Genomic DNA, 54946 nt, shown 5'->3' on the forward strand with positions numbered 1-54946 from the left:
ATGAAGAGCACACCCCTGTGCGCCCGAGAGATCGCCCCGGGGCGCACAGACCTCGTTCCACCTCCGACGAGCGCCGCGACCGATGCACTGTGATGCGGCGACTCCAGCGGCGGCACCACGTCGAGAGCCTGCACCGACTCGCCCGTGAGCGAGCGGATCGACGCCACCTCGAGCGCTTCGTCCTCGGTGAGACTCGGAAGGATGCCAGGCAGCCGTCGTGCGAGCATGGTCTTCCCTGCCCCCGGCGGGCCGCTGAGCATCATGTGGTGTCCTCCCGCCGCGGCGACGATCAGCGCACGCACAGCGTTCTCCTGCCCCACGACGTCGGCGAGGTCCAACTCTTCGGGACTCTCGCGCGCAATCGCTGCGGCCGCGACCGGATCCGCCTCGAGCACGTCGACCTCTGCACCATGCCACACCGCCACCTGCGAGAGGCTCGCCGCAGGGCGCACCTCGATTCCCGGCACGAGCCTCGCCTCGGCCTCGTTGCCCCAGGGGACGATCACGGTGTCGAAACCCGCGCGTGCAGCAGCGAACACCGACGGCAGCACTCCGGGAACGGGCCGGAGCCGACCATCGAGCCCGAGCTCACCGAGATGCACCACGCGGGCGATGGACCGGCTCGACAGCGCTCCCCCGGCTGCCAGCGCAGCGACGGCGATGCTGAGGTCGAAGCCCGCTCCCTGCTTGGGGAGGCTCGCGGGCGAGAGGTTCACCGTCAGTCGACGACGCGGAAGATCGAGCGCGGTGTTCTTGCACGCGTTGTGGACCCGCTGAACAGCTTCGCCGAGTGATTTGTCGGGCAGCCCGATGATCTTGAAATCGGGCGTCTGATTCGAGATGTCCGCTTCGACTTCGACCATGTGTCCATCGACCCCGGTGAGCGCGACCGCCCAGGTGCGAGCCGTCTTCACGACACGTCCACGAGGTGTTCGAGGGTGCTGTGCGCGGGGTCAGCGCCGATGATCCCGATCGCCTCGATCCGGATCATGAGGCCGCCGGCCTGGTCGGGATGATCGGCGGCCCACGCATGGGCCAGTTGCCATAACCGGCGTACCTTGCGGGCGTCCACCGCTTCGAACGGGTGCCCGTGAGCGATGGTGCGTCTTGTCTTGACCTCTACGACTGCCAGATGGCGGCCGCGACAGGCGACGATGTCGATCTCGCCCTGCGCACATCGCCAGTTGCGGTCGAGCACCTCATATCCGATACCCGTCAGGTATCGGACCGCCTGCTCTTCACCGTGTCTACCGAGCTCGTCTTTCGCTGCCATGGTGACAGCCTGTCGAGCGCCCGCGCCGATCAGCGCTCCGAATGAGCCGCAGCCCCAGTCCCTCGGGACAGCCCGTCAGAAACCTGAGCCGTGCAGAAGAGGTCACTCCCCGTCGAGCGACAGCTCTTGCGGCAGTTCGAACTCGCGGCGCTGCAGCTCTTCGACGTTGACGTCTTTGAACGTCAGCACCCGCACGGCCTTCACGAAGCGGTCGGCACGGTAGATGTCCCACACCCAGACGTCACTCATCGAGATCTCGAAGTAGAAGTCGTGCTCGGTATCACGGCGTACGACATTCACCTCATTGGCGAGGTAGAACCGCCGTTCGGTCTCGACCACATACTGGAACTGTGCGACGACGTCGCGATACTCGCGGAACAGCGCGAGCTCGAGCTCGCGGTCGTAGTCGTCGAAGGCTTCCTCATCCATGATCCCTCCATCCTAGAGTCGGCGACACTGCGATGCCGCACGCAGGCTCAGAACAGAGTCGGGACATCTGTGATGACCCAGGATGATCGGTGATGCGGGGAGAGCCCGAGGCTCCTGATCGCATCGCGATGCTCGAGGCTCGCATATCCCTTGTTCCTGTCCCACTGATACGCGGGGTGGCTCTCGTGGAGCTCGGCCATGTAGGTGTCTCTCGCCACCTTCGCGATCACCGATGCCGCTGAGACCGACGCGCAGTCACGGTCTCCTTTGACCACGGGCCGCACGCGCAGCGGAACCGGATGCACGGGCGAGACGTAGTCGTGATTGCCGTCGAGCAGCACGAGCGCTCCGTCGAGGACCACTCCCGAATCGACCACGCTCTGCACGGCGCGCGATGCCGCGAGCCCGAGCGCCCGCATGATGCCCACCGAGTCGACCTCGGCCGCACTCGCCCAGCCGACTCCCGATGCCTGCACCCATGCCGCGGCCCTCGCAGCGACGTCAGGTCGACGCCTCTCGGTGACGAGCTTCGAATCCCGGAGTCCTTCGGGCACGCGACGGCGCGCACCGGCCGCATCCATCACGGCAGCTCCGACCGCCACCGGCCCGGCAAGCGCGCCGCGTCCGACCTCGTCGAGGGAGATGATGAGATCGCACTCACTCAGCAGCCTGCGCTCGAGAGTGAGCTTCGGAGCGACGACGCTCATTCCGGATCCGGGACGCCGTTGAAGCTGTCGTGGTGGCCGTCGATCGTTCCCATGCGGTCGAAGGGCCATGTCGTGAAGAACGCCTTGCCGACGACGTTCTCGATCGGCACGAATCCGCCGCTGGGGAGATCCTGATGCGCCCGCGAGTCCCGCGAACGATCCCGGTTGTCTCCGAGCAGCCAGAGGGACCCCTCCGGCACGACCACGTCGAAGGGTTCGTTGGACGCAGCGGTGTCGCCGTCCGGGAGATTCAGGTAGCCGAGCTCGTCGATGGGCGCACCGTTGACCGTGATCTGCCCGAGCGCGTTGCAGCAGACGACGTGGTCGCCCGGCAATCCGATCACCCGTTTGACGAGGTGATCCTGAGAGTCCGTGGCAGAGATCCCGATGACGTTGAGCATCCAGTCGAACGCTTCGATGAGCGGAGGCTGAGCCGGAGTCTGCGGCTGCCCGTCGAGCCACCCGCCGGGATCCTTGAAGACGACGACATCGCCGCGTTCGTAGTCGTTCCACCGGGGTGTCAACTCATCGACGAGGATGCGATCTTTCACCATCAGGGTGCGTTCCATCGAGGCCGACGGAATGTAGAAGGAGCGGACGACGAAAGTCTTCACGACGAAGGAGACGAGCGCCGCGATCACGACGATCACGAGGACGTCTCGCAGGAAGACGAGGAACCCGCGACGCCGCTTCGTCGGTGGAGTGGACGCGGCGGCGGAGTCAGTCGTCATGAGGGTTCCTTCACAGTCTCGCACCGCACGGAGACGGCATCATCAAGGGTCGCACACCCCGGGGATAACACAGCACCCCGGGACATCGTGTCCCGGGGTGCTGTGGAGAACCTGCGCGTCAGTTGTCGCGCTTCTCCTTGATCTTCGCCTTCTTGCCCCGCAGCTGGCGGAGGTAGTAGAGCTTCGCGCGACGCACGTCACCGCGGGTGACGACCTCGATGTGGTCGATCACCGGGGAGTGCACCGGGAACGTACGCTCGACGCCCACCTGGAAGCTGATCTTGCGAACGGTGAAGGTCTCGCGCACTCCATCGCCCTGGCGGCCGATGACGACTCCCTTGAAGACCTGGATACGCGAGCGGGTGCCCTCGGTGATGTTTACGTGCACGTTGACCGTGTCACCGGGGTTGAAGACGGGAACGTCTGAACGCAGCGATGCTGCGTCGACGGCGTCGAGGATCTGCATGATCGTCTCTCTCTGCACTCGCCTCAGGTCGGTTGCATGATGTAAGTAGGAACAAGAAGAGGTGTGCTGAACGGAGCCGAAGCGTCCGTGGGCTCCCCTGAGGCAGAACCGGTCACGGCACAAAAATTCATTCTGCCATGGATGCCGCACACGGCCAAAACGCCGTGCGCCGCGTCCTCAGTCCCGTGTGTCCTTCTCGCGGACCACGATGACTTCGTGTGCGCGGGTCTCTGGCACCGGCTCATCGACACCCGGCACGGATGACCACGCGATGGTCTCGCGGATCCGTGCTCCGCTCCCCTTCGCCTCGTTCCACAGCTGCCAGAGCTGCAGCCAGAACAGGCCGATGCCGACCACCGCCGCTGCCGCGAGCAGCCAGCCGAAGGCGCCGTCGATGAAGCACCCGACCGCGATGGTCAGCCCATGCCAGATCGTGAAGCCGCCGACGTCCCACCAGGAGACCGCCCGCTCGACGCGCACCGACGGACGCGATCGGGTCAGGAGCGTGAGGAGCAGCTGACCGACGAAGACCGAGGGCACCGCGATGAACAGCACCCACAGGATCGCCCATCCGCCCTGGAAGACGCCCCACCCCACGAGCAGCCAGAGCGGCAGCAGGAACGCGGCCGGAATCAGCCACCGGAAGAACGCCTGACGCAACCACATGCCTCAAATCGTACGACGCGAGGCTCCACATCGTCACGGTGTTCGCTGTGAGCGCGCGGTCTCTGCGCGGACGCACGCGTCCGGGAGATCGGGGAGAATGGAGTGGACGAGAGGACACCCGATGATCGAACTGCGCACCCCTGCCGAGATCGACGAGATGCGCGCCGCCGGTCGCTTCGTGGCTGAGACCCTGGCAACCCTGCGCGACGAGACGAAGGTCGGCACGAATCTGCTGTCGATCGACCGTCGAGCGCACGACATGATCCGCAAGGCCGGAGCGGAGTCGTGCTACATCGACTACCACCCGTCCTTCGGTGCCAGCCCGTTCGGCAAGGTGATCTGCACGTCGATCAACGACGCGGTGCTCCATGGGCTCCCTCATGACTACACGCTTCGCGACGGCGACCTGGTGTCGCTGGACTTCGCGGTGTCCGTGGACGGCTGGGTGGCGGACTCGGCCCTCTCGTTCGTCGTGGGCACCCCGCGAGAGGAAGACCTGCGCATCATCGACACGACGGAGCGCGCGCTCGATGCGGCGATCGGCGCAGCGGTCGTCGGCAACCGTATCGGCGACATCTCGGCGGCCATCGCGGCGGTGTCGCACGGCGAGGGGTACTCGATCAACACCGACTTCGGCGGACACGGCGTGGGGCGCATCATGCACGGCGACCCGCACGTTCCCAACGACGGCCGGGCCGGGCGCGGATTCCCGCTGCGCGAGGGCCTGGTGTTCGCTCTCGAACCGTGGCTGCTCGAGACGACAGACGAGCTCGTCACCGATCCCGACGGCTGGACCCTTCGGAGCGTCGACGGATCCCGGGGCGCCCATTCGGAGCACACCGTCGCAGTGACGGCGGATGGCCCCATCATCCTCACCGACAGGTCGTTCCTCGGCGTCCGCTGACTCCCGATGCTCCGCTCGTGTTCCTCACGCGCGGCGGTAGACGAACACATCCGTGACGATGGGCAGGTCGTACTCGTCGTGGTCGCGTGTCTCGGGATCTGAATCCAGCACCGCTTCGATGGCGGCGAACATCTCCGCGCGCGCTGCCTCATCGGCGACGAGGAAGGTGCTCACGGTCGACCAGCGACCGAGGTACGCGTCGCGTCGAATCCGCTCCGTCGAGTGGATCTGCTCGTGGCGCACGAAGTCGAAGCCGGGAAGCTCGTGTGTCGAGGTGCTCGTGGTGACGTCTGCATCCCCCACCGCGGGGTGCGCGATCCGGTGCGCCGCGCGATCCCACGCGCACGTCGGATCGAAACGGTTCCAGATGAGTCCGAGGGTTCCCCCCGGTGTGAGCACTCGCGCGATCTCCGCACACGCGGCCTCCTCGTCGAACCAATGGAAGGCCTGCGCCACCGTCACGACATCAGCGACCTCGGACTCCATCGGTATCCGCTCGGCGCTGCCGAGATGCGCCTCGACCCCTGGCAGCTTCGAGCGCAGGATCTCGAGCATCGGCTCCGACGGCTCGACTGCGACGACACGCTCCGTTCGTCCCCCGAGCAGTTCTGTGAACTTCCCGGTGCCTGCACCCAGATCGAGCGCCGTGCGCACGCTGTGAGGCATCACCACGTCGGCTGCAGCAGGAGGGAAGCCTGGACGGTAGCGGTCATAGTCTGCACCGGTGAGGGTGAACGATTTCGCCAGCACGTCGTCGACCATGCTGCGACGCTATCAGGCGCCCGCGATCTCACCCGTCCTGCGACAGTGCGACTGTGCCATCCTGAGTGCATGATTCCGGAGGATCGCCACGTGCCAGAGCATCTGTTCCTGGCTCGGCACGGGCAGACCCGATGGAATCTCGAGCATCGGCTGCAGGGGCAGCTCGACTCGCCCCTGACCGAGGACGGCATCCGACAGGCGCAGAGCGTTGCGGAGCGGGTCGCCGATCGCGGCATCACGACCGTGTGCTTCAGCCCGCTGGGCCGCGCACGACACACGGCAGCGATCATCGCTGATCGGATCGGCGCAGACCTCATCGAAGTGCCGGAGCTCGCCGACCTCGACCACGGCGAGATGGCCGGCCTGACCTGGGACGAGATCGATCAGCGATTCCCCAGGGCGCGCGAAGACCGCGCGGCGAACCGATACGGCTGGGCGTTTCCCGGGGGCGAGAGCTATGCCCAGGCGAGAGGACGGGCGCGCCGAGCGCTGTCATCCTGCGGATGGGCTTCGACGGGCGTTCCCCTGCTCGTCAGTCACGAGATGCTCGGCCGGCTGCTGCGAGCACACCTCCGAGGCTTGGACGCCCATTCCGCGTTGTCGCTGAGGCACCCGCAGGACGTGGTGTTCGAGATCGACCGCGGAACCGAGCGGATGCTCTAGTTCTCGTCGTCCGGGAGCAGATCCGGCCGACGGCGACGCGTCCGCTCGATCTGCTGATCGCGACGCCAGGAGGCAATCACGGCATGGTTGCCGCTCAACAGCACCTCGGGTACGGCCCGGTCCCGCCACACCGAGGGCTTCGTGTAAGACGGGTACTCCAGGAGTCCGTCTTCGTGCGATTCCTCGACGAGGCTCTCCGGATTGCCCACGACACCGGGGATCAGACGTCCGATCGCCTCGATCATCGCCATGGTCGCGACTTCTCCTCCGTTGAGGACGTAGTCGCCGAGACTGACGAGTCGCACCTCGCCGAGCGAGGCCGCATACTCGAACACCCGCTCGTCGATGCCCTCGTACCGGCCGCATCCGAAGATGAGGTGATCGCGGGTGCTGAGGTCACGAGCCGTGGCCTGGGTGAAGACCTCGCCCGCGGGAGAGGGGAAGATGATGGTCGGCCGACGGCCCTCATCGGAAGGAGCCGACGACGCCAGCTCATCGAGCGCGAGCCCCCAGGGCTCCGGCTTCATGACCATCCCCGCTCCACCCCCGTACGGGGTGTCGTCCACAGTGCGGTGGCGGTCGGAGGTCCAGTCCCGAAGGTCCCAGACGCGCAGGTCGAGGATGCCGGCGCTCTGCGCCTTCCCGAGCAGGGAGAGCGTCAGGCCGTCGAAGTACGACGGGAAGATGGAGAGGACGTCGATGCGCACGGGCAGACCGTACCCGTGGTCACTCGGTGGCGTCGGAGTCCGAGGACTCCCCCGCCTCCGTCGCCTCGGAAGCGTCGGGAAGCTCTTCGAAGAGTCCAGCGGGCGGCGTCACGATGACGCGTCCTGCTCTCACGTCGACCGTCGGAACGATCGCCTCGACGAAAGGCACCATGATGTCCTGGTCGCCTGACCTGACGATGAGCAGGTCCTGCGCCGGGAAGTGCTCGACCCGAGCGACTCTGCCCACCACGACACCATCACGGACGACATCGAGCCCAGTGAGCTGGTGGTCGAACCACGCGTTGTCCTCGACCTCGTCGTTGTCCTGATCGATCCAGAGGATCGCTCGGACGAGGGTCTCTGCACCCTCACGATCGTCGACGTCCTTGAAGAACACGACGGGGTTGCCGTTCATCACCCGGTACTCGCGAACGACGACCGTCTTGCCGTGCCACGGGGATGCTTCAGGCACCTGCAACGTGAACTCGGCCCCTGGAGTGAAACGACGCTCGGGATTGTCGGTGTAGAGCTCCAGCTTCAGAGCGCCCTTGAGACCGTGGGCCTTGACGAGGCGCCCGACCCGCAGCTGATTCTTGCCCTGGTTGCGGTCTGTCGACACCACGTCAGTCATCCGCGACATCGACACGCACACGACGCCCGTCTGCAAGAGCGGAGATGAGCGTGCGCAGTGCTTTCGCGGTGCGGCCGCCGCGCCCGATCACGCGTCCACGGTCGTCGGGGTGCACGCGCACCTCGAGGAGATCGCCTCTCGGCGAGGTGGAAGCGTTGATGCGGACATCCTCGGGGTGATCGACGATCCCCTTGACGATGTGTTCGAGCGCGGCGGCGAGCACGACGAATTACTCGGCGTCGGCGGCGGGAGCCTCAGCGGCCTCCGCGTCGGCCTTGGCCGGAGCCTCGGCCTTCTTCTCGACCTTGGGCTTCACGACGGACTTCTTGGACGCGTCGATCTCGAACGGAACCTTGGGCTCCTTGACCTTGAGGGTGGACTTCGCGTCCTTGTCGCCCTTGAACTTGCCCCAGTCGCCCGTGATCTTGAGCAGCGCTGCGACCTGCTCGGTCGGCTGAGCACCGACGGACAGCCAGTACTGCGCACGGTCGGAGTCGATCTCGATGAACGAGGGCTCCTCGGTGGGGTGGTACTTGCCGATCTCCTCGATCACGCGACCATCGCGCTTGGTCTTCGAGTCGGCGACGACGATGCGGTAGTACGGCGCACGGATCTTGCCCAGGCGCTTGAGACGAATCTTGACAGCCACGATTCTCCTGAATTGTGTGGAAGGTAACGAACCGATCGCCTGGAGAGTGGGGTGCACACCCGGCGGAAGCTCAAATAGGGAGGACGAGTGCTGGATAGAGGGTCGAGCACGTCGTCCGACCTTCTATTCTGCCAGATCCGCGGCCAAGGAGCGAAACGGGACGACACGGCGGTTGCCGTGTCGTCTGCACCGCATGTCAGACTGTGCTCGTGAAGCTCGATTTCGCGTCATCGGCCCGGTCCACAGTAGGCCTCGAATGGGAGATCATGCTCGCCGACCCGGTGAGCGGTGATCTCGTCGGCCGCGCCCCTGAGCTGCTGTCGGCACTCGAGCACGAGAGCGCCGACGAACGCCATACGGTGACGGGTGAACTGCTCACCAACACCATCGAGGTCACCAGCGGCATCGGCGATTCAGTCGCGCACGCCGTCGACGACATCGCCAACGCGATCTCTGCCGTGCGCTCGGCCACGGATCCCGCCGGCATCGAACTGCTCTCCGCAGGCAGCCACCCGTTCGCACAGTGGTACCAGCAGGAAGTGACCGACAAGACCCGCTATCACACCTTGATCGAGCGGACCCAATGGTGGGGCCGCAACATGATGATCTGGGGGATCCACGTCCACATCGGCGTCGAGGATCAGCGCAAGGTCATCCCCATCATCAACGCCCTCGCGGCATACCTCCCGCATCTGCAGGCGCTTGCCGCGTCGAGTCCGTTCTGGGCCGGTGAGCGCACCGGGTACGCGTCCAACCGTGCCCTGGTCTTCCAGCAGCTGCCCACGGCCGGACTCCCCTGGCCGCTCGACGACTGGTCCGACTATGAGGCCTATCTCGACGACATGGTGCGCACCGGTGTGATGGCCGATGCGACCGAGGTGCGCTGGGATATCCGCCCCGCCCCGCGGTGGGGGACGATCGAGGTGCGGGCCTGCGACGGCCTCTCGACCCTGCCGGAGCTGGCAGCGGTGGCCGCCCTCGTCCAGGTCCTGGTGGAGCATCTCTCCCGGCAGCTCGACGAGGGTCGCACTCTCGCACAGATGCCCGCCTGGTACCACCGCGAGAACAAATGGCGCGCGGCACGCTACGGCCTCGACGCCAGGGTGATCGTGGATTCGGCGGGCACCCAGCGGCCGGTGCGGGAGCATCTGTCCGAGGTCCTCGACGAGCTCGCGCCGGTCGCAGTCGAACTCGGCTGCGGGCGAGAGTTCGGCAGCATCGAGACGATACTCACGAACGGCGCGAGCTACGAACGGCAGTTGACGATCGCGAACGCGACGGGGGGCGACCTCGGTGCGGTCGTGCAGCACCTGATCCGGGAGTTCCGTTCCGGCCCCGAATCGTCGACCGACGAGTCGTAGAGGTCAGTCCTCCACGAGTCGGCGCGCGAGCCCCTCGTCGAGGACCACATCCGTGATGAGCTCGGCGGCGATCGCTGCGCGGAGGCTCGCGAGCTTCGGAACTCCCGAGACCACGCACACGCGCCTGGGCACCCTTCGCAGTCTGTCGAGGCCCGGACCGGTGGCGCGGGCGTTCACACGGATGTCCCTCCACGAGCCGTCTGCGCGGAAGAAGACCGTCGCCACGTCGCCGATCGCGTGGTCTTCGCGGAGGCTCCGGTAGTCGTCGCGTCCGAGATATCCTCCGACGTACACACGGCTGGGCACCTCCGCGGCGGGAGAGCCGAGACTGAACACGGCGATGTCCATCTTCGACTGCAGATCGAGCACTCTCCGGGTGCTGCGCTCGCGCCACATCGCCTCGCGCGTCGACGGATCGTCGAAGAACGCCGGCACGGGGAACTGCTGCACTTGCGCGCCGAACGCGCTGCCGAAGCGCTGCAGGATGTCGCTCGAGTACTCGACGCCGCTCGTCTGCGTGTTGCCCGCGCCGTTCAACTGCACGAACGTCGTGTTGTGCGTCTCCTTCTGCGTGAGACCGCGGCTCACAGCGCTGATCGTCGATCCCCACGCGACGCCCACGATCATGTTGGAGTCGACGAACTGCGAGAGCAGCCGCCCCGCTGTCAGGGCCACACGCTCGAGCCGCTCCACCTCGCTGACGATCTCGGGGATGGGTACGACATGCGCGACGAGGCGGTATCTGTCTCTGATGCGCTGCTCGAGCATCCCCAATCGCTCCAGAGGAGAGTTGATCCGGATGTCGACGAGCCCGCTCTCGCGAGCGAAGCTGAGCAGACGGGACACGGATGATCGCGAGGTCTTCAGCTCCTGCGCGATCACCTCCATCGTCTTGTCCTGCATGTAGTAGAGCTGCGCTGCGGTGAGCGCGGCGATCAGCTTTGAGTCGCGGGATCCCGCGTCAGGCTGGGTCATGAGGGCCTCCTCGCCTCGATCTTTGCACATATGTGCAGCGGGCTTGCGCGCGCTGGCCACATGGGTCGAAGCTGGGGGCACGCACAGAGAAGGGTCGAAGATGATCGAGTCGACACACTCATCACCGGAACGCGCCGAAGTCCGCGCCGTCCGTGAGTCCGGACGCACGAGCGTCCTTGTCATCGGAGCCGGGATCAACGGGATCTCGACGTTCCGAGACCTCGCACTTCAGGGCGTCGACGTCCTGCTGGTCGAACGAGGAGACTTCGCTTCCGGAGCCTCCGCGGCATCGAGTCACATGATCCACGGCGGCATCCGCTACCTCGAGAACGGCGAGTTCCGACTCGTCCGTGAATCCGTCGAGGAGCGAAACGGCCTGCTCAAGATCGCGCCGCACTATGTGAAGCCGCTCGAGACCACGATCCCGATCTATTCGACCTTCTCGGGCATCCTGTCCGCCCCCCTGCGCTTTCTCACGCACAAGAGCGGCAAGCCCCAGGAGCGGGGAGCGTTCCTCATCAAGGTCGGGCTCACGATCTACGACACGTTCTCGCGCGATGGGGGCATGGTCCCTCGTCACCGCTTCCTCGGTCGCAAGCGCTCGCTCGCCGAACTCCCCTCGCTCGACCCGAACATCAAGTACACGGCCACCTACTACGACGCCTCCATGCACGATCCCGAGCGTCTGGCGCTCGACGTGCTGCAGGACGGGCGCGCAGCTCATCCGGGCGCCGTCGCCCTGAACTACGTCGAGGCGATCGCCCGCGACGGCAAGAAGATCGTCCTCCGCGATCGTGAGAGCGGCACGGAGTTCTCGGTCGCCGCAGATGTCGTCGTGAACGCATCAGGGCCGTGGACAGACCTCACCAACGACGCGCTCGGCAACGACACGCGCTTCATGGGCGGGACCAAGGGGTCTCACATCGTTCTGGATCACCCCGAGCTTCTCGAGGCGACGCGTGGCCGCGAGATCTTCTTCGAGCACTCTGACGGCCGCATCGTGCTGATCTACCCCCTCAAGGGGCGCGTGCTCGTCGGGACGACGGACATCGACGCCGATCCGCGCGAGGCAGCCGTGTGCACGGAGGAGGAGATCGACTACTTCTTCGACCTGATCCACCACGTGTTCCCGACGATCGACGTGACGCGCGAGCAGATCGTCTTCAACTTCTCCGGCATCCGCCCGCTTCCTCGCCACGAGGACACGGCCCCTGGATTCGTGTCCCGCGACTACCGCATCGAGGTCGACGACAAGGGCGCGGCTCCTCTGGTGAGCCTCGTCGGCGGAAAGTGGACGACGTTCCGCGCGCTCGGCGAGTCGCTGTCCGACGTGGTGCTCGATCTGATCGGCCGCACTCGCACGGTGTCGACCGCCGGCCGGGCCATCGGCGGAGGCCGCGACTTCCCGCGCACCGAGAAAGCTCGTCGAATCTGGATCCAGGAGAACCTCCCGGGTGCCGGCGACCGCGCCGAGCGCCTTCTCGCCCGTTACGGAACACGTGCGGCTCAGGTCTGGGAGTTCATCGAGCAGGGTGATGACGCTCCCCTCGCCGGCGACGACCTCTCCACCCGGGAACTCGCCTGGATGGTGGAGAACGAGATGGTGGCGCGTCTGCAGGATGTCGTCATGCGACGCACCAGCATCGCATTCACCGGTCACGCCGACGCGGATGTGCTCGAAGAGCTTGCCGCAGCCCTGGCTCCTCTGCTCCACTGGGATCGTGCACGCCAGGATGCAGAGCTCGACCAGACGCGCACGATGCTCAACGAACGACATGGACTCCAGATCTCGTCCCGCGCACGCGGCTGACGAGACATCCGAACGCCGCCCTCCACGCGGCGTAACTCCCAACAAGTGCCAGAGCTATGGGGCTCTGGCACTCAAGAAAGGTCAATGAAGACATGACTGAAGTGAATCTCGGTCTCTACTTCCTCTCGGAGTTCGTCGGCACCGCAATGCTGATCCTCCTCGGATGTGGTGTCGTCGCCAACGTCGCTCTTGCCAAGAACAAGGGCTTCGGCGGCGGCTTCCTGATGGTCAACTGGGGATGGGGTCTCGCGGTCTTCGTGGGTGTCCTCGTCTCGGCGTACTCCGGCGCCATCCTCAACCCGGCGGTCGGCATCGGCCTTCTCGTCGCCGGCAAGATCGACTTCTCGCAGTTCGCGGTGGCGACCGGCGCCGAGCTGCTGGGTGCGATCGTCGGTGCGATCCTCACCTGGCTGGCTTACAAGCAGCACTTCGACGAGGAGCCCGACCCCGCCAACAAGCTCGGCGTCTTCTCGACCGGCCCGGCGATCCGCTCCTACGGCTGGAACCTCGTCACCGAGGTCATCGGCACCTTCGTCCTGGTGTTCGCGATCTTCGCATTCGCCGACTACGGCGACATCGAGATCGGCGTCCCCGGAGGCCTCGGACCGCTCAGCGCCCTGCCCGTCGCGCTCGTCGTGGTCGCTATCGGTGCATCGCTCGGTGGACCCACCGGCTACGCGATCAACCCTGCTCGCGACCTCGGACCCCGTATCGCCCACGCCATCCTGCCGATCAAGGGCAAGGGATCGAGCGACTGGTCGTACTCGTGGGTCCCGGTGGTCGGTCCGCTGCTCGGTGGTGTCCTCGCCGCCGTCGCAGCGCCCGTTCTGCTCAACCTCGCCTGAACCCGAACCTGACTTCAAAGGAGAACACAATGGCCGACTACATCATCGCCATCGATCAGGGCACCACCTCCAGCCGCGCGATCATCTTCGACAAGAAGGGCAGCATCGTCGCGACCGGACAGAAGGAGCACGAGCAGATCCTCCCCAAGGCCGGCTGGGTCGAGCACGACCCTGCGGAGATCTGGCGCAACGTGCAGGAGGTCATCGGCCTCGCGCTGAGCCGCGGCGACCTGACACGTCACGACATCGCCGCCGTGGGAATCACCAACCAGCGTGAGACCGCAGTGGTCTGGGACAAGACGACCGGAAAGGCCGTCTACAACGCGATCGTCTGGCAGGACACCCGCACGCAGGAGATCGTCGACCGCCTCGCGGCCGACGGCGGCGTCGAGCGGTTCAAGCCCGTCGTGGGCCTCCCCCTCGCCACCTACTTCTCGGGCACCAAGATCGCCTGGATCCTCGAGAACGTCGAGGGCGCACGGGAGAAGGCCGAGGCGGGCGACCTCGTCTTCGGCACGACCGATAGCTGGGTGCTGTGGAACCTCACGGGCGGCGTCGACGGCGGTGTGCACGTCACCGATGTCACCAACGCCTCACGCACGATGTTCATGGATCTCGAGACGCTCGAGTGGCGCGACGACATCCTCGAGGCGTTCGGAGTGCCGCGCTCGATGATGCCGGAGATCCGCTCCTCCTCCGAGGTGTACGGCGCCGCCGAGGACTCGTCTCTGCTCCGGGAGACGCCGATCGCCGGCATCCTGGGTGACCAGCAGGCCGCGACGTTCGGTCAGGCCGCGTTCAACCAGGGCGAGAGCAAGAACACCTACGGCACCGGATGCTTCCTCATCTTCAACACGGGCGAGGAGATCGTCCACTCGAAGAACGGGCTGCTGACCACCGTCGGCTACAAGCTCGGGGACGGACCGACCCACTACGCGCTCGAGGGCTCGATCGCTGTCACCGGATCGCTGATCCAGTGGCTCCGCGACCAGCTCGGGATCATCAGCTCCGCTCCCGAGGTCGAAGAACTCGCGAAGCAGGTGGACGACAACGGTGGCGTATACATCGTCCCCGCGTTCTCCGGCCTGTTCGCACCCTACTGGCGTTCGGACGCCCGCGGTGCGATCGTCGGCCTCACCCGCTACGCGAACAAGAACCACATCGCTCGCGCAGCGCTCGAGGCCGTCGCATTCCAGACCCGCGACGTTCTCGACGCGGTCAACGCGGATGCCGGCGTCGACCTCACCGAACTCAAGGTCGATGGGGGCATGGTCGCGAACGATGCGCTCATGCAGTTCCAGGCCGATGTGCTCGGTGTGCCCGTCGTGCGCCCGGTCGTCGCGGAGACCACCGCGCTGGGTGCCGCGTACGCCGCCGGTCTGGCCGTCGGCTTCTGGAACGGTCTCGACGACCTCTCCGCCAACTGGCAGGAGGATCGTCGTTGGGAACCGTCGATGGAGGACGGCGAGCGTGACCGCCAGCTGCGCCTGTGGCGCAAGGCCGTCACCAAGTCGATGGACTGGGTCGACGAGGACGTGATCTGACCTCAGGACTCTGAGGAGGCGGGCCCGGAGGATTCCTCCGGGTCCGCTTCGTCTTCGACGCGAGGCGTCATCGGCCCGATGACCCGGAGGAACGCAGTGGCGACCGCCCTCGGCGACCGTGCGTCCCAGGCGACGTACTCGACGCGCACCGGTCCTCCGACGATCTCCACGGCGACCGCATGGGGCGCAGCCGCGGCGGCGACGCCCGGCGCCAACAGCGTGATCGCGAGCCCAGCCGACACGAGTCCGAGAATCAGCTCGGCCGAGTCCGCTTCGAACGACACGTCGCGAAGCACACCGGCGACACCGAAGGCGGCATCACTCTGCGCGCGCCCTGACGTGCCCGCGGGGAAGTCCGCGAAAACCTCTTCGGCAAGGTCTTCCAACGCGAGGCGTTCGCGCCGTGCGAGTCGGTGGGTCGACGGCACGACGGCCACCAGGCGCTCGCGGGCGAGCTCTCGCGCGGCGACGCCACTGGGGCGGACGTCCTCGTGCAGGCCCAGCATCGCGACATCGAGCTCTCCTCGGCGCACCGCGGCTGCCAAGGCATCACTGTTGCCCATGCTGAGCTGCACCCGCGCCTCCGGGTGCTCCGCCCTGAACCGCGAGATCGCGTCAGGCACGGAGACCGCGGTGACCGTCGGGATCACACCGAGACGAAGCGTGCCGACAACCCGACCCGCGGCCGCTGCTGCGGCCTCACGCGCCTGATCCGCTGCAGCCAGCGCGGCCCTCGCATGAACGAGGAATGCTTCCCCCGCCTCCGTCGTCCTGACGCTGCGACTCGAACGCACGAACAGGCGCTGGCCGAGTTCGCGCTCCAGCGCCGCGATCTGGTGGCTGAGGGCCGACTGCGTCACGAAACAGCGCTCGGCCGCGCGCGTGAAACTCGACGAGGACGCGACCTCGACGACATACTTGAGCTGCTGCAGATCCACGTATCCATGATCCTCATTCATGGATCCCGTGACAAGCATGCGTTGGACTCATGTGTCCATCGGGATCAGGCTGAGAGACATGAACCGGCTGACTCTGCTGCTCCTCACGTCCCTGGCCCCCATTTCCTGGGGCACGACCTACCTCGTGACGACCGAGATGCTGCCCGCCGGTCATCCGCTGCTGGCAGGTCTCCTCCGATCGCTCCCCGCGGGTCTCGTGGCTCTCGGTCTGGGCCGCGCGCTGCCGCCTCGAGGCTGGTGGCTGAAGTCGCTGGCTCTCGGCATCCTCAACATCGGAGCGTTCTTCCCGCTGCTGTTCCTGGCCGCAGAGCGTCTGCCCGGCGGCGTCGCAGCAGCAGTCGCCGGCGTGCAGCCGCTGATCATCCTCTGTCTGGGGGCGCTCATGCTCCGCGACAGGATCCGCCCTCTGACGGCAGCCGCCGCCGCAGTCGGTGCCGGCGGTGTCGCTCTCGTGGTGCTGGGCCCGGCCGCGGAGCTCGACACCGTCGGCATCATCGCAGCGGTCGGCGGCGTCACCGCTACGGCTCTCGGGATGATCCTCACCAAGCGCTGGGGGCGCCCCGCCGGTGTCGGGCCGGTCGCGTACGCGGGCTGGCAGCTGACGGCTGGCGGGTTGTTCCTGCTGCCATTGACACTCGTCTTCGAGGGGTTCCCTCCCTCCATCGACGGCGGCGCGATACTCGGCTACCTCTGGCTCGGCGCGGTCGGCGGTCTCATCGCGTACACGCTGTGGTTCCGCGGCATCCAGGAGCTGCCCGTCATCGCCCCCGGCCTGCTCGCCCTGCTCTCCCCCGTCGTCGCGACGACACTGGGAACGCTGCTCGCCGGCGAGACGTTCACCCCGGTCCAGGCGCTCGGACTCTCCCTCGTTCTGAGCGCGCTCGTCACCGGGCAGCTCGCTGCGCTGCGGAAGCCTCGCAGAGAGGTCGCTCCATCGACGCGGGGGCCGCTCGCGGCGGCACGCCGATGAGTCCGGTCAGCTCTTGCCGAACAGCTTCTGGATCTCCGCGAGGTCGGCTTCACTCGGCGCCTTGGTGCCGCCGAGACCGAAACCGGAGCCGGTCGGGGCGGCCGCGGAGGTGATTCCCGCGTTCTCGGCTGCGCGCTTGGCGGGGTTGCCCGAGCGGGAACCGCCCGAGGACTTGCCCTTCTTGCCGCGCTTCGACGACGCACCAGGCTTGCCCATTCCGGGCATGGAACCCATTCCCGGGATGTTCGGAGTGCCGCCGCGTGCGACGGTCTTCATCATCTTGGCCGCCTGATCGAAGCGCTGGACGAGCTGGTTGACGTCCGTGACGGTCATTCCCGAACCGCGCGCGATGCGCAGACGACGCGAACCGTTGAGCACCTTCGGGTTGCGTCGTTCGCCCGGTGTCATGGACCGGATGATCGCCTCGGTGCGATCGATCTCGCGCTCGTCGAAGTCCTCGAGCTGCTGCTTCATCTGCCCCATGCCGGGGAGCATCCCCAGCATCTTCTTCATCGAGCCCATCTTCTTCATCTGCTGAAGCTGGTCGAGGAAGTCTTCGAGGGTGAACTGCTCGGTCGCGAGCTTCTCGGCCATCTTGACGGCCTCTTCCTCATCGAAGGCCTGCTGGGCCTGCTCGATGAGGGTGAGGATGTCGCCGAGGTCGAGGATGCGACTGGCCATGCGATCGGGGTGGAACGGCTCGAGGTCTTCGAGTCGCTCGCCGGTGGACGCGAAGATGATGGGGCGGCCGGTGACGGAGGCGACGGAGAGCGCCGCACCACCGCGAGCGTCACCGTCGAGCTTCGTCAGGACGACACCGGTGAAGTCGACTCCCTCTTGGAAGGCCTTCGCCGTGTTGACGGCGTCCTGGCCGATCATGGCGTCGATGACGAACAGGACCTCATCCGGGTCCGTCGCCTTGCGGATGTCGGATGCCTGCTTCATCAGGTCGGCGTCGACGCCGAGGCGACCGGCCGTGTCGATGATGACCACGTCGTGCTGGTGGCGGCGCGCGTGCTCCACACCGTCGCGCGACACCTTGACGGGGTCACCGACTCCGTTGCCCGGCTCGGGCGCGTAGACGGTCGCGCCGGCCTGCTGCGCGACGACCTGGAGCTGGTTCACCGCATTCGGACGCTGCAGGTCGGCCGCGACGAGAAGGGGCGTGTGTCCCTCGCTCTCGAGCTGCTTAGCGAGCTTGCCGGCGAAGGTGGTCTTGCCCGAGCCCTGGAGGCCGGCGAGCATGATGACGGTCGGCGCGGTCTTGGCGAACTGCAGACGACGCTGCTCACCGCCGAGGATCTGCACCAGCTCCTCGTTGACGATCTGCACGACCTGCTGCGCGGGGTTCAGCGCCTTGCTGACCTCATCGCCGAGGGCGCGCTCGCGCACCTTCGCGGTGAACTCCTTGACGACCGCCAGTGCGACGTCGGCGTCGAGCAGCGCGCGACGGATCTCGCGCACAGTGCCGTCGACGTCGGCCGCGGTGAGCTTTCCCTTCGTGCGAAGGTTGCGGAAGGTCTCGGTGAGCCGATCGGAGAGCGTGCCAAAGGTAGCCATGGTGACACCGAGTTTACGCGAATCCGGCACCGTTCTCCGCGTTCGGAGCCGCGCCGACCGCGAGCTCGGCCCGGAGCAGTTCTCTCGCGCGCGCGTAACGGCCGCGTGCGGTCGACGAAGGGATGCCGAGAAGCTCCGCCGCATGCACGAGAGACAGTCGATCCCAGTGCACGAGCCGCACGATCTCCGCAAGGTCGGGATCGAGCCGTGCGATCGCGTCACGCACCTCCAGCCCCTCGTCAGCGGCAGGTGAGCTGTGATGCTCCTGCCGCTGCAGCCGAAGCCGATCCGCGAGCGCCCACCGTCTCCGCTGCCCCCTGTCGTGGTTGGCGAGCGTGCCTCGTGCGATGCCGAAGACCCACATCCGCGCGCGTTCCGGTTCATCGGGAAGGTCGGATGACCGACGCCACGCGATCACCATGGTCTCCCCGAGGAGGTCCGCGGCGTCGTCGGGGCCCACCCGACGCGAGAGGTAGGCGAGCAGGTCGGTCGCGCTCTCCTCCAGCACCCGGGTCAGGGCTGCGTCGCGGCTCATTCCCCGTCCCCCCAGTCCTCGCCGTCGCAGTGCACCTGACTGTGCGACTCGGTGCCCCCTAGCGCCTCGCTGGCGAAGCCGTTCGCAGCGAGCTCCGCGTGCACGAGCTCGTCGACGGCCTGTGTGTGCGCCGTCCAGGCATCGAGATCGGCTTGCCGAGGGTCGGGATCGACCGCAGGGTCGCCGGCACGACTCTCCTCCAGCTCGTGGAGGATCCCCGGAACGAGAGGCGCGGCCGCCGCTTCGACATCCGTGCTCGCGAACCAGTCGTCGACGATGCGGTTGACCTCGTCGTTCGTGAACATGTCGTGCGTGTCGAGCGCGCTGAATCGCAGTTCGCACTGTCCCCAGGTCGGCGAGGTGTAGCTGTAGGTCCGATCCGCATCCTCGAGGCCCGGGCTCCAGAGCCAATCCGATGACGCCGCGGCCACACCGGCGCCGCCGACGAGGAAGAGCGCCAGCGCCGTGGTCAGCACGGCTCTCCGACGTCCGCGACGAGGTGGCCGCGTCTCCTCGCGCGCCGCGAGGATCATGGCCCGGATGTCTCCGGGTTCCGGTCTCGCCGTCGTCGGTGCGGAACAGTCGAGCATCTCGTCGAGCGGGTCGGTGGCCATCATGTCTCCTCGGTCGGGAAAGGGGTCTCTCATTCCTGACCTGTCCGGCTCGCGCGGTTTCGTCCGCGGGGAGATCAGGTTTCCGTGCCGCCCCACGGCAATCGGCCGATCGCCCGCACAGCGTCGGCGAATCGGTCCCCCACGGAACCTCGTCCTGCACCGCTCTCCGCCCACGCTCGCACGGCGGCGACCACGGCGGCGGCCCAGGTGGCCGCGGCGATGTCCGCGGTGAGAGCGGTGACCCCCGACCGGCGAGCGAGATCGGCCAGCGCCGCCGCGAGGCGAGCCTGGCGAAGCGCGGCATCCTGCTCGAGTTCGTCGTCGAGCCCCATGGCCGACGAGTTCGTCATCGCGAGAGCCAGGCTGTCCGGTGCGAAGTCCTCGACGAGCTCCGAGAGAATGCGCCGCACATGCGTGCCGTCGCGGTCTTCGGGCACGACGACCAGGTCGTCGACCGCACGGCCGATGCGGTCGTCGAGGCCGGACCAGAGCACATCGCTCTTCGAGGAGAAGTAGTTGAAGAAGCTCGACCGGCTCACTCCGGCACGCTGGGTGATGTCGGCGACAGAGGTGGCGTCGTAGCCCCGCTCGAGGAAGAGCTCACAGGCGGCCTCCGCGAGGGTCTCGCGCGAAGAGGCCTTCGGGCGCCCTGCTCGGCTCGTGCTGCTCATGCAGACACGCTACCGCGCGTCGCTCCTGCGCGCCGCGACCGTCACGGAGGAGTATTCTTAGACGCAATCCATCAATTGATCGAGAGGGACGCCCATGCTCGACATCCTCACCCCCGGACTCGCTCCGAGCTTCGTCCCCTACCCCGCCGGGTGGGACCTGCAACGCAGCATCCACGCCGACGTCGTCGACGGCACTCGCCCGGACACGCTCATCCTGCTCGAGCACGAGGCGGTGTACACCGCCGGCAAGCGGACCGAGCCGCAGGAACGCCCGACGGACGGCACACCGGTGATCGACGTCGACCGCGGCGGCAAGATCACCTGGCACGGACCAGGGCAGCTGGTGGGCTACCCGATCGTCCGGCTGCCCGAGCCGATGGACGTCGTCGCGCATGTGCGTCGCCTCGAGCGCATCCTGATCGACGTGCTCCAGCCACTCGGCGTCGACGGATACCAGGTCGAGGGGCGCAGCGGGGTGTGGGTTCGCCGCCCCCTCTCTGAGGACAAGGTCGCGGCGATCGGGGTGCGCGTGCAGCAGGGAGTGACGATGCACGGCTTCGCCATCAACTGCGACAACAGCCTCGCAGGGTTCAGGGGCATCATCCCGTGCGGGATCACCGACGCCGGTGTCACCACCGTGAGCGAGGTCGTCGGAGCGGACGTCTCCCCCGCCGACATCGTCGACTCGGTGTCCGCCGCCTTCCTCGCCGAATACTCGACAGCCGCACACGCAGGAGCACACGCATGACCGCCGCACCAGAGGGACGCAAGCTCCTCCGCCTCGAGATCCGCAACGCCGAGACTCCCATCGAACGCAAACCGGAGTGGATCAAGACGAAGGCGAAGATGGGGCCCGAGTACACGGCGCTCCACTCGCTCGTCAAGAGCGAAGACCTTCACACCGTCTGCCAGGAGGCCGGCTGCCCCAACATCTTCGAGTGCTGGGAAGACCGGGAGGCGACCTTCCTCATCGGCGGATCGCAGTGCACCCGACGGTGCGACTTCTGCCAGATCGACACGGGCAAGCCCGATGCCTATGACACCGACGAGCCACGCCGTGTCGCCGAGAGCGTCGTGCGGATGAACCTCCGCTATGCGACGGTCACCAGCGTCGCACGAGACGATCTGCCCGACACCGGAGCCTGGCTCAACGCCGAGACGGTGCGGAAGATCCACGAGCTCAACCCGAACACCGGCGTCGAGCTGCTCGCCAACGAGCACAACGCCGACCCTGCCTTCCTCGGGCAGATCTTCGACGCCCGTCCCGAGGTCTTCGCGCACAACGTCGAGACCGTGCCGCGGATCTTCAAGCGCATCCGCCCGGCGTTCCGGTATGAGCGTTCGCTCGATGTGATCACCCAGGCGCGGGACGCAGGCCTCATCACCAAGTCCAACCTGATCCTGGGGATGGGCGAGGAACCTGAAGAGGTCGTCCAGGCGCTGAACGACCTGCACGACGCCGGCTGCGACATCATCACCATCACGCAGTATCTGCGCCCCTCTCCGCGACACCTGCCCGTGGCCCGGTGGGTCAAGCCTGCGGAGTTCGTCGAGTTCAAGGAGGAGGCGGAGCGGATCGGCTTCCTCGGCGTGCTCGCCGGGCCTCTTGTGCGCTCGTCGTACCGCGCCGGCCGGCTGTGGGCGCAGTCGATGGTCTCGAAGGGGCGCGAGATCCCACCGCACCTGGCGCACATCGCCGAGAGCGCGGATCTCGGCTTCGCTCAGGCGGTCTGAGCGATACCGAGGTGGTGAGCGTCAGTCGGCGCTCATCACCGACTGCACGCTGCCGTCGGAACCCAGGTTCACCAGCAGGACGTCGTCGGTGGTGGTCGCGTCGAGCGCGTACTCCAGCACCGCGAACGGCTCCGACCCGCCGTGTTCGTCGGCGAGGATCGTCATGCTCATGAGTCGCAGCGAGCGGATGATGTCGACGGCGGCGTCACCGCTGACGTCGACCAGCACCTCTTCGAGTTCGTCTCCGTAGGCCTCCTGCTGCTGCAGGATGTACTCGGTGACCTCGCTGGTGCGGTCATCGACCTCCGCGAGCATGCCCCGCCGGGACACATCGTCGACGTTCTCGATCCCCGCGATGAGCGAAGCGGCGATGTCGAGCGCGTCGGCGGAGACATCGTCCTGGTCAGGAGCGGTGAGATCGACGGTGACGCTCTGGTCACCGAGCTCCACCGTCTCAGACCAGAAGATCGAGCCGTCGGGCCCTGAGGACAGGAGTCCGAAGTAGTCGTGTTCGATCGCCATAACGCTATGAAACCAGCCTCGTGCTCGCGGCGGTAGTCCCGTGATCAGCCGACGAGCGACTTGACGAAGACATGGGGGGTGAAACCGGTCAGATCATCGATGCCCTCGCCCTGGCCGAGGAGCTTGACGGGGATGCCGGTGCGCTCCTGCACGGCGAGGACGAAGCCGCCCTTCGCCGAGCCGTCGAGCTTGGTCAGGACGAGTCCGGTGACCCCTGCATGCTCGAGGAACGCCTCGGCCTGCATCACACCGTTCTGACCCGTGGTGGCATCGAGGACGAGCAGGACCTCGCTGATGGGAGCCTGCTTCTCGATCACCCTGCGGATCTTCGAGAGCTCGTCCATGAGCCCTCCCTTGGTGTGCAGTCGGCCGGCCGTGTCGATGATCGCGATCTCGATGCCCTCGCGCTGGGCGAACTCGATGGTCTGGTAGGCCACGGATGCCGGATCCTGACCCTCTTGCTGGGGGCGGACGATCGCCGCTCCGCCGCGCTGTGCCCAGGTGGCCAGCTGATCGACGGCGGCCGCACGGAACGTATCGGCTGCTCCGACGACCACGCTGCGCTGGAACCCGCGAAGGAACTTGGTGAACTTGCCGATCGTGGTGGTCTTCCCGACGCCGTTGACGCCGACGACCAGAACGACCGCCGGCCGCTCGGTGAGCTTCAGGGTCGTGTCGAACTTCGCGAAGTGCTCCTCGAGCGTCTCGCGGAGCATCCGCTGGAGATCCTGCGGATCGGTCGTGCGGTAGCGCTCGACCTTCTCACGAAGCTCTTCCACGACCCGCTCGCTGATGTCGGGGCCGAAGTCGGCAGTGAGGAGGGCCGTCTCGAGGTCCTCCCATGTCGTCTCGTCGATAGTGGGCTTGACGAACATCCCGCGCAGCGCACGAGTGAGGGACCACGACTTCTCCGCCATGACTCCAGCCTACGGGTAGCGCTGTCAGCCGGCCGCCGCGCGGTCGCCCACGCGCTGTCCGACGACCGCCGACACCCCGTCCTGACGCATCGACACCCCGTAGAGCGCATCTGCGATCTCCATCGTGCGCTTCTGATGGGTGATGACGAGCAGCTGCGAGCTCTCGCGAAGCTGCTCGAACACGGTGAGCAGGCGGCCGAGGTTGGCGTCGTCGAGCGCGGCCTCGACCTCGTCGAGGATGTAGAACGGGCTCGGGCGGGCTTTGAAGATCGCGACCAGCAGAGCGACTGCCGCGAGGGAACGTTCACCGCCCGAGAGCAGTGACAGCCTCTCGATCTTCTTCCCGACCGGCCGTACCGAGACCTCGATGCCGGTCGTGAGCATGTTCTCGGGATCCGTGAGCGAGATGCTTCCGGTTCCGCCGGGGAACAGCAGAGGGAAGACCTCCCCGAACGCGATCCTCGTGTCTTCGAACGCGCTCGCGAAGATCGTCTGCATGCGCTCATCGAGGTCCGCGATGATCGTGCGCAGGTCCTGTCGCGTCTGCGTCAGGTCGGCGAGCTGCTCGGTGAGGAACGCGTGGCGCTGCTCGAGCGCCGCGAACTCCTCGAGCGCGAGCGGGTTGACCCGTCCGAGCTGAGCGAGCTTGCGTTCGGCCTCGGCGAGCCGTCGCTGCTGGATCCGCCGATCGAACGGGATCGCCGCGTCGTCGATCAGGTCGTCCTCAGCCTGGTCGGCTCCCGGATCACGGGGAACAAGCTGATCGGGGCCATATTCCGCTACGAGAATATCTTCGTCGAGCGCGAGCTCCGATGCCACGCGCTCGAGCAGACTGTTGAGGTGCAGCTTCTTCTCGTGGATCTGCAGTTCGAGGCCGTGCACGCTCTCGGTGAGCCCGGCGAGCCGCTCGCGCAAGGAGGTCTCCTGCGCTCGAAGAGCAGTGAGCTCCTGGTTCTGCGCCGATCGCGCGGCCTCGGCCTCGGCCAATGCGACGCGCGCCTCGGTGACCGACCGATCGATCGAGTCCAGGATGCGGGGCAGCTCCTGAGCCACTCCGGATGCCGCTTCGCGCTGTGCGCGTCGGATGACCGCCCGGCGCGCAGCCTCGGCTGCGGCGTCCCGCTCCTGCTCGCGTTGCCGTTCGAGTCCGGCGACGCGAGCCTGGGCAGCACGAACACGCTCACGAAGCGTCTCGATCTCCAGACGCGCTCGGACCTCACCTTCGCGCGCCGTCTCGAGCGCCTCGAGCAGACCGTCACGCGCCGAGGCGTCCAGCACCGGCCGGGGGGCGGCGATGGCCGCATCCAACTCGGCCTTGGCCGCGTCGGCCTTCGCCTCCGCATCCTGCACCGCGCTCTGTGCCTGCGCGAGTCCTGATTCGAGCCGCTCGCACTCGGCGACAGCCGACTCGTGGGTGACAGTGACGCGGTTCACCTGTTCCGCGTGGGTCGCCAGCGCGGCGTCGTGCTCGCGCAGCGCCCGGAGCGCGTCCTTCGCCTGGCGACGTGATGTCTCCACGGCCTCGTTCGCGTCTGCGCGAGCCTCGCGCAGTGAATCGACGATGACCTGCACCTCTGCCAGGCGCTCGTTCGCCGCGTCCCGTTCGGCGGCGAGCTCGAGACGGGAGCGTTCGCCGCCGGATCCGGTGCGCAGCGTCTGCGCGGTGACGACATCGCCCGCCGTCGTGACGATCGTCGTGGTCGTATCGCCCGCGAGGTCGAGCGCGAGTCGTGCATTGCGCGCCGCGTCCAGGCTCGCGGCGATGACGACGTGCGACAGGATTCCGAGGACCCCGTCCGGAGCCGTGACCGTATCGATCGCGGGCGTCACGCCCTCGAGAGCGGGCAGCTCGATCGACGGACGCGCAGCATCGGCGACGACGAAATCCACCACTCCCCTGCGCTGGTCGGACGCGTCCTGTGCCAGCTCGAAGGCGTCGGAGGCCCTCTCGACGAGGACGCCCTCGGCCAGCGAACCCAGCACGGCTGCGATCGCGGCCTCGAACCCGTTTTTGACCTGCACCGAGTCACCCACGAGGCCACGAACACCCGTGGCTCCCGCCTTCACGATCTCGGCGGCGCCTCCTGAGATCGCGAGCGCGCTTCCGAGTGCCGCAGCCTTGGCCGTGAGAGCGTCGACCTCGCGCTCGACCGCGTGCAGGCGCTCGCGGAGCGTCTCTCGCTCGGCCTCGGCCGCCGTCGCGGCACGCTGCGCGCTCTCATATGCGGCGGAGTGCTCTGCCGCCGTGCCCTCCGGCGCCTCCGCGTCGTCGATCGCCTCGAGGGCTTCGGCGGCGTCTCGGCGACGCGCGTTCGCCGCCTCGAGCGCGTTCTCCTGGCGCAGGACCGCACCGCGCACCGCAGCGAGGGCCGACGCGGCCGCATCCGCCGTGCCTCGCAACGAGCTGAGCCGCATGTCGTACTCCGACACGAGCGCGCTCTGCTCGGCGATGTCCACGTCGAGAGTGTCGAGCTCCGCCCGCGCATTCACCACCTCGCGGCTCGCCACGCTCGCCGCGTCCTGAGCGTCGCCGAGGCCGGCGGAGATCTCGGTGATCTCCGCCTTCGCCTCGTCGATCGTGGTCTGCGTGACAGTGATGGCCGTCACGGCAGCATCGTCTTCTTCCGAGCCGAGGAGCGCGAGTCGCTGATTGGCGAGGGTGTACAGCCCGCGCATCCGCTCCTGCACCTGCTCGAGACCGAAGGCCACGCCTCTCGCCTGATCGACCGCCGCCGAGTTCTGATCCTGCTCAAGGCGTGCGATGCTCGCCCGCACCGCCTCTGCCTGATCCGACAGCACGAGCCGTTCGGTGTGCCGCTCATGCTCGGTGCGCGTGTGATCGGCCAGCGCCGTGCGCAGCGCCACCACGTCATCCGCGAAGATCCGAGCCTTGGCATCACGCACGACCGCAGCGATCGTCTGCGCCTCGCGCGCGATCTCCGCCTGCCTGCCCAGGGGTTTCAGCTGGCGCCGGATCTCGCCGGCGAGATCGCTGAGACGCGTCAGGTTGGTCTCCATCGCATCGAGCTTGCGAAGGGTCTTCTCCTTGCGACGCCGATGCTTGAGGATGCCGGCCGCTTCCTCGATGAAGCCGCGCCGATCCTCCGGAGACGCCTGGAGCACCGTGTCCAGGCGCCCCTGCCCCACGATGACGTGCATCTCGCGTCCGAGACCGGAATCGCTGAGCAGTTCCTGAAGATCGAGCAGACGGCAGTTCTCGCCGTTGATGGCGTACTCGCTGGCGCCGTTGCGGAACAGCGTGCGACTGATGGTGACCTCGGCGAACTCGATCGGCAGGGCGCCGTCGCTGTTGTCGATCGTGAGCTGCACCTCGGCCCGACCGAGCGGCCCTCTCGTGGACGTGCCGGCGAAGATGACGTCCTCCATCTTGCCGCCGCGCAGAGTCTTCGCTCCCTGCTCACCCATCACCCAGGCGAGGGCATCGACGACGTTCGACTTGCCCGATCCGTTGGGACCCACGATGCAGGTGACGCCCGGTTCGAACACGAAACTGGTCGGCTGCGCGAAGGACTTGAACCCCTTGAGGGTCAGGCTCTTCAGATGCATGCGGCTACCGCGCTCTCCGGGTGATTCACGCCCATACGCTACCGGAATGACGGCTCAGAACCGGCATCCCGCGCGGGAGCGGAGCGAACGGGAATCGGCCGCGACACGCCGGGCCACGCCGGGGATGCTTGACGGACACGCCCGGGTTTCGCTAGGGTAACCTCCGGATCGCCACACGAAAAGGAGGTTACCGATGATCACTCAGCTCAACGCTCAGGCCACTGGCCTCGCCGCGCCATTCGCGCCGCGCCTTGCGCACTCGGTAACCACCGGCGTCCGTCTCGGCGCTCTCTCGTAGAACCGCAGCCCGAGAACTCTGCCCCCCACTCACCCACCGTTCTCCGATCGGTGACGGGGCTTCTCGTTCGCGTGTCTCCGCGCCCCACCCTCTGATCCTTCTCGGATCACGGATCACCGCCGACCCCGGCGATCGCCTTCCGGCGCGCTGGGCTCTCGACTCTCGCCGCGCTCCGCCGGCCGTCTTCTCGGCGCGCCGCGACAGCGCTCTCCTCACCGAACACCACCACCCATCTCGAAGGAATCACCGTGAACACCACGCTGTATCGCAGCATCCCCCACCCTCCGGATACCGAGGACCAGCAGGTCCTTCACATTCCCGCACCTGATGAACTGCGGCGCCTGGCGCTGGCAGATCGTCTCTCGCTCAGGATCGGCCTCTGGCTTCTCCAGCGGGCTCAGCGCCCTCGCCCGACGCACCGCGTCACCGCCCTCGAGGCGGACGCGCTGCATCTCGATCGGCGGACCCGCAGCGAGGGCGAGACATATGCCCTGCTCACGTACGACCTGCAGCGTCAGCTGCGCTGACCTGGAGATCACCATGAGCATTCCGCTCACCGCAGATGCGTCGCTGCATCCGCTCGTGCTGCCTGCACGGGCGGATGCGGCCGACGCCGTCGAGTTCCGCGAGCTCGCCCGTGTGCGCAACGCCGTCTACCGCGAGCTCACCGGCCGCACCGAACAGGACCTCACGCCGGAGGCGCTGCTCCCGATCCTGCGCTCCCGCAAGGAGCGCACGACCGCGGTGTGGACGGTGCGCGTCGAAGGAGAGATGGTCGGACGCACGGTCATCGACATCCCGCACGAAGAAGGCTCGCGTGTGGCCATCGCCTCGATCGAGCTCCACCCTCGGGTCTGGGGTCGGGGAATCGGAACAGCGATCCTCCCGCACGTCGAAGCCTTCGCCAGGCTCCACGACCGCACGGTCATCCAGAACTGGACGGAACAACCGGCGAGCGAGGGTCCGAGACTCCAGGCCCGGACCGGCTTCGGCAGCGTTCCCGACGATCATGTCGCGCGATTCCTCGTCCGCCATGGGTTCAGCCTCGAGCAGGTCTGCCGGGTGAGTCGACTCAAGATCGATCCCGAGACGGTTCGTCACGCCGAGCAGCTGCGCGACGAGGCACGCGCGTCGTCTCAGGACTATCGCGTGATCAGGTGGATGCTGCCGACGCCCCCCGAGCACGTCGATGGCTACGCGTGGCTCAAATCGCGCATGTCGACCGATGCACCGTCTGCCGATCTCGAGGCGGACGAGGAGGTCTGGGATGCAGAACGCCTGATCGAGTCCGAGAAACGCGTGGCGGAGATGGGCCAGATCATCCAGGTCACCGTCGCCCAGCACGTCGGGACCGGCGAGCTGAGTGCGTTCACCGAGCTCCGCATCGGACCCGATCTCGGCGCGACCACCCATCAGCACGACACTCTGGTGCTCAAAGAGCATCGCGGCCACCGATTGGGACAGCTCGTGAAGTGCGACGCTCTCCTGTCGTGGACGGGCCTCGCGCCCGAATCCCGCGACGTGATCACGTACAACGCCGAGGAGAACCGGCCCATGCTCTCCATCAATGAGGCGATGGGGTTCACCGCCATCGCCTATGAAGGAGCCTGGAAGAAGGAACTGTCATGACGACCACCACACTGACCATCGAGCCGCTCATCGTCCCTGTCGCGCTGGACGCCCCCGACGGCGCGGACTTCCGCGCCTACGGTCAGCTCAACCGGCAGATCTGCGATGAGATGGTGGGTCTGCCCGACATCGCACCCGACGCCGCCCAGTTGCTCGCGTCGTGGCAGGACTCCACCGACACCCTGCAGACCGGATTCGTGGCCAGGAACGGCGACGAGATCGTGGGGATGATCACGATCGCCTATGCCCAGGAGGCGGATGCGAAGGCGGCGGAGGCGGACCTCCTCGTGCCCGAGAAGCACTGGGGAATCGGCGTCGAGGATGCCCTCCTGACGCTCGCCGAGTCGGAGGCTCGTGCCCATGGTCGGTCTCTGGTGCAGATGTGGACGCTGCACCGACCGATCGAGTCCGAGCGGATGATCTCGCCGAGGACGGGGTGGGGTCGCATCCCGGCGATCCCGCTGTCGGACGCCTTGGAGGCCCGCGGATACGATCTCGAGCAGGTCGAGCGCAACAGCGAGCTCGATCTGCGTTCGGACCCCGCTCCGCTTCAGGTCGCTCTGCGATCTGCGCAGGCGGCCGCGGGCGACGACTATCGAGTGCTCCAGTGGATGGCTCCGACACCGCCGGAGTTCCGCGACGGCTATGCGTCGATCCTCGCTCGCCTGTCGACCGACGCCCCGAGCGGCGAGATGGACTTCGTCGCTGAGGAGTGGGACGCGGAGCGTGTCGTCCGCCGAGAGCGACGGCTCACCGGAGCCGGTCAGGCACTGTCGATCGTCGCGGTGCAGCACGTGCCGAGCGGGGACATCGTGGCATACAACGAGCTGCTCGTCGGAGCGGACCGCTCAGGGATCACCCACCAGCTGGGCACGCTGGTGTCTCGCGAGCACCGCGGGCACCGGCTGGGCACCGTCGTCAAGTGCGCGAACCTCCTGCACTGGCGAGAGCTCATGACGTTCTCCCCCGCAGTCTCCACGTTCAACGCCGAGGAGAACCGCCCGATGCTGAGCATCAACGAGTCGATCGGGTTCGTGCCGGTCTCTTACGCCGGCGCGTGGCAAAAACGGATCTGAACGAGATCATCCGATCGGTGTACGCGGACGCGAGCGGATCATCCGCCCGGCCGACGCAGCGCCCCTGGCCGAATCGCGAGGCTGGAGGCATGAACGACTCCGTCCTCGACGCACGCTCCCTGACTAAGTCCTACGGCACGACCCGCGCACTCGCCGGGGTGGATCTCACGATCCACCGCGGCGAGTCGGTGGCGATCATGGGCGCCTCCGGATCGGGCAAGACCACTCTCCTCCATGCGCTCGCCGGTATCGTCACGCCGGACTCCGGCACCGTGACCTTCCAGCCCTCGACCGGGGAGCCTGTGGAGGTCGCGGGGCTCGGGGAAGGTGCTCGCTCCCGGCTGCGCAGGGAGCGTTTCGGGTTCGTCTTCCAGCAGGGACTCCTCATCCCTGAGCTCACCGCCGTCGAGAACGTGGCGCTCGCATCGATGATCAACGGCGTGAAGAGAGCGGATGCCACGGCCCACGCGGCGTCCTGGCTCGCCGCGCTGGGGCTCGCCGGGATGGAGGACCGCCGCATCGGCGAGCTCTCCGGCGGGCAGGCGCAGCGCGTCGCCATCGCACGGGCCCAGGCCACCGGCGCGGATCTCGTCTTCGCCGACGAGCCGACCGGAGCGCTCGACTCGCACACCTCGCAGGACGTGATGAACGCACTGCTCTGGTCGACGACCGGGCAGGGGCGGACGCTCCTCGTCGTCACCCACGACGCCGACGTCGCCGCTCGATGCTCGCGAGTCGTGGCGGTTCGCGACGGACAGATCGTCTCGCCGGCGGTGACGGCATGAACGCCCGCGTCCTGACCCTCCTTCTCCGACCCGCGAAGGGTGAGAACGCCGTCCTGGCGCTTCCTGTGGTCGCGTTCGGAGTCGTCACGGCTCTGGTGCTGACAGTCGTGGGCGGAGCACAGTCGTTCTGGACCTGGACCGACGACTACGCTCCGGTCTACCAGGCACTGGCAGCGATCGCTCTCGTCCTCCTCGTCGTACCGCTGACGAATCTCGGAGGGGCGGCTGCTCGCCTCTCAGCCCGCCGTCGCGACGAGCGACTCTCGACACTGCGACTTCTGGGCGTGACTCCGATGGGTGTCAGCGTGGCCACCGTGATCGAATCCGTGCTCGTGGCGGCCGCAGGTGCCGTCGCCGGAGCGGTCGTCCATCTCGCGACCGCTCCCCTGGTCGGGCTCATCCCGTTCCGTGGAACTGCTCTCGGCACCGACGCCGTGATGCTGTCTCCCCTCAGCATCCTGGCGGTCGTGGGCGGGGTCCTTCTCGTGGCGGCCGGCAGCGCCGTGCTCGGTCTCCGACGCGTGATCGTCTCACCGCTCGGGGTGCGCATGCGGACGACGGTCTCGACCGTGCACTGGTTCCGGGCGATCATCGGCATCTCGGTGCTCGCTCTGGTCTTCGTCCTCGTCAAGGTCTTCCCGTCCGTCGCGGGGCTCGCAGTGACGATCACCGTTCTCGCAGCGCTTTTCGCGGTGGCGCTCGCCGTGCTCAACGTGATCGGGCCGTGGGTACTCAAGGTCAGCGCATCACGTCAGCTCCGCCGGGCCGAGCGGGCCGACCGGCTGCTCGCCGCCCGTCTGGTGCTGGACTCGCCCAAGGCCGCATGGCGTCAGGTGAGCGGGATCGCGATGGCGAGCTTCATGGCCGTCTTCGCCGGGACCGGCGTCGCACTGATGAACGTGATGAACAGCGGAGAGGCGACGGATGCCGATGCAGCACTCGCCGTGGACATGCGCACCGGTCTCGTCATCACGCTGGTCGCCTCCTTCGTGATGGTCGCGGCATCCGTGGGGGTGAATCAGGCCGCTTCCGTGCTCGATCAGCGCGATCTGCACCGAAGCCTCCACCACCTCGGGATGCCCCTCGACACCGTCGACAGCGCACGTCGCCGCGCGATCATGTCCCCGCTGCTCGTCACCGCGATCGGATCGGCGACCTGCGCGGCCGTGCTCGTGTTCCCCCTGCTCGGGATCGCCCTGATCACCGCTCCCGAGTCGCTGCTGACGATCGGCATCGTGCTCGCGGTGGGAATCGGCATCGTGTGGGCGAGTACGCGGGCGACCCGGCCTCTGCTCGCCCGGTCGTTCGAGACGGCATGAGCCTCAGCGTCGGCGCTGGCAGCGCGGGCAGAAGTGACTCGACCGGTTCATGAAAGCCTGTCGGCGGATCAGCGTTCCGCACCGGGGGCATGGCTGACCGCCGCGACCGTAGGCGTTGAGGGAGTGCGCGAAGTAGCCGGCCTGGCCGTTCACGTTGACGTACTGGGAATCGAAGCTCGTGCCTCCCTCGGCCAGCGCCTTCGCGAGCACCACGCGGATCTCAGCGAGGAGCCGACCGATCGCGGGTGTCGACAGCGCGCTCGCGAGAGTCTCGGGGTGGATGCGCGCCGCCCAGAGCGCCTCGTCGGCGTAGATGTTGCCCACCCCGCTGATCACCTGCTGATCGAGCAGCACGCGCTTGACCGCGCTGCCCCGCTTTCGGAGCGTGCGCACCAGGATGCCGTCGTCGAAGAGAGGGTCGAGGGGATCGCGCGCGATGTGCACGACCTGGGTGGGGATCATCGTCGGCCCGTCCGGCACGAGGCTGTCGACCGCCAGCGACCCGAAGGTCCTCTGATCGGCGAACACGATGGCGAGCTCTCCGTGCTGCGGGTGCTCGATGCCGATGCGAATGCGCTCGTGGCGTTCCGCTTCGGCATCCGGCGCGCGGAGCAGCATCTGCCCGCTCATCCCGAGGTGCGCGATCAAAGCGGAACCCTCCGCGTCGAGCGGAAGCCAGAGGAACTTGCCTCGACGCTCGGCGGCGGTGAACACGCGCCCTTCCAGGCGCGACACGAAGTCCGATGCCCCCGCGGCATGACGTGTCAGGGCGCGCTCATCGAACACGCTCACCCCCGTGATGACCGAACCGACCGCGGCAGGAGCGAGACCGGCTCGCACCACCTCGACCTCGGGGAGCTCAGGCACGCTCGTTGAGGAAGCGCCACGCACTGAGCGCGGCCGCCATCTCTGCAGTCTTCTTACTGCTGCCCTTGCCCGTCATCGCCACATCGCCGACGCTCACGGTCGCCAGGAAGCGACGATCGTGATCGGGACCACTCGCCTCCACCGAATACTGCGGTGGGGTGGCACCGACCCGCGCCGCCAGCTCCTGAAGACTGGTCTTCGGATCCATGGCGGCGCCATAGCGCTCGGGGTCGGCGAGGAGCGGCGCGGTCAGACGGAGCACGAGCTCAGTGGCCGCCTCAGGACCCGCCGACAGGTAGGTCGCACCGATGACGGCTTCCATCGTGTCGGCGAGGATCGAATCCTTGTCGCGTCCGCCCGTCTGCTCCTCGCCTCGACCGAGCCGCAGGTGGCTGCCCAGATCGATGCCTCTCGCCACCTCCGCGAGGGCGACCGTCGAGACGACACTGGCGCGCCGCTTGGCGAGTTCGCCCTCATCGAGCCCTGGATGGGTCGTGAAGAGCATCACGGTGACGGCTTGGCCGAGAATGGAGTCGCCGAGGAACTCGAGACGTTCGTTGTGAGGGATGCCACCATGCTCATACGCATATGAGCGATGGGTGAGCGCCAACTCCAGAAGCTCCGCGTCTATATCGACGCGGAGCTTCTCTGGGAGTGGTCTCGTCCCCCCAGGGACCTCAGTCACGGAAGTGAAGTCGCGACTCAGACGTCGGCGACCTTGCGGCCCTTGTACTCGAGGAACAGCTCGGTGCCCTGCGAGTCGGTGACGACCTTCGCCTGGTGGGGGCGGCTGTAGACGGTCTTGCCGTTCTCGACGGTCTTGACGAGAGCGATGGGCGCCGCCTTCCACTGCGCGCGGCGCGAGCGGGTGTTCGAACGGGATACCTTGCGCTTCGGGGGGTTACCAGCCATGACTAGCTCTCTTCTTTCTCGGCGGCACGAGATTCTTCCGTGCCGTCTTGGTCTGTGATGTTCTGGAGCACGCTCCACCGAGGATCGATGGGAGCCGCCTGCTCCTTGTCGGTGCTCGCTGTCAGCCTCTCGCCCGTCTCCGGGTCGAGCCCGGGGCAATCCGGCTGACACACCGGCTGAAATGGAAGCGCCAATACGGCCGCATCCCTGACTAGAGTTTCAAGATCCACGTGGTCGTCTTGAACCTCGAAGTCAGTTTCTTCCTCACCAGGATACGCGAAAAGCTCCTGGAACTCGACTTCGACGGGCCGAACGATGTCGATGAGGCAGCGACCGCACACGCCGGAGTACTCCGCGTCGACGATTCCCGACACCAGAATGCCCTCATGGACCGACTCGAGACGGACATCCAGGTCGAGCTCGGAGCCTGCCTCATACGACACGATCCCCTCGCCCCAGGCATCCTTCAGGGTCACGGAGAACTCGTGTTCGCGCATCTCTCCCGGCTTGCGGACGATGTCGCGGACGGGGAGGACGAAAGGACCACTCATTCGGGAACGCACCCAGCAATGGTACCGGCTACATGCGGTGGGAGGCTGGCTTCGGGCTGAGCGCGGCTCTCAGGAGCGCGACGTCAGATGCCGCGAGACCCGGTGTCGAGGAATGCGGCGACCGCAGGAGGGACGAAAGGCGATACATCGCCGCCGAGCCCCGCCACCTGTCGCACGAGGGAGCTGGACACGAGAGCATGCGCCGGGTCGGGCAGCAGGAAGACCGTCTCGATGTCTGCGAGGTGCCTGTTGACGATCGCCATCGGCGATTCATAGGCGACGTCGATCTGGGAGCGGATCCCCTTGACCAACACGCCGGCACCCACATCGCGCGCGTAGTCGACCAGAAGGCCCATGCTCCACGATCCGACGATCACGTTGCCGTCCATGCCCTCATCGGCGATGGACTGCTCGATGAGCGACAGCCGCGCCGCGATGGGCAGCATCGCCTCCTTGCCGGGGTTGTGCACGACGAGCACATGCAGCTCGTCGTACAGCTTGGCGGCCCGACGGATGACGTCGAGGTGGCCCAGGGTCGGCGGGTCGAAGGAACCCGGGACGACGGCGATCCGGCTGCTCATGCCACCAGCCTAGGGCACGCCGTGCTCGGGTCAGTTCTTCGCCAGGGCCGCGCGATCGTCGTCGCTCACTCGTCGCTCGATGGCGGATCTGAGCCCCGGGTTCGCGTCGAGACCGGGGTCGGCTGCGAGGATCGCCTCGGCGAGCTCGCGAGCTCTGACGATCAGACCGGAGTCCTTGACCACGCGCAGCAGCTTCAACGACGACCGCACGCCCGCCTGTGCTGCGCCGAGCACGTCTCCTTCACCGCGCAGCTCGAGATCGACCTCGGCGAGGGCGAAACCGTCGAGGGTCGCTGCGACCGCGTCGACTCGCTCGCGCGCCACCGAGCCGGCTTCCGCCTCTGTCACGAGCAGACACAGCCCCGGAACGCCGCCTCGACCCACCCGGCCCCTCAGCTGATGCAGCTGGGAGACGCCGAAGCGATCGGCATCGAGGACGATCATGGTCGAGGCGTTGGGCACGTCGACCCCGACCTCGATGACGGTCGTGGCCAGAAGCAGGTCGATCTCGCCCCGCGCGAACGCCTGCATCACCGCATCCTTCTCGTCGGACGGCATGCGTCCGTGGAGAACCGCTCGGCGCAGACCGCCGAGCTTCGGGTGCGTCGCCAGCGCCTCGTCGAGCTGCACCACTCCCCAGCGCGGACCGGATGCGCCCTCGGGTTGCAGAAGCGCGGGCTCACCCGCCTCGGCCGTCTTCTTGGTGGTGTCGATCGCGGCGCACACTGCGAAGACCTGGCGCCCCTGGGCGATCTCCTCGGCGGCGCGCTCCCAGACGCGATTGAACCACCCGGGATGCTCGGCGAGTGGGGCGACGAACGACTCGATTCCCGCCCGTCCCTTCGGCATCGTGCGGATCACCGAGGTGTCGAGATCTCCGAAGACCGTCATGGCCACGGTGCGAGGGATGGGCGTGGCGGTGAGGACGAGGGCGTGCGGGCTGGAGCCCTTGGCGCGGAGAGCCTCGCGCTGCTCGACGCCGAACCGGTGCTGCTCGTCGACCACGACGAGCCCGAGATCTGCGAAGGTCGTCTTCTCGCCGAGCAGTGCGTGGGTGCCGACGACGATCAGGGCCTGCCCGGAGGCGACGCGCAGGGCGGCCTTGCGCCGCGCCGCAGCCGGCATCTGCCCGGTGAGGAGTGTGGGCATCACGAGCGGAGCCAGCTCCGGCCCGAGCATCTTCGATATCGACCGCAGGTGCTGGCCCGCCAGGACCTCGGTCGGCGCGATCAGCGCGGCTTGGCCGCCGGACTCGGCGACCTGGAGCATCGCACGCAGGGCGACGAGCGTCTTGCCCGAGCCGACCTCTCCCTGCACGAGCCGGTTCATCGGCCACGAGCCGACGAGATCCTTCGCGACCTGCTCGCCGACGGTCTGCTGATCGGGCGTGAGATCGTAGGGCAACGAGGCGTCGAACCGCTCGAGCAGACCTCCGGACTTCGCCGCACGCGCCGTGGCCGAGAGCGATCGCACCGCGTCGCGCTGCTGCAGGAGTGCGGTCTGCAGCGTGAGCGCCTCATGCATCCGCAGCGTGCGTACTGCAGGATCGATGTCGTTGCGGGTCTTCGGTCGATGGATCTGCTCGAGTGCCTCTCTCGCGGTCAGCAGCTCCTCCCGCTGACGGACGTCCGCCGACAGAGGCTCGGGCACGTCACCGAGGCCGTCGAGCACGCGAGTGATGAATTTCGCGATCTGCCAGGTCTGCAGCGTCGACGTCGCGGGATAGATGGGGATCAGCACGGCTGCGCGGGCGTCCGCACGCCGCCTGGCCGCATCCTCGTCGTCGAAGAGCTCGTACTCAGGGTGCGCGAACTGCGTCATCCCGTTGAACTCGCCGACCTTGCCCGAGAAGACGCCTCGCCGACCGACCGCGAGATCCTCGGAGCGCCACTTGGCAGCCCCGAGATTCTTCGCGAAGAACGTCAGGGACATCTTGCCGATGCCGTCGCCGATCACGACGTCGACCATCGCGCCCCGTCGATTGCGCATCGCCCTGGCACTCGACGACAGCACCTCGGCGACGATCGTCACGGTCTCACCGAGCGGAAGCTCACGGATGGGGGTGAGCTCGCCGGGGTCGGCATACCGCCGGGGATAGTGCGACACGAGATCGCCGACCGTCTTCATGCCGAACGCCCGATCGAGAGACTTCGCCGGCGTGGAGCCCAGCGCCTCCTCGAGCGACGAATCCAGCGTGAGCGACATGATCCGAGTCTAGGAGGCCGCACGGACACGACGTGCGCCCCGGCTGTCGTATCGTGAACGGGTGACGAGGATCATCGCCGGAAAGGCACGCGGCGCGCGGCTCGACGTTCCCCACGCGGGGACGCGACCCACCAGCGACCGCGTACGGGAGTCGCTCTTCGGAGCGCTGGAATCGGCCGACGCGATCGCCGGAGCCCGAGTGCTGGATCTCTACGCCGGATCGGGTGCGCTGGGATTGGAGACGCTCAGCCGCGGCGCGGCAAGCGCCGACCTCGTCGAGCACGGCCGAGAGGCTGCGGCCGTCGTGCGTCGCAACGTCGCCACCGTCGCGAAGGCCGGCGCGAACGGCGCGACGGTGCACCAGAGCACGGTCCGGTCGTTCCTGCTGCGAGCCTCCGGTCCGTACGACCTCGTCTTCTCGGACCCGCCCTACGACCTCGAGGACGACGCGATGACCGCGGATCTCATCGCGCTCGCACCGTGTCTCGCCCCTGACGCCCTCGTGATCATCGAGCGTGCGCGCCGCTCCACGCCTCCTGATCTGCAGGCCGCCGGCCTGGAGCTGATCCGTGAGAAGGCATACGGCGACACCGCTCTCTGGTGGGCCGAGCCGGCTCTCGCCTCAGAGACGCCTCAGCCCGAGGCCGAATCCCAGTCGCGATAGGGGTCCCAGCCGCTCACGTCTGCGGGTGCGTCGTCGACCAGCAGATCGTGCTCGCCCCGCGGGGCCACAGTCCCGATGACGCGGAACCCCGACGGCAGCGTCCCCGGAGGGAAGGTGGCGAGCAGCGCATGATCCTCGCCACCGGCGAGGGCACGCCGCGGAGAGTCTCCGAGCGTCGCGCTGTCGAGGGCGATCGTGACGGCCGAGGCCGCCGCCATCCGTCGCGCATCGAGGGCGAGACCATCCGAGACGTCCATCATCGCGGTCGCTCCGGCTGTGGCGGCGAAGGGTCCGAGGCCGATCGGGGGCGACGGACGGAGCTGGGCGGCCAGCGCCGCGCTCTCACCCCGTCCGAGCGCGGATGGATCGACGGCGACCGGTGTGTCACCATCACGGAACCTGCCGAAGAGGACGGAGAGTCCGTGGGCGGCGTGTCCGAGCTCTCCGGCCACCGCGACCACATCACCGACCCGCGCACCCGATCGCGTCACCGGCGCCCGGCCCTCGAGATCGCCGAGAGCGGTGACCGCAACGGTGAGGACATCCGAGACGGTGAGATCGCCACCGACCACGGCGCAGCCCGGCGCCAGGGCCGCGCACGCCTCACGGAATCCGTCGGCGAGGCGTTCGACGAAAGAGAGCCTCAGATCGCGCGGAACAGCCAGCGCGACGAGCAGCGCGGTCGGGCGCGCACCCATGGCGGCCACGTCGGCGAGGTTGACTGCGGCAGCCTTCCACCCGAGGTCATAGCCCGACGACCACGCGAGTCGGAAGTCAGGACCGTGCACGAGGGTGTCCGTCGTGGCGACCACGGACCCAGACGGAGCCGCGATCACCGCCGCATCGTCGCCGGGTCCGATGATCGTGTGACTGGCCCGCGCGGTCCTCGCCAGGATGGCCCGCAGGATCTCCCCCTCCGAAAGATCGCCGAGGGTCGGATCATCGTCGCGAGGTCGGGAGGGCATGCAGTCAAAGGTAGCCTGGATGCATGCCCCGCTCTCGTCGTCTCGCCGTCATCGCGGGGTCGCTGGTCCTCGTCGCAGCGCTCTCCGGATGCTCGACCACGATCCATCTGGAGCCGGCCGACGATGCGAACAATCCGGCGTGCGCGGAGGTCTCCGTGCTGCTTCCGGATGCCGTCGGCGATCTGGACCGCGTCTGGACCGATGCCCAGGCCACCGGCGCCTGGGGCGACCCGACGGTCGTGTTGCGCTGCGGCGTCGAACCGCCGGCGCCCTCGACCGAAGTCTGCACCACGATCGGCAGCGTCGACTGGCTCGTGCTCGACCAGGAGGAAGAACGACAGCGTCTGGTGACCTACGGTCGTGACCCGGCCGTCGAGGTGATCATCCGCCGGGGCGAGGAGATCGACTTCCGCACGGTGGTCGAGAGTCTCTCGACGAGCATCCAGTCCGGCCTCGAACCGGCGACGGCTCGGTGCACCGACCGGGTGCCCACCGAGGAATCCCCTGACGAGGGATCGGCCGAAGGCTGAGCGGACGCCGCCCGATCAGCGGCGCAGGCCCGCTTCGATCAGCTCTGAGATCAGGTCGCCGTAGCTGAGTCCGGATGCCACCCAGCACTTGGGGAACATCGAGATCGGCGTGAATCCGGGCATCGTGTTGAGCTCATTGACGACGAGCTCTCCCTCGGCAGTGAGGAACATGTCGACACGGGCGAGGCCACGGCCGTCGACAGCCTCGAACGCTCGGATGGCGGCGTCCTGGATGGCCGCGATCTCAGAATCCTCGAGCTGCGCGGGGCACACCACGTCGACGCCGTCGCCACCGAGGTACTTGCCCTCGAAGTCGTAGAACCCGCGGGACGTCAGCACGATCTCGCCGGGCAGCGATGCGCGTACGCCGTCGGCGCTCTCGAGAACCGCGACCTCGATCTCGCGACCGACCACTCCGCTCTCGATGAGGACCTTGTCGTCCTCCGCGAAGGCGATGGCCAGCGCGGCGTCGAGCTCGTCGGGCCTTTCGACCTTCGAGACGCCCACGCTGGAACCCGCGCGCGCCGGCTTGACGAACAGCGGCATCCCGAGATCGACGGCGGAGGCGCGAACCGACGCGGCATCCCGGCCCCACTCCCGCGAGCGGACCGTGATCCCCGGTGCCACCGAGAGGCCCGCCGCGCGCAGCGCGATCTTCATGAAGTGCTTGTCCATGCAGAGCGCAGAATCGAGAACTCCACCACCCGCATAAGGCACTTCGAGAGTGTCGAAGTAGCCCTGGATCGTCCCGTCCTCGCCGTGAGTGCCGTGCAGGATCGGGAGCACGATGTCGATCTCGCCGAAGCCCTCGACAGTCCCGTCCTGACGCACGACACGGAGCGTCCGGTCGCCGCCGGGCTCGGGCCACAGCACCCTGGTGCCGTTGTCGGCGACCTCGGGCAGATGTGCGGCATCCAGCGGGAACTTCGACGGGTCGTCGTCCTCGAGGACGAAGGCTCCCTCGCGGGTGATTCCGACCGGGATCACCGCATAGCGGTCGCGGTCAATCGCGCCCAGGACTCCGCCCGCCGTTGCGGAACTGATCGAATGCTCGCTGGAGCGCCCGCCGAAGAGCACCACCACCGTCTGCTTGTCCATGGTTGGTCCTCTCACCCTGCGGGGTGTCGTCGTCCGTCGTCAGGTGGGGTGCGATGTCACGCGGGTTCATCTTGCCGTCGAGCACCATCTTCACCTGCTCGACGATGGGCATGTGCACTTCGGACTCGCGGGCGAGCTGAAGCACCGGCGCGACGGACGCGAGGCCCTCGGCTGTCTGCTGCATCTGCTTGACGACGTCCTGGAAGCTGTATCCCTGGCCGAGCAGGCGCCCGGCCGTGTTGTTGCGGCTCAGTGGAGACTGGCACGTCGCGATGAGGTCTCCCAGTCCCGCGAGTCCTTGGAGCGTTTCGGGGTGGGCGCCGTTCGCTACCGCGAAGTCGGTCATCTCGACGAGTCCGCGCGTGATGATCGACGCCTTGGTGTTCTCGCCGTATCCGACGCCGTCGACGATGCCGATCGCCACCGCGATGAGGTTCTTCAGCACTCCCCCGAACTCCGTGCCGATCACGTCGGTGTTCACGAACGTCCGGAAGTACGAGTTGCGCGCGGCGCGTGCGACCTCTTCGGCCGTCTCCTGACTGCGTGAGGAGATCACGGCAGCCGTCGGCTGCTCACGGGCGATCTCGAGCGCGAGGTTCGGCCCCGAGGCGACAGCGATGCGATCGGGATCACACCGCAGCTCCTGCTCGATGACCTGACTCATCCGCAGCCCTGAGGTGCGTTCGACACCCTTCATGAGGCTGACGATCTTCGCGTCGTTGTCGGACAGGAGCGGTCGCAGCGCCTTGAGGTTCTCGCGCAGCGACTGGCTCGGCACCGAGAGGTAGACCTGGTCGGCATCACGCAATGCGATCGCCAGCTCATGCGTCGCCGCCATCGTGCGCGGCAGGTTGATGCCGGGCAGGTAGCGCGAGTTGCGCTTGGCCTCGTCGATCTCGTGCGCGAGTTCGGCTCGGCGGGCCCACATCGTGACCTGCGCACCGCCGTCCGCGAGGATCTTCCCGAATGTGGTGCCCCAGCTGCCTGCACCGATCACGGCGACTCTGGGGCCCGCGGGCGTGCTGCGCTTAGGAGTCAAGGCGACCCGTCTCCTTCTGTCCGTGCGAGGCGGGGTTCCAGCGCTCGGCCGGCGCCTTCTCACCGCGCAGCTCTTCGAGCAACGCGGTGATCGCGTTCATCAGCCGGTCGGTGGCCTCGTTCAGCGCCGCAGACTCGCCGGCGCGACCGCGCAGGTCGGACACGTCGACCGGGTCGCCGATGATGACGTCCACGCGCTTGCGCAGTGGCCACAGGCTCAGACCCTTCTGGTAACGACCCATGATGTTCTGGGTGCCCCACTGGGCCATCGGGATCAGCGGGATGCCGTCGGTCAGTGCCAGCCGCACAGCGCCCGACTTGCCGCGCATCGGCCACATGTCGGGGTCACGCGTCAGAGTCCCCTCGGGGTACACGATCACTCCGCGTCCGTGTTCCACCAGCTCGGCCGACTGCTTCAGCGTCTGCTTCGCAGCGGATGCCGACGACGAACGAGCCACCGGGATCATTCCGGTGCGGCGCAGAATCCATCCGAGCACAGGGACCTTGAACAGGCTCTCCTTCGCCATGAATCGGGGCGCGCGTCCGATCCGCCACACCGCGAGTGCCACGATGAGGGGATCGAACTCCGAGTAGTGGTTGGGAGCCAGCACATAGGCACCCTCACGAGGAAGCTTCTCGGCACCGGTGATGCGGATCTTCGCGAGCAGCGAGATCAACGGCACGGCGATCGCCGCGAGCGGCCAGAACACGCTGGGCCGCGTCGTCTCGCGCGATCGGGAACCCATCGGGCTCACCGGATGACGTCGAAGTCGGCGCCCACGGCATCGAGCTTGGCGAGGAACTTCTCGTAGCCGCGGCTGAGGATGTCGACTCCCGACACCTTCGACTCGCCTTCGGCCGTCAGCGCCGCGATCACGTGGCTGTACCCGCCGCGCAGGTCGGGCACGACGATGTCTGCGGCGTGCAGCGGAGTCGGCCCGGTGATGACGGCCGCCTGCTCGAGGTCACGACGCGGCACGCGCCGCGGCCCGTCCTGCAGCCCTCGCGGGTGCACGACGATGTCGGCGCCCATCTTGACGAGTGCATCGGTGAAGCCGAGACGGTTCTCGTAGACCGTCTCGTGCACGACCGAGCGGCCGTTCGCCTGCGTCAGCGCCACGACGAGCGGCTGCTGCCAGTCGGTCATGAAGCCGGGGTGCACGTCGGTCTCGACGACGACGGGCTTGAGCTCGCCTTCGCGGCGGAAGAGGATGCCGTCCTCCTGGATGTCGAACCAGCCGCCCGCCTTGCGGAAGATGTTGAGGAAGGTGAGCATCTCCTGCTGCTTGGCTCCGCCGACGAAGATCTCGCCGTCGGTGGCCAGCGCCGCGGATGCCCACGAGGCCGCCTCGTTGCGGTCGAAGATCGACCGGTGGTCGTAGCCGCGCAGTGTCTCGACGCCCTCGATGAGGATGACGCGGTTCGGCTCGTACGAGATGATCGCGCCCATCTTCTGCAGCACGGCGATCAGATCCATGATCTCGGGCTCGATGGCGGCGTTGCGCAGCTCGGTCGTCCCCTCGGCCCTGACCGCGGTCAGCAGCACCTGCTCGGTGGCACCCACGCTCGGGTACGGCAGGTGGATGTTGGCGCCGTGCAGGCGGGCTCCGCCCCTGGAGAGACGGATGCCGCTCGGCAGCTTCTCGACGATGGCGCCGAACTTGCGCAGTGCGTCGAGGTGGAAGTCGATCGGCCGGTCGCCGATGCGGCATCCGCCGAGGTCCGGGATGAATGCCTGACCGAGACGGTGCAGGAGCGGTCCGCAGAACAGGATCGGAATGCGGGAGGCACCGGCGTGGGCGTCGATCTCCTCGAAGTGGGCCGACTCGACATCGCTCGGGTCGAAGACGAGTGCACCCGGCTCATCGCCGTCGGAGACCCGGACACCGTGCACCTCGAGCAGCGAGCGCACCACCGCGACATCGCTGATGGCCGGGACGTCGCGCAGCACGCTGACGGTCTCACCGAGCAGCGAGGCGACCATCGCCTTGGTCGCGAGGTTCTTCGCTCCCTTGACGTCGACGCGGCCGCGCAGCGGGCGGCCTCCACGAATGGCGAGGACGTCACCGGTGAGTGGGGGGACTCCGTCCGGAAGAGCGTCGCGCACAGGTGTCGTCATTCGGAGCCTCACTTCATTCAACGGAAATCGGGGCGGGGTCGCCCTCGGCTCCCCCGCCCCGCCGTTCACTGAACGGGAAGGGTCCGGGGCCGCCACGACTCGCGACGGGCCTCGAACTGCGCGATCTTGTCTTCGTTGCGCAGCGTGAGCCCGATGTCATCGAGCCCTTCAAGGAGCCGCCATCTAGTGTAATCGTCGATCCCGAGGTCAGCCTGGATCTCACCGATCGACGCGACCCGCGCCTCGATGTCCACCGTGATGGAAGCCCCGGGATTCCGGTCGATCTCGGCCCAGATCCGCTCGAGATCCTCTTCCGAGATGGTCGCCGCGACGAGCCCCTGCTTGCCTGAGTTGCCCCGGAAGATGTCGGCGAAGCGCGGGCTCAGGACGACCGCGAACCCGAAGTCGCGCAGCGCCCAGACGGCGTGCTCTCGGCTCGATCCGGTGCCGAAGTCCGGTCCGGCGACGAGCACCGACGCCCCCTGGAAGGCGGGCTGGTTGAGCACGAACTCGGGGTCCTGGCGCCAGCCGTGGAACAGCGCGTCCTCGAAGCCGGTCTTGGTGACCCGCTTGAGGAAGACGGCGGGGATGATCTGGTCGGTGTCGACGTTCGAGCGCTTCAGCGGAGCGGCGATACCGGTGTGGGTGACGAACTTCTCCATGGTCAGACCTCCGCCATCTCGTTCAGGTCGCTGGGACTCGACAGCGTGCCGCGGATCGCGGTCGCCGCGGCGACCAGCGGCGACACCAGGTGTGTGCGACCACCCTTGCCCTGCCGACCCTCGAAGTTGCGATTCGACGTCGACGCACAGCGCTCGCCCGGAGCGAGCTGATCGGGGTTCATACCGAGGCACATCGAGCAGCCGGCGAACCGCCATTCGGCTCCGAAGTCCTTGATGATCTTGTCGAGGCCTTCCGCCTCGGCCTCCAGCCGGACGCGGGCCGAACCGGGTACGACCATGACACGCACGCCGTCAGCCTTCTTCTTGCCTTCGATGATCGACGCGAACGCGCGGAGGTCCTCGATGCGGCTGTTCGTGCACGAGCCCATGAAGACCGCATCGACCGGCACCTCCTTGAGCGGCGTACCAGGGGTCAGATCCATGTACTCGAGGGCGCGCTCTGCGGCGGCGCGCTCGTTGGCGTCGGCGATCTGAGCCGGGTCGGGAACCGACGCCGACAGCGAGCTGCCCTGACCGGGGTTGGTTCCCCATGTCACGAAGGGCTCGAGATCGTCGGCGTCGATGAAGACCTCGGCATCGAAGGTCGCACCCTCGTCGGTCGGCAGGGTGCGCCAGTAGGCGACGGCGTCGTCCCAGTCCTGGCCCTGGGGAGCGTGCGGACGCCCCTTCAGGTAGTCGAACGTCGTCTCGTCGGGGGCGACCATACCCGCACGGGCACCGGCCTCGATCGACATGTTGCAGATGGTCATCCGGCCCTCCATGGACAGCGAGCGGATCGCGCTGCCGCGGAACTCCAGGACATAGCCCTGCCCGCCACCGGTCGTGATCTTCGCGATCACTGCGAGGATGATGTCCTTCGCGGTGACTCCGGGGCGCAGAGTGCCCTCGACGGTGATGGCCATCGTCTTGAAGGGCTTGAGCGGAAGCGTCTGGGTCGCCATCACGTGCTCGACCTCGCTGGTGCCGATGCCGAAGGCCATGGCGCCGAAGGCCCCGTGAGTCGACGTGTGCGAGTCTCCGCAGACCACGGTGATCCCCGGCATGGTGAGCCCGAGCTGCGGGCCGACGACGTGCACGATGCCCTGTTCGGCATCGCCCAGAGAGTGCAGACGGACGCCGAACTCGGCGGCGTTGCGGCGCAGCGTCTCGATCTGAGTGCGGCTCGTGAGGTCGGCGATGGGCTTGTCGATGTCCCACGTGGGCGTGTTGTGGTCTTCGGTGGCGATCGTCAGGTCGAGGCGACGCAGCGGACGGCCCTCCGATCGCAGTCCGTCGAACGCCTGAGGGCTCGTGACCTCGTGCACCAGGTGCAGATCGATGTAGATGAGGTCGGGCTCGCCGTTCTCGCCCTTGACGACGAGGTGGTCGTCCCAGACCTTCTCAGCGAGGGTCCTCGGACGTGCGGGAGCAGTGTCTGCTGCGGGGATGTTCATTGCGTCTCTCCTGAAGCTGGCGGTTCGGCCCACGATGGACTCCGCGACGAGGAGGGGCTCAGAACGAGGTCTCGTCGCGGCCGCTAAGAAGGAGCACGATCCGCATGACGTCAGATTACCACCGCTTCAGCGACCGGAGTCGCCGCGTGACACGCTACTGTCACCCGCACATTCGAGAGGCATCCGCATGACCGACGACACGACCGGCTTCGCCACCAGAGCGGTCCACGCCGCCCGGAATCAGGGCGCCGCGTCGTCGAGGGCGACGCCGATCTATCTGACTGCGGGCTTCGAGTTCGATGACTTCGATCACGCCGCAGACCACTTCGGCACCGGCGCCGGCTTCGGCTACACCCGCACGGGCAACCCGACGGTGAGCGCCGTCGAGCGACAGCTCGCAGCCCTCGAATCCGCCGCGGACGCGGTGCTCGTCGCGAGCGGACAGGCCGCGGTCGTCACCGCTTTGCTGACCGTGGCCGGAGCCGGAGACCACATCGTGGCATCGACGCACATCTACGAGGGCACCCGAGGGCTCCTGCTCGACAACCTCGCACGGCTCGGCATCGAGACGACGTTCATCGACGAGATCGCCGACCCTGCTGCGTGGCAGGCTGCGATCCGCCCGACCACGCGCGCGCTGTTCGCGGAGTCGATCGCGAACGCCCGGAACGACATCCTCGACATCGCCGCTGTGAGCGCGGTCGCGGATGAGTTCGCCATCCCGCTCATCGTCGACAACACGCTCGCGACGCCCTTCCTGCTGCGTCCGATCGAGCACGGTGCCGCCATGGTCGTGCACTCCGCATCGAAGTTCCTCGCGGGTCACGGGTCCGTGCTCGGCGGTGTGATCCTCGATGACGGTCGTTTCGACGCGGATAAGGCCGGGCACAACGCACCGCACCTGGTGCTCCCCGGCCGCGGGGGCTTCCCGAGCGTCTTCGCCCGCCACGGCGGCAACGCTCGGATCGCCTACGCCCGCGAGTCGGTGGCTCCCCGCTTCGGCGCCTCGCCGTCTCCTCTCAACGCGTTCCTGATCGGACAGGGCGCCGAGACCCTCGGCCTCCGGGTCGAGCGCCAGTCCCGGAACGCGCTCGAGGTGGCCCGTTGGCTGGCCGCTCAGGATGCGGTCGAGAGCGTCGATCACGTGGGCCTCGAGACTCACCCCGACCATGCTCTCGCGCAGCGGTATCTCCACGGCGGGTACGGCTCGATCTTCACGTTCACCCTCCGCGGAGGGCTCGACGCCGCACGCGACTTCGTCGAGAGCGTGGAAGTCTTCACGCACATGACCCACATCGGCGACGTGCGCTCGCTGGTGCTGCACCCCGCGACCACCAGCCACTCGCACAGGACACCCGAAGAGCGCGACATCCTCGGTGTGCAGCCGGGAACCCTTCGGCTGTCGGTCGGCATAGAAGACGTCTCCGATCTGATCGCCGACCTCGCTCGGGTGCTCGAGCCGGCGCGAGAGGCCGTCGCATGACCAGGCCCCAGCACTTCGGCTGGTTCCTCGCCCGCGGTTTCGGTCCGCAGGGGTGGGGATACCCGTCTCTGGACTGGGACTACGACTGGACGCGTCCCGAGATCTATCAGGAGGCGGCGCGGACGCTCGAGCAGGCAGGCTTCGACCTCGTGATCATCGAGGACGCGCCGTCTCTCGGCTCGCCGGACACGATCGACCTCCGCGTACGCCATGCCTTCGGCGGGCCCAAGCACGACCCGCTGCTCCTCGCTCCCTACCTGTTCCAGGCGACACGGCACCTCGGAGTCGTGCCCACCGTCAATCCCGCGGCGTACCTTCCCTATACGGCGGCGCGGCAGTTCTCCACCCTTCAGCATCTCAGCGGTCACCGTCTCGGGCTCAACGTGGTGACCGACACCGGCAGCGCGCGTCACTTCTCGGCCGTGGCGCAGCTCGGACACGATGCCGCCTACGACCGGGCCGAGGAATGGCTCTCAGGCATCCGCTCGCTCTGGCGCAGCTGGGGCGACGGAGCGCTGGTCGGCGACCGCGAGACGGATGTCTTCGCGGACGGATCGAAGCTGAGCACCGTCCGGCATCGCGGAGAGCATTACGCGTTCGACGGCCCTCTGAACGCCGTGCCGTTCACCGACGGCGAGCCGGCGATCGTCTCCCCCGGCGGGTCGGGTCGCGGCCTCGGGTTCGCCGGCGCCAACTCCGATGTCCAACTCGCCCTCGCTCCGCTGGACCAAGCATCCGTGCGCGCCTACCGCGCGAAGATCCACGACGCGGCGATCGCCGCCGGGCGCTCAGCCGACGACATCAAGATCCTGTTCGCGATCCAGCCCGTGATCACGGCATCCGTCGAAGAGGCCGACCGGATCGTCGCTGCGTCCGCGCACCCCGATGATGCGGCTCTCGTGCAGATCGCGCGCAAGCAGTCGAGCGATCTCGAGACCGACCTCACCGCACTCGACCTCGAGCGGCCGCTCGATGTGTCGATCTTCGGGGAGCACGTCTCGCGCGGAAGCATCCAGCGCCTGATCGGCGACCGTCGCGAGGATGCTCCGCTGCGCGCCCACCTCACCGCCCTCGCCCGCGCCGGCCGCATCGCCGATCGTTCGGGCTTCGTCGGGACGGCCGACGAGTTCGCCGATCTGATCGAGGAACTCGGAGAGTGGGGCAACGACGGCGTGCTGCTGTGGGGCGACTTCCACCCCGTCACGCTGCACCGCACACTCGACGAGCTCGTGCCGGTGCTGCGTCGCCGTGGGATCCTCCGCCGCGACCACGTCGATGGCGGCCTGCAGGCCAACCTCCGCGCGTTCTGACAGGAACGGCGGGGACGGGCCCTACCAGCCCATGGAACCCGGTACGCCCTTGAAGGGCCCGACGACCGACGACGTGACCCAGCCGCCGTAGAATCCTCCCGGCTGCGGAACGACGACCTCGTCGCCGACTGTGCACGCGTCCATCGGCCCCGCATACACGGCCACCCGGTCGCGCAGCACCTCGAAACCGGGCGAAGGATGCGGGTAGTTCCATGCCGCGCCCGAGGCCGTCAGGCCGCCGCCACGCACATCGAGATAGCGCGCGGCACCCTTGAACTCGCAGAACGATGAACCCGGGGCATCCGAGAGCGCGCCCTCGATGAAGTCGGCGATCGGCAGATAGTACACAGGAGGGTGACTCGTCTCGAGCACCCGCACGGCATCTCGCGTATCGGCGATCAGAACGCCGCCGAGGCGGATGGTGACGCGCTCGGGTACCGGCTCGACCCTCGGCGGCCGCGGATAGTCCCATACGGATTCCTGACCGGGCGAGGGGACGATCGGCTGAGGTCTGCGCATCTGTTCACTGTACGTCGCGCGGTGTTGACTGGGGTCATGGCTCAACTACCGATGTTCCCGCTCGGCTCGGTGCTGTTTCCCTACACCCCGCTTCCGCTTCGCGTCTTCGAGCCGAGGTACCTCACGATGATCGGACACCTGCTCGACGACGACGACCCGCAGTTCGGCGTCGTGCTCATCGAGCGCGGTCACGAGGTCGGCGGGGGCGACCGACGCAGCAGGGTCGGCACGATGGCCCGGCTGGTGAGCGTCGCGGCGGACGCCCAGGTGCTGCACACCCTCGCGGTCGGCACGGCCCGCTTCACCGTCGATCAGTGGCTCGACGACGCGCCCTTTCCTCGCGCCGAGGTCACGCAGCTGCCTGAGCTGACGTGGCACGACGCGCTGACCCCTCTGCGGACCGAAGCAGAGGCGATCGTGCGGCGAGTCCTCGCACGCGTGGACTCGCCGTGGGATGCCGACACCGAACTGTCAGACGATCCGCTCGCCGCAGCCTGGCAGCTCGCCGCGATCGCACCGCTGGGCGAGTACGACCAGTTCGCCCTGCTGCAGTCCAACTCGCTCGGCGCCCTGCTGGGCCAGGTCATCGATCTCACCCTCGAAGCGGAGCTCCTCTGGTCAGCCGAGTGAGCGGGCTGCGCTCACTCGACGATCGCTGCCTTCTTCGCCGCCGACTTCTCGCGCGACGACGCGATGAGGCTGGCGACCGTCGCGACGGTCATCGACACGACGATGACGCCCAGCGACACCATGTTGTCGATGTCTGGCACCCATTCGACGTGCTCGCCGCCGTTGATGAAGGGCAGCTCGTTCTCATGCAGCGCGTGCAGGATGAGCTTGATGCCGATGAAACCGAGGATCACGGCGATGCCGTAATGCAGGTAGCGCAGGCGATCGAGCAGATCGCCGAGCAGGAAGTAGAGCTGACGCAGGCCCATGAGCGCGAAGATGTTCGCGGCGAAGACGAGGAACCCGTTGGTGGTGATCTCGAAGATCGCGGGAATCGAGTCGATCGCGAAGATCAGGTCGGTGACACCGATCGTGATGAACACGATGACCATCGGCGTCCACATGCGCTTGCCGTCGACCGTGGTGCGGAGCTTGGAGCCGTCGTAGGTCTCGCTGATGTCGATCCGGCGCCGGAGCAGGCGCACGATGAAGTTCTCCTTCTTCACGTCGTCTTCGTGCTCGCCCTCAGGCATCGCCTGCTTGATCGCGGTGTAGATGAGGAACGCGCCGAAGACGTAGAAGATCGGCGAGAAGTGCTCGACGACCGCCACTCCCACGAGGATGAACGCCCCACGCAGGACGAGCGCGATGATGATGCCGACCATCAGCACCTGCTGCTGCAGGCGTCGCGGGACGGCGAACTGCGCCATGATCAGCACGAAGACGAAGAGATTGTCGATGGACAGGCTGTATTCGAGCGCCCAACCGGTGATGAAGTCGCCCGCGTTGCGCCAACCGGCCACGTTGCCGAGGAGCACAGCGAAGAGAAGCGCGAGGGCGACGTAGAACACGACCCACAGGGTCGACTCCTTCGTCGAGGGGATGTGGGGGCGAAGGCGGATCAGAAGCAGGTCGCCGATCAGGATGATCGAGAGGACGATCATCGAGGTGATCTCGAACCAGACGGGGATTTCCAAGGGCGTACAGCCTTTCGGGAGGGTAGGAAGAACGCCGAAAGTCTCTCCCACGCACAGAGTGCGTCGCACGACCGGAGCAGCGATGTCGGTGCTCGTGATGACGGTGGATGCGCTTGCGGGATACTCCCTCTCGCGTCACCAATGCTAGCGGAGCGGAAGGGCCGTGGTGGCATGGTCGAGGTGACCTCGAACTCGCACCCGGACACCGCCGCGAACGTCCTCCCTCGGCGTCCTCCGGCAGCGGACGCTCGCGAAGGTGCGCGCGCAGCCCGCACACTGATCTGAGACGATGGGGCATCTTCCGACACCTCCCAGGTGAGAGACACCGAACGGAATCGGGATGCCAGTGCAGACGAGTGATCAGAAATGGGCGGCACAGGCCGCGGCAGGTGACGAGAGCGCCTTCCGCGAGCTGTACCGCTCGTATGTCCGCCCGGTCTACTGGATCGCGCATGGCATGCTCGGCTCCCCCGCCGATGCCGAGGATGTGACCCAGGAGACCTTCGTCACGGCTTGGCGCAAGCTTCCGGGGTTCGAGCTTCAGGGAGAATCGATCCTCCCGTGGCTCGCGACGATCTGCCGCTTCCAGGCCGCGAATCGCCTTCGTCAGCGCAGGCGCGACCAGGCCCACACGACGGAAGCGGTGGACGAGACCCTGCCTTCGACGATCAGCGTCGAGGAGCAGGTGATCACCGCAGACCTCGCGGAGCGGATCGCCGCCGAGGTCGGCACGCTGAGCGACCTCGACCGCGCGATCTTCCGACTCTGCGCCGCCGAAGGCTATGCCTACCAGGCCGCGGCCGAGGAGCTCGGCGTGAGCCATGCCATCGTCCGGAACCGTCTCTCACGAGTCCGCACCCGACTTCGCGGTGCCGTGAAGGAAGCGAGCGACGCATGAACGACAAGACCAGCACCGAGCGACTGCCCGAGCTCACCGATGCCGCAGTGGCGCGCATCGAGAAAGCCGTGTTCGACGACATCGCCGCCGAGCGGCCACGACAGGCGCCAGCCGCAGCACGGGCTCGACACCGCCGGCGTCGGTGGATGACCGGTGCCGGGATCGCGGCGGCGTTCGTCGTCGGCGTCCTCGTCACTCCTCCGATCCTCACTGCGGTGGGCGGGTCGGCGACGAGCTCGGCCGAGGGCGGAGACATGGTCGTCACGGAGGAGTCACGCTCCGGCTCCGCCGACCAGGGCGCACCTGGGGCCGCGACGGACTCGGCCGAGTCTGCACCGGCGGTCGGAGATGTCGCAGTCACTGATCGCGAGATCATCGCGACCGCCAACGCGACAGTGGAGGTGAAGGACATCGCGGACGCCGCCGACACGATCGGCGCACTGGCCGAGTCGCGCGGCGGGTATGTCGAGAGCACCGAGGTCGGCAGGAAAATGGCCGTCGACGACACCTCCGCCCCCGCGCCTGCGCCGGCGGACTCGGGCTACGGCTGGATCAGCATCCGAGTGCCTTCGGCGGATCTCCCCGCGGTCATCGATGAATTGGCCGAATCGGGAGATGTGGTCTCGTCGTCGATCTCGAAGCAGGATGTGACCTCGACCGCGATCGACCTGCGCGCTCGCATCGACGCAACCCGGGCGTCCGTCGAGCGACTCAGCGAGCTGATGTCGCAGACGGGCACCGTCGCGGAGCTCATCGAAGCGGAGGTCGCGCTCACGGAACGCCAGGGACAGCTCGAGGCGTACGAGCAGCAGCTCGCATCGCTCGAGGACCAGGTCGCGATGTCGAGTCTCACGGTTCAGCTGACTCGCACCGCCGCCGCGACCACCGCCGACCCTGCCGGGTTCTCCGACGGGCTCCTCGCCGGCTGGAACGGCCTCGTGTCCTCGATGAACGCCCTGGTCATCGCCGTCGGGTTCATCCTGCCGTGGCTCGCTCTGGGCGGCGTGGTGGTGCTGATCGTGTGGATCGTCCGTCGGTCGCGCCGCTCCCGTCGCGCAGCCGCCACGAGCTCAGCCTCGAACGAGAACTGACCTCGGTCCGGCTTGCCGCTGAGCGCGGCCAGCTGGACCGAGGAACCACTCGGGAACGACGAAAGCCCTCGGAGAACCGAGGGCTTTAGCTTGCGGTGACCCCAGCGGGAGGTCACACAATATCCGCTTTCTCCGCCTATTCTCAGCACTGAAGAAGACTCCCCAAGTTTCAAATACGCCTAGTCGCTATACGAGTCGCTACACGACGACTCAGAACGGTGTATCGCTACCGGCTTGATTCCAAGGGTCCGCTTCGGGAACATCATCCGCTGCTTCGCGGTCGCGCTGGTTCTGCGCCTCGCGTTCAGCCGCCGCCTGCACCTCACGTTGCTCGCGCGCTGCAACGATGTCTCGCGGTTCACGATTGGACAGTCGAACCATCAGCGCGCCGACGACATGCATCATCAGCCAGGCGTCAGCTTTCGACACGTCACCTGCTCGGTGGCGGTGAACATTCCCACGGTCCGAACGGTCCGCGTTCACCCAAGCGATGAGTGGCTTCATGAGGCTGCGGTCCGCACCACTGATGACCTTCGTCCGCTGCGCGTTGTCAAGCTGGTCAGACACCGAGTTCCCCTCCACATCGAGTGCGCGGAAGAACTCTTGGAGTGAGGTGGCAGCCTCGGTAAGAGCCACGTCAGTTTCGCCTCTTGACAGGCGCGTGAGTGCGCTCTGGAACGCGGCAGAAGAGAGGGCAAAGTCCGGGTCATCAGCCAGCAAAATCGTTGCAGGGCGAAGCACCTCCGAGTGCATGACGTAGTTGCCGCGCTCTTGGAATCGACCGTCCTCGAAAACCCAGTCCACGCGAGCATGGAGCAGACGGTCGTTGACCACGTCGATGAACGTCTCGACATGGTATTCAGGGTCGAGGTCAGGACGGTTGCTGTACCCGGAGTCCTCCAACTCCTCATCGTGCTCGGCAAGCCAGACGAACGCGTTGACGACTGCTGCGAGAGCATCTAGACGATTCTCGTCGTCGCCTTCACCCCGCAGCCGGTCTGCGCTGACCCATGACTGGACTCGGTGTTCTCCGAGCCGCTGGTCGGCGCTTCGAAGCACACGTGTCGGTACGTTGGTCAGCGCCTCCAGCGCAACCATCACTTCGACACCGACGCTCGTCGGGCAACCGTCCGCCCAACGGATGCCGGACTCCAGCTCGGCGGACGCCTGCTCTCGACGGCGACGCAACTCGGACGGCAATGGGTCCAAACGGGTATCTCGCACGTCGTCAGCGTATCGAGTTCTGACAGGGGGTTGCGGCGCATTTGCGCCCTTCTCCGCGTCTCACTCGCTCATTGCGTAGAGATGGAGCGCCAGCTTCATCCGGCCCATGGGGACGATGCCGAACCGCCAGCCCGAATGCTCGCGAAGCACCCGGTCGGCGAAATCCTCGGACACCGAGGCCAGCAACCGCTGAATTGAACTCACGCCGCGCATCTGGCCAGCCCTTCATCCATTGGCCGAGCGAAAGGGCGTTGAACCCCAGACTCACGGCAGCGATGCCGCTCACCCCGCCGAACAGCAACTCAGTCATGACGGGCCTCCATCCTCAGCGCCCCTGGAGACCCGAGTAGCGGTACACCGGTCACGCTTTCGACCATTCGGAGGTGTTCACGTAGGCGGCTGGCTACGGCAGCTCGGTGTCCGAAGCGCTCAACCCATTCTGCCGGGAATCCTGCGGGCACCCGGAGCACGGCGGTCTCGGTGAGCGCGAGATGCTCCCCCACCATGCCGAGCGTGACGCCTCGGCGTTCGGCGACCAGTCCACGCCCGTCGTGTCGACGACGAGGCGATGCGTGAACTCCTTCTTGCCTGAGTTGGCCATGAACGAGTCGATTTCCGACTTCTGGATTTTGTGGCCGCGCGAGTAGAACTTGCACTGGATGGCCGTCGTGCCGCCGTCTTCACGCTCCGCGACGAGGTCGATTCCAAGGTCGGCTTGTCCGTTGCGGTCAGGCCAGTCATTCCACAGCCACACGTTCCGGTGCTGAGGAGCATGAACGCCGTCGGTGAGCAGGAACTGCTTGACGAGCTGTTCGAAGTAGCTTCCCTTCGTGCGCTCCGAGTCGGAGAG

General features: G+C 67.3%; 60 protein-coding genes (1 of these 60 cut by a window edge). 21 read left to right on the top strand and 39 right to left on the bottom strand.

What is annotated here, in order from left to right; translation table 11 throughout:
* The 7 genes from RU09_RS14870 to RU09_RS14900 all read right to left on the bottom strand — a co-directional run.
* On the bottom strand, positions 1–914 hold a 914-nt coding region (locus tag RU09_RS14870), incomplete at its 3' end, for a YifB family Mg chelatase-like AAA ATPase (RefSeq protein WP_197066091.1).
* Entirely contained in the window at positions 911–1273 is a 363-nt protein-coding gene (locus RU09_RS14875; RefSeq protein WP_042541662.1) for a YraN family protein, read from the bottom strand. The genes RU09_RS14875 and RU09_RS14870, both read right to left, overlap by 4 nt.
* A 102-nt stretch (positions 1274–1375) precedes the next feature.
* On the bottom strand, positions 1376–1702 hold the full coding sequence (locus tag RU09_RS14880; RefSeq protein ID WP_042541663.1) for a DUF2469 family protein: 327 nt from the start codon (positions 1700–1702) through the stop codon (positions 1376–1378).
* Between the two features lie 47 nt (positions 1703–1749).
* A complete protein-coding gene (locus RU09_RS14885; RefSeq protein ID WP_042541664.1) occupies positions 1750–2409 on the bottom strand; it encodes a ribonuclease HII in 660 nt (219 codons plus the stop codon).
* Positions 2406–3140: a signal peptidase I gene (lepB, locus tag RU09_RS14890; RefSeq protein WP_042541665.1), complete on the bottom strand. Its 735-nt coding sequence runs from the start codon at positions 3138–3140 to the stop codon at positions 2406–2408. Before lepB ends, RU09_RS14885 begins: the two co-directional genes overlap by 4 nt.
* A gap of 118 nt (positions 3141–3258) precedes the next feature.
* A complete protein-coding gene (gene rplS, locus RU09_RS14895) occupies positions 3259–3606 on the bottom strand; it encodes a 50S ribosomal protein L19 (protein WP_042542128.1) in 348 nt (115 codons plus the stop codon).
* Between the two features lie 177 nt (positions 3607–3783).
* The gene (locus tag RU09_RS14900; protein ID WP_042541666.1) at positions 3784–4272 is read right to left on the bottom strand and encodes a hypothetical protein; all 489 of its coding nucleotides are present in this window, start codon (positions 4270–4272) and stop codon (positions 3784–3786) included.
* 121 nt (positions 4273–4393) lie between these two features.
* Between RU09_RS14900 and map the strand changes: the two genes are divergently transcribed.
* Positions 4394–5176, top strand: coding sequence for a type I methionyl aminopeptidase (gene map, locus RU09_RS14905; RefSeq protein WP_042541667.1), 783 nt, complete (start codon positions 4394–4396; stop codon positions 5174–5176).
* A 24-nt stretch (positions 5177–5200) separates the two neighbouring features.
* On the opposite strand, the gene RU09_RS14910 is transcribed toward map, so the two are convergent.
* The gene (locus RU09_RS14910; protein ID WP_042541668.1) at positions 5201–5938 is read right to left on the bottom strand and encodes a class I SAM-dependent methyltransferase; all 738 of its coding nucleotides are present in this window, start codon (positions 5936–5938) and stop codon (positions 5201–5203) included.
* A 90-nt stretch (positions 5939–6028) separates the two neighbouring features.
* Here RU09_RS14910 and RU09_RS14915 point away from each other — a divergent pair, with 90 nt between their 5' ends.
* Positions 6029–6601 carry a histidine phosphatase family protein gene (locus RU09_RS14915; protein ID WP_052492999.1) on the top strand — a complete coding sequence of 191 codons (573 nt, stop codon included), beginning with the start codon at positions 6029–6031 and terminating at the stop codon, positions 6599–6601.
* On the opposite strand, the gene trmD is transcribed toward RU09_RS14915, so the two are convergent.
* From trmD to rpsP, 4 genes are read right to left on the bottom strand one after another with little or no spacing between them, the layout of a single operon-like run.
* The gene (gene trmD, locus RU09_RS14920; protein WP_042541669.1) at positions 6598–7308 is read right to left on the bottom strand and encodes a tRNA (guanosine(37)-N1)-methyltransferase TrmD; all 711 of its coding nucleotides are present in this window, start codon (positions 7306–7308) and stop codon (positions 6598–6600) included. The two genes, RU09_RS14915 and trmD, sit on opposite strands and share 4 nt — an antisense overlap.
* Before the next feature lie 19 nt (positions 7309–7327).
* Positions 7328–7939 (bottom strand): ribosome maturation factor RimM, encoded by a 612-nt coding sequence (gene rimM / locus RU09_RS14925; RefSeq protein ID WP_042541670.1) that lies wholly within the window; start codon positions 7937–7939, stop codon positions 7328–7330.
* Positions 7932–8162: an RNA-binding protein gene (locus RU09_RS14930; protein ID WP_042541671.1), complete on the bottom strand. Its 231-nt coding sequence runs from the start codon at positions 8160–8162 to the stop codon at positions 7932–7934. Before RU09_RS14930 ends, rimM begins: the two co-directional genes overlap by 8 nt.
* Before the next feature lie 6 nt (positions 8163–8168).
* Positions 8169–8588 carry a 30S ribosomal protein S16 gene (gene rpsP / locus RU09_RS14935; protein ID WP_042541672.1) on the bottom strand — a complete coding sequence of 140 codons (420 nt, stop codon included), beginning with the start codon at positions 8586–8588 and terminating at the stop codon, positions 8169–8171.
* A 209-nt stretch (positions 8589–8797) separates the two neighbouring features.
* Between rpsP and RU09_RS14940 the strand changes: the two genes are divergently transcribed.
* A complete protein-coding gene (locus tag RU09_RS14940; protein ID WP_042542130.1) occupies positions 8798–9949 on the top strand; it encodes a glutamate--cysteine ligase in 1152 nt (383 codons plus the stop codon).
* Positions 9950–9952: 3 nt separating this feature from the next.
* Here RU09_RS14940 and RU09_RS14945 read toward each other — a convergent pair whose 3' ends face one another.
* Entirely contained in the window at positions 9953–10924 is a 972-nt protein-coding gene (locus tag RU09_RS14945; protein ID WP_042541673.1) for a sugar-binding transcriptional regulator, read from the bottom strand.
* Positions 10925–11024: 100 nt separating this feature from the next.
* Between RU09_RS14945 and RU09_RS14950 the strand changes: the two genes are divergently transcribed.
* From RU09_RS14950 to glpK, 3 genes are all read left to right on the top strand, one after another.
* A complete protein-coding gene (locus RU09_RS14950) occupies positions 11025–12734 on the top strand; it encodes a glycerol-3-phosphate dehydrogenase/oxidase (RefSeq protein ID WP_042541674.1) in 1710 nt (569 codons plus the stop codon).
* Between the two features lie 92 nt (positions 12735–12826).
* A complete protein-coding gene (locus RU09_RS14955) occupies positions 12827–13579 on the top strand; it encodes an MIP/aquaporin family protein (RefSeq protein WP_042541675.1) in 753 nt (250 codons plus the stop codon).
* A 29-nt stretch (positions 13580–13608) separates the two neighbouring features.
* On the top strand, positions 13609–15123 hold the full coding sequence (glpK, locus tag RU09_RS14960; RefSeq protein WP_042541676.1) for a glycerol kinase GlpK: 1515 nt from the start codon (positions 13609–13611) through the stop codon (positions 15121–15123).
* A gap of 2 nt (positions 15124–15125) precedes the next feature.
* Here the strand turns inward: glpK and RU09_RS14965 are convergent, their stop codons facing one another.
* Positions 15126–16061 carry a LysR family transcriptional regulator gene (locus RU09_RS14965; protein ID WP_042542131.1) on the bottom strand — a complete coding sequence of 312 codons (936 nt, stop codon included), beginning with the start codon at positions 16059–16061 and terminating at the stop codon, positions 15126–15128.
* Positions 16062–16140: 79 nt separating this feature from the next.
* Here RU09_RS14965 and RU09_RS14970 point away from each other — a divergent pair, with 79 nt between their 5' ends.
* A complete protein-coding gene (locus RU09_RS14970) occupies positions 16141–17052 on the top strand; it encodes an EamA family transporter (RefSeq protein WP_042541677.1) in 912 nt (303 codons plus the stop codon).
* Between the two features lie 6 nt (positions 17053–17058).
* Here RU09_RS14970 and ffh read toward each other — a convergent pair whose 3' ends face one another.
* The 4 genes from ffh to RU09_RS14990 all read right to left on the bottom strand — a co-directional run bounded on the left by ffh (position 17059) and on the right by RU09_RS14990 (position 20432).
* Positions 17059–18612 carry a signal recognition particle protein gene (ffh, locus tag RU09_RS14975; protein WP_042541678.1) on the bottom strand — a complete coding sequence of 518 codons (1554 nt, stop codon included), beginning with the start codon at positions 18610–18612 and terminating at the stop codon, positions 17059–17061.
* A gap of 13 nt (positions 18613–18625) precedes the next feature.
* Positions 18626–19147, bottom strand: coding sequence for an RNA polymerase sigma factor (locus RU09_RS14980; RefSeq protein WP_042541679.1), 522 nt, complete (start codon positions 19145–19147; stop codon positions 18626–18628).
* Positions 19144–19761, bottom strand: coding sequence for a hypothetical protein (locus RU09_RS14985; RefSeq protein ID WP_042541680.1), 618 nt, complete (start codon positions 19759–19761; stop codon positions 19144–19146). The genes RU09_RS14980 and RU09_RS14985 overlap by 4 nt, the downstream gene beginning before the upstream one ends.
* A 74-nt stretch (positions 19762–19835) precedes the next feature.
* Entirely contained in the window at positions 19836–20432 is a 597-nt protein-coding gene (locus tag RU09_RS14990; protein WP_042541681.1) for a TetR/AcrR family transcriptional regulator, read from the bottom strand.
* A 94-nt stretch (positions 20433–20526) separates the two neighbouring features.
* Here RU09_RS14990 and lipB point away from each other — a divergent pair, with 94 nt between their 5' ends.
* Positions 20527–21180 carry a lipoyl(octanoyl) transferase LipB gene (lipB, locus tag RU09_RS14995; RefSeq protein ID WP_042541682.1) on the top strand — a complete coding sequence of 218 codons (654 nt, stop codon included), beginning with the start codon at positions 20527–20529 and terminating at the stop codon, positions 21178–21180.
* Positions 21177–22166, top strand: a complete 990-nt coding sequence (lipA, locus tag RU09_RS15000) for a lipoyl synthase (RefSeq protein WP_042541683.1) — start codon at positions 21177–21179, stop codon at positions 22164–22166. Before lipB ends, lipA begins: the two co-directional genes overlap by 4 nt.
* Before the next feature lie 21 nt (positions 22167–22187).
* Here the strand turns inward: lipA and RU09_RS15005 are convergent, their stop codons facing one another.
* From RU09_RS15005 to smc, 3 genes are read right to left on the bottom strand one after another with little or no spacing between them, the layout of a single operon-like run.
* On the bottom strand, positions 22188–22688 hold the full coding sequence (locus RU09_RS15005) for a DUF2004 domain-containing protein (protein WP_042541684.1): 501 nt from the start codon (positions 22686–22688) through the stop codon (positions 22188–22190).
* A gap of 44 nt (positions 22689–22732) precedes the next feature.
* Positions 22733–23605: a signal recognition particle-docking protein FtsY gene (gene ftsY, locus RU09_RS15010; protein ID WP_042541685.1), complete on the bottom strand. Its 873-nt coding sequence runs from the start codon at positions 23603–23605 to the stop codon at positions 22733–22735.
* 24 nt (positions 23606–23629) lie between these two features.
* Positions 23630–27172, bottom strand: a complete 3543-nt coding sequence (gene smc / locus RU09_RS15015; protein ID WP_042541686.1) for a chromosome segregation protein SMC — start codon at positions 27170–27172, stop codon at positions 23630–23632.
* 546 nt (positions 27173–27718) lie between these two features.
* Here smc and RU09_RS15020 point away from each other — a divergent pair.
* From RU09_RS15020 to RU09_RS15040, 5 genes are all read left to right on the top strand, one after another.
* The gene (locus tag RU09_RS15020; RefSeq protein ID WP_042541687.1) at positions 27719–27997 is read left to right on the top strand and encodes a hypothetical protein; all 279 of its coding nucleotides are present in this window, start codon (positions 27719–27721) and stop codon (positions 27995–27997) included.
* Positions 27998–28010: 13 nt separating this feature from the next.
* Complete coding sequence (locus RU09_RS15025; RefSeq protein ID WP_042541688.1) at positions 28011–29099, top strand: GNAT family N-acetyltransferase; 1089 nt, start codon at positions 28011–28013, stop codon at positions 29097–29099.
* Positions 29096–30175: a GNAT family N-acetyltransferase gene (locus tag RU09_RS15030; protein WP_042541689.1), complete on the top strand. Its 1080-nt coding sequence runs from the start codon at positions 29096–29098 to the stop codon at positions 30173–30175. The genes RU09_RS15025 and RU09_RS15030 overlap by 4 nt, the downstream gene beginning before the upstream one ends.
* Before the next feature lie 89 nt (positions 30176–30264).
* Complete coding sequence (locus RU09_RS15035) at positions 30265–30960, top strand: ABC transporter ATP-binding protein (protein WP_042541690.1); 696 nt, start codon at positions 30265–30267, stop codon at positions 30958–30960.
* On the top strand, positions 30957–32279 hold the full coding sequence (locus RU09_RS15040; protein ID WP_042541691.1) for an FtsX-like permease family protein: 1323 nt from the start codon (positions 30957–30959) through the stop codon (positions 32277–32279). Before RU09_RS15035 ends, RU09_RS15040 begins: the two co-directional genes overlap by 4 nt.
* 3 nt (positions 32280–32282) lie before the next feature.
* Here the strand turns inward: RU09_RS15040 and mutM are convergent, their stop codons facing one another.
* The 6 genes from mutM to RU09_RS15070 all read right to left on the bottom strand — a co-directional run bounded on the left by mutM (position 32283) and on the right by RU09_RS15070 (position 37395).
* Complete coding sequence (gene mutM / locus RU09_RS15045) at positions 32283–33146, bottom strand: bifunctional DNA-formamidopyrimidine glycosylase/DNA-(apurinic or apyrimidinic site) lyase (protein WP_042541692.1); 864 nt, start codon at positions 33144–33146, stop codon at positions 32283–32285.
* A complete protein-coding gene (rnc, locus tag RU09_RS15050; protein WP_042541693.1) occupies positions 33139–33831 on the bottom strand; it encodes a ribonuclease III in 693 nt (230 codons plus the stop codon). Before rnc ends, mutM begins: the two co-directional genes overlap by 8 nt.
* 17 nt (positions 33832–33848) lie before the next feature.
* Positions 33849–34058 (bottom strand): 50S ribosomal protein L32, encoded by a 210-nt coding sequence (gene rpmF, locus RU09_RS15055; RefSeq protein ID WP_042541694.1) that lies wholly within the window; start codon positions 34056–34058, stop codon positions 33849–33851.
* Positions 34059–34060: 2 nt separating this feature from the next.
* Positions 34061–34609 carry a YceD family protein gene (locus tag RU09_RS15060; RefSeq protein WP_042541695.1) on the bottom strand — a complete coding sequence of 183 codons (549 nt, stop codon included), beginning with the start codon at positions 34607–34609 and terminating at the stop codon, positions 34061–34063.
* A gap of 83 nt (positions 34610–34692) precedes the next feature.
* Positions 34693–35190, bottom strand: coding sequence for a pantetheine-phosphate adenylyltransferase (coaD, locus tag RU09_RS15065; protein WP_042541696.1), 498 nt, complete (start codon positions 35188–35190; stop codon positions 34693–34695).
* A 30-nt stretch (positions 35191–35220) separates the two neighbouring features.
* Entirely contained in the window at positions 35221–37395 is a 2175-nt protein-coding gene (locus tag RU09_RS15070; protein ID WP_042541697.1) for an ATP-dependent DNA helicase RecG, read from the bottom strand.
* A 61-nt stretch (positions 37396–37456) separates the two neighbouring features.
* On the opposite strand from RU09_RS15070, the gene rsmD reads away from it, so the two are divergent.
* Positions 37457–38059 (top strand): 16S rRNA (guanine(966)-N(2))-methyltransferase RsmD, encoded by a 603-nt coding sequence (gene rsmD, locus RU09_RS15075; RefSeq protein WP_042541698.1) that lies wholly within the window; start codon positions 37457–37459, stop codon positions 38057–38059.
* On the opposite strand, the gene thiL is transcribed toward rsmD, so the two are convergent.
* A complete protein-coding gene (thiL, locus tag RU09_RS15080) occupies positions 38029–39024 on the bottom strand; it encodes a thiamine-phosphate kinase (protein WP_042541699.1) in 996 nt (331 codons plus the stop codon). The two genes, rsmD and thiL, sit on opposite strands and share 31 nt — an antisense overlap.
* A 23-nt stretch (positions 39025–39047) precedes the next feature.
* Between thiL and RU09_RS15085 the strand changes: the two genes are divergently transcribed.
* Positions 39048–39554: a DUF3515 family protein gene (locus tag RU09_RS15085; RefSeq protein ID WP_042541700.1), complete on the top strand. Its 507-nt coding sequence runs from the start codon at positions 39048–39050 to the stop codon at positions 39552–39554.
* 15 nt (positions 39555–39569) lie between these two features.
* Here the strand turns inward: RU09_RS15085 and RU09_RS15090 are convergent, their stop codons facing one another.
* From RU09_RS15090 to leuC, 6 genes are all read right to left on the bottom strand, one after another.
* Complete coding sequence (locus RU09_RS15090; protein ID WP_042541701.1) at positions 39570–40652, bottom strand: D-alanine--D-alanine ligase family protein; 1083 nt, start codon at positions 40650–40652, stop codon at positions 39570–39572.
* A complete protein-coding gene (locus tag RU09_RS15095) occupies positions 40558–41691 on the bottom strand; it encodes an NAD(P)H-dependent glycerol-3-phosphate dehydrogenase (protein ID WP_042541702.1) in 1134 nt (377 codons plus the stop codon). The genes RU09_RS15090 and RU09_RS15095 overlap by 95 nt, the downstream gene beginning before the upstream one ends.
* Positions 41681–42436: a lysophospholipid acyltransferase family protein gene (locus RU09_RS15100; RefSeq protein WP_042541703.1), complete on the bottom strand. Its 756-nt coding sequence runs from the start codon at positions 42434–42436 to the stop codon at positions 41681–41683. The genes RU09_RS15095 and RU09_RS15100 overlap by 11 nt, the downstream gene beginning before the upstream one ends.
* A 5-nt stretch (positions 42437–42441) precedes the next feature.
* Entirely contained in the window at positions 42442–43809 is a 1368-nt protein-coding gene (murA, locus tag RU09_RS15105; protein WP_042541704.1) for a UDP-N-acetylglucosamine 1-carboxyvinyltransferase, read from the bottom strand.
* 65 nt (positions 43810–43874) lie between these two features.
* Positions 43875–44471, bottom strand: a complete 597-nt coding sequence (leuD, locus tag RU09_RS15110; RefSeq protein ID WP_042541705.1) for a 3-isopropylmalate dehydratase small subunit — start codon at positions 44469–44471, stop codon at positions 43875–43877.
* A gap of 2 nt (positions 44472–44473) precedes the next feature.
* Positions 44474–45925: a 3-isopropylmalate dehydratase large subunit gene (leuC, locus tag RU09_RS15115; protein WP_042541706.1), complete on the bottom strand. Its 1452-nt coding sequence runs from the start codon at positions 45923–45925 to the stop codon at positions 44474–44476.
* A gap of 187 nt (positions 45926–46112) precedes the next feature.
* On the opposite strand from leuC, the gene RU09_RS15120 reads away from it, so the two are divergent.
* Together RU09_RS15120 and RU09_RS15125 are read left to right on the top strand one after the other, a co-directional pair.
* Positions 46113–47408 (top strand): O-acetylhomoserine aminocarboxypropyltransferase/cysteine synthase family protein, encoded by a 1296-nt coding sequence (locus RU09_RS15120; protein WP_042541707.1) that lies wholly within the window; start codon positions 46113–46115, stop codon positions 47406–47408.
* Positions 47405–48718, top strand: coding sequence for an LLM class flavin-dependent oxidoreductase (locus tag RU09_RS15125; protein WP_042541708.1), 1314 nt, complete (start codon positions 47405–47407; stop codon positions 48716–48718). The genes RU09_RS15120 and RU09_RS15125 overlap by 4 nt, the downstream gene beginning before the upstream one ends.
* 21 nt (positions 48719–48739) lie before the next feature.
* Here the strand turns inward: RU09_RS15125 and RU09_RS15130 are convergent, their stop codons facing one another.
* A complete protein-coding gene (locus RU09_RS15130) occupies positions 48740–49237 on the bottom strand; it encodes a DUF427 domain-containing protein (RefSeq protein WP_042541709.1) in 498 nt (165 codons plus the stop codon).
* A gap of 36 nt (positions 49238–49273) precedes the next feature.
* Between RU09_RS15130 and RU09_RS15135 the strand changes: the two genes are divergently transcribed.
* Positions 49274–49867 carry an LON peptidase substrate-binding domain-containing protein gene (locus RU09_RS15135; RefSeq protein ID WP_042541710.1) on the top strand — a complete coding sequence of 198 codons (594 nt, stop codon included), beginning with the start codon at positions 49274–49276 and terminating at the stop codon, positions 49865–49867.
* A gap of 11 nt (positions 49868–49878) precedes the next feature.
* Here RU09_RS15135 and RU09_RS15140 read toward each other — a convergent pair whose 3' ends face one another.
* Entirely contained in the window at positions 49879–50883 is a 1005-nt protein-coding gene (locus tag RU09_RS15140; protein ID WP_042541711.1) for a TerC/Alx family metal homeostasis membrane protein, read from the bottom strand.
* Between the two features lie 340 nt (positions 50884–51223).
* On the opposite strand from RU09_RS15140, the gene RU09_RS15145 reads away from it, so the two are divergent.
* Positions 51224–51781, top strand: coding sequence for an RNA polymerase sigma factor (locus RU09_RS15145; protein ID WP_042541712.1), 558 nt, complete (start codon positions 51224–51226; stop codon positions 51779–51781).
* The gene (locus RU09_RS15150) at positions 51778–52872 is read left to right on the top strand and encodes a DUF4349 domain-containing protein (protein WP_042541713.1); all 1095 of its coding nucleotides are present in this window, start codon (positions 51778–51780) and stop codon (positions 52870–52872) included. Before RU09_RS15145 ends, RU09_RS15150 begins: the two co-directional genes overlap by 4 nt.
* Positions 52873–53082: 210 nt before the next feature.
* On the opposite strand, the gene RU09_RS15155 is transcribed toward RU09_RS15150, so the two are convergent.
* From RU09_RS15155 to RU09_RS15160, 3 genes are all read right to left on the bottom strand, one after another.
* On the bottom strand, positions 53083–54096 hold the full coding sequence (locus RU09_RS15155) for a hypothetical protein (protein ID WP_042541714.1): 1014 nt from the start codon (positions 54094–54096) through the stop codon (positions 53083–53085).
* Between the two features lie 60 nt (positions 54097–54156).
* Positions 54157–54300 carry a hypothetical protein gene (locus RU09_RS18600; RefSeq protein ID WP_156145947.1) on the bottom strand — a complete coding sequence of 48 codons (144 nt, stop codon included), beginning with the start codon at positions 54298–54300 and terminating at the stop codon, positions 54157–54159.
* 199 nt (positions 54301–54499) lie between these two features.
* Positions 54500–54946, bottom strand: partial view of a restriction endonuclease gene (locus RU09_RS15160; protein ID WP_042541715.1) — the 3' portion only. 39 nt of this gene lie beyond the right edge of the window; 447 of the gene's 486 nt are visible here — the last part of the coding sequence; the start codon falls outside the window, past its right edge; the stop codon is at positions 54500–54502.

The sequence above is a fragment of the Microbacterium sp. MEJ108Y genome, assembly GCF_000834175.1.
In the GTDB taxonomy this organism is placed as follows: domain Bacteria; phylum Actinomycetota; class Actinomycetes; order Actinomycetales; family Microbacteriaceae; genus Microbacterium; species Microbacterium forte.

What these genes read in the sequence shown, in the direction of transcription:
- RU09_RS14875 (WP_042541662.1), bottom strand. Translation starts at nt 1,273, where the DNA reads ATGGCAGCGAAAGACGAGCTCGGTAGACACGGTGAAGAGCAGGCGGTC.
- RU09_RS14880 (WP_042541663.1), bottom strand. Translation starts at nt 1,702, where the DNA reads ATGGATGAGGAAGCCTTCGACGACTACGACCGCGAGCTCGAGCTCGCG.
- RU09_RS14885 (WP_042541664.1), bottom strand. Translation starts at nt 2,409, where the DNA reads ATGAGCGTCGTCGCTCCGAAGCTCACTCTCGAGCGCAGGCTGCTGAGT.
- lepB (WP_042541665.1), bottom strand. Translation starts at nt 3,140, where the DNA reads ATGACGACTGACTCCGCCGCCGCGTCCACTCCACCGACGAAGCGGCGT.
- rplS (WP_042542128.1), bottom strand. Translation starts at nt 3,606, where the DNA reads ATGCAGATCCTCGACGCCGTCGACGCAGCATCGCTGCGTTCAGACGTT.
- RU09_RS14900 (WP_042541666.1), bottom strand. Translation starts at nt 4,272, where the DNA reads ATGTGGTTGCGTCAGGCGTTCTTCCGGTGGCTGATTCCGGCCGCGTTC.
- map (WP_042541667.1), top strand. Translation starts at nt 4,394, where the DNA reads ATGATCGAACTGCGCACCCCTGCCGAGATCGACGAGATGCGCGCCGCC.
- RU09_RS14910 (WP_042541668.1), bottom strand. Translation starts at nt 5,938, where the DNA reads ATGGTCGACGACGTGCTGGCGAAATCGTTCACCCTCACCGGTGCAGAC.
- rimM (WP_042541670.1), bottom strand. Translation starts at nt 7,939, where the DNA reads ATGACTGACGTGGTGTCGACAGACCGCAACCAGGGCAAGAATCAGCTG.
- RU09_RS14945 (WP_042541673.1), bottom strand. Translation starts at nt 10,924, where the DNA reads ATGACCCAGCCTGACGCGGGATCCCGCGACTCAAAGCTGATCGCCGCG.
- RU09_RS14950 (WP_042541674.1), top strand. Translation starts at nt 11,025, where the DNA reads ATGATCGAGTCGACACACTCATCACCGGAACGCGCCGAAGTCCGCGCC.
- RU09_RS14955 (WP_042541675.1), top strand. Translation starts at nt 12,827, where the DNA reads ATGACTGAAGTGAATCTCGGTCTCTACTTCCTCTCGGAGTTCGTCGGC.
- glpK (WP_042541676.1), top strand. Translation starts at nt 13,609, where the DNA reads ATGGCCGACTACATCATCGCCATCGATCAGGGCACCACCTCCAGCCGC.
- RU09_RS14970 (WP_042541677.1), top strand. Translation starts at nt 16,141, where the DNA reads ATGAACCGGCTGACTCTGCTGCTCCTCACGTCCCTGGCCCCCATTTCC.
- ffh (WP_042541678.1), bottom strand. Translation starts at nt 18,612, where the DNA reads ATGGCTACCTTTGGCACGCTCTCCGATCGGCTCACCGAGACCTTCCGC.
- RU09_RS14980 (WP_042541679.1), bottom strand. Translation starts at nt 19,147, where the DNA reads ATGAGCCGCGACGCAGCCCTGACCCGGGTGCTGGAGGAGAGCGCGACC.
- RU09_RS14985 (WP_042541680.1), bottom strand. Translation starts at nt 19,761, where the DNA reads ATGGCCACCGACCCGCTCGACGAGATGCTCGACTGTTCCGCACCGACG.
- RU09_RS14990 (WP_042541681.1), bottom strand. Translation starts at nt 20,432, where the DNA reads ATGAGCAGCACGAGCCGAGCAGGGCGCCCGAAGGCCTCTTCGCGCGAG.
- lipB (WP_042541682.1), top strand. Translation starts at nt 20,527, where the DNA reads ATGCTCGACATCCTCACCCCCGGACTCGCTCCGAGCTTCGTCCCCTAC.
- lipA (WP_042541683.1), top strand. Translation starts at nt 21,177, where the DNA reads ATGACCGCCGCACCAGAGGGACGCAAGCTCCTCCGCCTCGAGATCCGC.
- RU09_RS15005 (WP_042541684.1), bottom strand. Translation starts at nt 22,688, where the DNA reads ATGGCGATCGAACACGACTACTTCGGACTCCTGTCCTCAGGGCCCGAC.
- ftsY (WP_042541685.1), bottom strand. Translation starts at nt 23,605, where the DNA reads ATGGCGGAGAAGTCGTGGTCCCTCACTCGTGCGCTGCGCGGGATGTTC.
- smc (WP_042541686.1), bottom strand. Translation starts at nt 27,172, where the DNA reads ATGCATCTGAAGAGCCTGACCCTCAAGGGGTTCAAGTCCTTCGCGCAG.
- RU09_RS15025 (WP_042541688.1), top strand. Translation starts at nt 28,011, where the DNA reads ATGAGCATTCCGCTCACCGCAGATGCGTCGCTGCATCCGCTCGTGCTG.
- RU09_RS15030 (WP_042541689.1), top strand. Translation starts at nt 29,096, where the DNA reads ATGACGACCACCACACTGACCATCGAGCCGCTCATCGTCCCTGTCGCG.
- RU09_RS15035 (WP_042541690.1), top strand. Translation starts at nt 30,265, where the DNA reads ATGAACGACTCCGTCCTCGACGCACGCTCCCTGACTAAGTCCTACGGC.
- RU09_RS15040 (WP_042541691.1), top strand. Translation starts at nt 30,957, where the DNA reads ATGAACGCCCGCGTCCTGACCCTCCTTCTCCGACCCGCGAAGGGTGAG.
- rpmF (WP_042541694.1), bottom strand. Translation starts at nt 34,058, where the DNA reads ATGGCTGGTAACCCCCCGAAGCGCAAGGTATCCCGTTCGAACACCCGC.
- RU09_RS15060 (WP_042541695.1), bottom strand. Translation starts at nt 34,609, where the DNA reads ATGAGTGGTCCTTTCGTCCTCCCCGTCCGCGACATCGTCCGCAAGCCG.
- coaD (WP_042541696.1), bottom strand. Translation starts at nt 35,190, where the DNA reads ATGAGCAGCCGGATCGCCGTCGTCCCGGGTTCCTTCGACCCGCCGACC.
- RU09_RS15070 (WP_042541697.1), bottom strand. Translation starts at nt 37,395, where the DNA reads ATGTCGCTCACGCTGGATTCGTCGCTCGAGGAGGCGCTGGGCTCCACG.
- thiL (WP_042541699.1), bottom strand. Translation starts at nt 39,024, where the DNA reads ATGCCCTCCCGACCTCGCGACGATGATCCGACCCTCGGCGATCTTTCG.
- RU09_RS15085 (WP_042541700.1), top strand. Translation starts at nt 39,048, where the DNA reads ATGCCCCGCTCTCGTCGTCTCGCCGTCATCGCGGGGTCGCTGGTCCTC.
- RU09_RS15090 (WP_042541701.1), bottom strand. Translation starts at nt 40,652, where the DNA reads ATGGACAAGCAGACGGTGGTGGTGCTCTTCGGCGGGCGCTCCAGCGAG.
- RU09_RS15100 (WP_042541703.1), bottom strand. Translation starts at nt 42,436, where the DNA reads ATGGGTTCCCGATCGCGCGAGACGACGCGGCCCAGCGTGTTCTGGCCG.
- murA (WP_042541704.1), bottom strand. Translation starts at nt 43,809, where the DNA reads ATGACGACACCTGTGCGCGACGCTCTTCCGGACGGAGTCCCCCCACTC.
- leuD (WP_042541705.1), bottom strand. Translation starts at nt 44,471, where the DNA reads ATGGAGAAGTTCGTCACCCACACCGGTATCGCCGCTCCGCTGAAGCGC.
- leuC (WP_042541706.1), bottom strand. Translation starts at nt 45,925, where the DNA reads ATGAACATCCCCGCAGCAGACACTGCTCCCGCACGTCCGAGGACCCTC.
- RU09_RS15120 (WP_042541707.1), top strand. Translation starts at nt 46,113, where the DNA reads ATGACCGACGACACGACCGGCTTCGCCACCAGAGCGGTCCACGCCGCC.
- RU09_RS15125 (WP_042541708.1), top strand. Translation starts at nt 47,405, where the DNA reads ATGACCAGGCCCCAGCACTTCGGCTGGTTCCTCGCCCGCGGTTTCGGT.
- RU09_RS15130 (WP_042541709.1), bottom strand. Translation starts at nt 49,237, where the DNA reads ATGCGCAGACCTCAGCCGATCGTCCCCTCGCCCGGTCAGGAATCCGTA.
- RU09_RS15135 (WP_042541710.1), top strand. Translation starts at nt 49,274, where the DNA reads ATGGCTCAACTACCGATGTTCCCGCTCGGCTCGGTGCTGTTTCCCTAC.
- RU09_RS15145 (WP_042541712.1), top strand. Translation starts at nt 51,224, where the DNA reads ATGCCAGTGCAGACGAGTGATCAGAAATGGGCGGCACAGGCCGCGGCA.
- RU09_RS15150 (WP_042541713.1), top strand. Translation starts at nt 51,778, where the DNA reads ATGAACGACAAGACCAGCACCGAGCGACTGCCCGAGCTCACCGATGCC.